This is a genomic window from Pseudonocardia sp. 73-21, assembly GCF_001899645.1.
Classification (GTDB): domain Bacteria; phylum Actinomycetota; class Actinomycetes; order Mycobacteriales; family Pseudonocardiaceae; genus Pseudonocardia.
Genome location: NZ_MKVV01000075.1, coordinates 1 through 55,264 on the forward strand (window position 1 = coordinate 1; position 55,264 = coordinate 55,264).

General features: G+C 73.4%; 61 protein-coding genes and 1 pseudogene (1 of these 62 cut by a window edge). 43 read left to right on the forward strand and 19 right to left on the reverse strand.

Annotation, left to right across the window (positions count from 1 at the left end; genetic code table 11):
* The first annotated feature begins 172 nt into the window (after positions 1-172).
* Genes BGP03_RS23475 through BGP03_RS23490 form a run of 4 tightly spaced genes read left to right on the forward strand, consistent with a single transcriptional unit; the run spans position 173 to position 3,336 of the window.
* The gene (locus BGP03_RS23475; RefSeq protein ID WP_299737503.1) at positions 173-2,038 is read left to right on the forward strand and encodes an ATP-binding protein; all 1,866 of its coding nucleotides are present in this window, start codon (positions 173-175) and stop codon (positions 2,036-2,038) included.
* A complete protein-coding gene (locus tag BGP03_RS23480) occupies positions 2,035-2,424 on the forward strand; it encodes a roadblock/LC7 domain-containing protein (protein WP_298797461.1) in 390 nt (129 codons plus the stop codon). The genes BGP03_RS23475 and BGP03_RS23480 overlap by 4 nt, the downstream gene beginning before the upstream one ends.
* Positions 2,421-2,774, forward strand: a complete 354-nt coding sequence (locus tag BGP03_RS23485) for a DUF742 domain-containing protein (protein ID WP_296367383.1) — start codon at positions 2,421-2,423, stop codon at positions 2,772-2,774. The genes BGP03_RS23480 and BGP03_RS23485 overlap by 4 nt, the downstream gene beginning before the upstream one ends.
* Entirely contained in the window at positions 2,764-3,336 is a 573-nt protein-coding gene (locus tag BGP03_RS23490; RefSeq protein WP_296367381.1) for an ATP/GTP-binding protein, read from the forward strand. Before BGP03_RS23485 ends, BGP03_RS23490 begins: the two co-directional genes overlap by 11 nt.
* A 1-nt stretch (position 3,337) precedes the next feature.
* On the opposite strand, the gene BGP03_RS23495 is transcribed toward BGP03_RS23490, so the two are convergent.
* The 4 genes from BGP03_RS23495 to BGP03_RS23510 all read right to left on the reverse strand — a co-directional run bounded on the left by BGP03_RS23495 (position 3,338) and on the right by BGP03_RS23510 (position 6,704).
* A complete protein-coding gene (locus BGP03_RS23495; RefSeq protein ID WP_296367379.1) occupies positions 3,338-3,898 on the reverse strand; it encodes a Uma2 family endonuclease in 561 nt (186 codons plus the stop codon).
* Positions 3,899-3,954: 56 nt separating this feature from the next.
* Positions 3,955-4,890, reverse strand: coding sequence for a hydroxymethylglutaryl-CoA lyase (locus tag BGP03_RS23500; protein WP_298797467.1), 936 nt, complete (start codon positions 4,888-4,890; stop codon positions 3,955-3,957).
* A complete protein-coding gene (locus BGP03_RS23505; protein WP_296367375.1) occupies positions 4,880-5,365 on the reverse strand; it encodes a PH domain-containing protein in 486 nt (161 codons plus the stop codon). The genes BGP03_RS23500 and BGP03_RS23505 overlap by 11 nt, the downstream gene beginning before the upstream one ends.
* Positions 5,366-5,897: 532 nt before the next feature.
* Complete coding sequence (locus tag BGP03_RS23510; RefSeq protein ID WP_298797476.1) at positions 5,898-6,704, reverse strand: biotin--[acetyl-CoA-carboxylase] ligase; 807 nt, start codon at positions 6,702-6,704, stop codon at positions 5,898-5,900.
* Positions 6,705-6,874: 170 nt separating this feature from the next.
* Here BGP03_RS23510 and BGP03_RS23515 point away from each other — a divergent pair, with 170 nt between their 5' ends.
* The 16 genes from BGP03_RS23515 (at position 6,875) to BGP03_RS23590 (ending at position 18,027) form a co-directional block, all read left to right on the forward strand.
* The gene (locus BGP03_RS23515; RefSeq protein ID WP_298797478.1) at positions 6,875-8,500 is read left to right on the forward strand and encodes an acyl-CoA carboxylase subunit beta; all 1,626 of its coding nucleotides are present in this window, start codon (positions 6,875-6,877) and stop codon (positions 8,498-8,500) included.
* 82 nt (positions 8,501-8,582) lie between these two features.
* Positions 8,583-8,813: an acyl-CoA carboxylase subunit epsilon gene (locus BGP03_RS23520; protein ID WP_296367367.1), complete on the forward strand. Its 231-nt coding sequence runs from the start codon at positions 8,583-8,585 to the stop codon at positions 8,811-8,813.
* A gap of 66 nt (positions 8,814-8,879) precedes the next feature.
* Positions 8,880-9,161 (forward strand): DUF427 domain-containing protein, encoded by a 282-nt coding sequence (locus BGP03_RS23525; protein WP_296367366.1) that lies wholly within the window; start codon positions 8,880-8,882, stop codon positions 9,159-9,161.
* 76 nt (positions 9,162-9,237) lie between these two features.
* Positions 9,238-9,759: a hypothetical protein gene (locus BGP03_RS23530; RefSeq protein WP_296367364.1), complete on the forward strand. Its 522-nt coding sequence runs from the start codon at positions 9,238-9,240 to the stop codon at positions 9,757-9,759.
* Positions 9,756-10,847, forward strand: a complete 1,092-nt coding sequence (locus BGP03_RS23535; protein WP_298797481.1) for a histidine kinase — start codon at positions 9,756-9,758, stop codon at positions 10,845-10,847. Before BGP03_RS23530 ends, BGP03_RS23535 begins: the two co-directional genes overlap by 4 nt.
* A complete protein-coding gene (locus BGP03_RS23540) occupies positions 10,820-11,482 on the forward strand; it encodes a response regulator transcription factor (RefSeq protein WP_298797482.1) in 663 nt (220 codons plus the stop codon). The genes BGP03_RS23535 and BGP03_RS23540 overlap by 28 nt, the downstream gene beginning before the upstream one ends.
* A gap of 99 nt (positions 11,483-11,581) precedes the next feature.
* Entirely contained in the window at positions 11,582-11,752 is a 171-nt protein-coding gene (locus tag BGP03_RS23545) for a hypothetical protein (protein ID WP_296367358.1), read from the forward strand.
* A 33-nt stretch (positions 11,753-11,785) separates the two neighbouring features.
* A complete protein-coding gene (locus BGP03_RS23550) occupies positions 11,786-11,911 on the forward strand; it encodes a hypothetical protein (RefSeq protein ID WP_296367356.1) in 126 nt (41 codons plus the stop codon).
* Positions 11,912-11,959: 48 nt separating this feature from the next.
* The gene (locus tag BGP03_RS23555) at positions 11,960-12,580 is read left to right on the forward strand and encodes a nucleoside triphosphate pyrophosphatase (protein WP_296367354.1); all 621 of its coding nucleotides are present in this window, start codon (positions 11,960-11,962) and stop codon (positions 12,578-12,580) included.
* A gap of 48 nt (positions 12,581-12,628) precedes the next feature.
* The gene (locus tag BGP03_RS23560) at positions 12,629-13,519 is read left to right on the forward strand and encodes a sulfurtransferase (RefSeq protein WP_296367352.1); all 891 of its coding nucleotides are present in this window, start codon (positions 12,629-12,631) and stop codon (positions 13,517-13,519) included.
* Positions 13,516-13,944: a SufE family protein gene (locus BGP03_RS23565; protein WP_296367351.1), complete on the forward strand. Its 429-nt coding sequence runs from the start codon at positions 13,516-13,518 to the stop codon at positions 13,942-13,944. The genes BGP03_RS23560 and BGP03_RS23565 overlap by 4 nt, the downstream gene beginning before the upstream one ends.
* A 93-nt stretch (positions 13,945-14,037) precedes the next feature.
* Entirely contained in the window at positions 14,038-14,946 is a 909-nt protein-coding gene (locus BGP03_RS23570) for a TIGR04222 domain-containing membrane protein (protein ID WP_298797483.1), read from the forward strand.
* Positions 14,939-15,793, forward strand: coding sequence for a DUF692 domain-containing protein (locus BGP03_RS23575; protein WP_298797484.1), 855 nt, complete (start codon positions 14,939-14,941; stop codon positions 15,791-15,793). The genes BGP03_RS23570 and BGP03_RS23575 overlap by 8 nt, the downstream gene beginning before the upstream one ends.
* On the forward strand, positions 15,790-16,269 hold the full coding sequence (locus tag BGP03_RS23580) for a hypothetical protein (protein WP_298797485.1): 480 nt from the start codon (positions 15,790-15,792) through the stop codon (positions 16,267-16,269). Before BGP03_RS23575 ends, BGP03_RS23580 begins: the two co-directional genes overlap by 4 nt.
* A 43-nt stretch (positions 16,270-16,312) precedes the next feature.
* Entirely contained in the window at positions 16,313-16,906 is a 594-nt protein-coding gene (locus BGP03_RS23585; protein WP_296367342.1) for a TetR/AcrR family transcriptional regulator, read from the forward strand.
* On the forward strand, positions 16,906-18,027 hold the full coding sequence (locus tag BGP03_RS23590) for a glycosyltransferase (RefSeq protein ID WP_298797486.1): 1,122 nt from the start codon (positions 16,906-16,908) through the stop codon (positions 18,025-18,027). Before BGP03_RS23585 ends, BGP03_RS23590 begins: the two co-directional genes overlap by 1 nt.
* On the opposite strand, the gene BGP03_RS23595 is transcribed toward BGP03_RS23590, so the two are convergent.
* A complete protein-coding gene (locus BGP03_RS23595; protein WP_296367338.1) occupies positions 17,997-18,362 on the reverse strand; it encodes a VOC family protein in 366 nt (121 codons plus the stop codon). The two genes, BGP03_RS23590 and BGP03_RS23595, sit on opposite strands and share 31 nt — an antisense overlap.
* A gap of 70 nt (positions 18,363-18,432) precedes the next feature.
* Between BGP03_RS23595 and BGP03_RS23600 the strand changes: the two genes are divergently transcribed.
* A complete protein-coding gene (locus tag BGP03_RS23600; RefSeq protein WP_296367336.1) occupies positions 18,433-18,855 on the forward strand; it encodes a MarR family winged helix-turn-helix transcriptional regulator in 423 nt (140 codons plus the stop codon).
* Positions 18,856-18,862: 7 nt separating this feature from the next.
* On the opposite strand, the gene BGP03_RS23605 is transcribed toward BGP03_RS23600, so the two are convergent.
* Positions 18,863-20,098 (reverse strand): acyl-CoA dehydrogenase family protein, encoded by a 1,236-nt coding sequence (locus tag BGP03_RS23605; RefSeq protein WP_298797487.1) that lies wholly within the window; start codon positions 20,096-20,098, stop codon positions 18,863-18,865.
* 37 nt (positions 20,099-20,135) lie between these two features.
* Positions 20,136-21,122: a helix-turn-helix domain-containing protein gene (locus BGP03_RS23610; protein WP_296367332.1), complete on the reverse strand. Its 987-nt coding sequence runs from the start codon at positions 21,120-21,122 to the stop codon at positions 20,136-20,138.
* A gap of 167 nt (positions 21,123-21,289) precedes the next feature.
* Between BGP03_RS23610 and BGP03_RS23615 the strand changes: the two genes are divergently transcribed.
* The 4 genes from BGP03_RS23615 to BGP03_RS23630 all read left to right on the forward strand — a co-directional run bounded on the left by BGP03_RS23615 (position 21,290) and on the right by BGP03_RS23630 (position 25,178).
* Positions 21,290-23,068, forward strand: a complete 1,779-nt coding sequence (locus BGP03_RS23615; protein WP_298797488.1) for an acetyl/propionyl/methylcrotonyl-CoA carboxylase subunit alpha — start codon at positions 21,290-21,292, stop codon at positions 23,066-23,068.
* A gap of 67 nt (positions 23,069-23,135) precedes the next feature.
* Positions 23,136-23,705, forward strand: coding sequence for a GNAT family N-acetyltransferase (locus tag BGP03_RS23620; RefSeq protein WP_296367329.1), 570 nt, complete (start codon positions 23,136-23,138; stop codon positions 23,703-23,705).
* Between the two features lie 174 nt (positions 23,706-23,879).
* Positions 23,880-24,347, forward strand: coding sequence for a hypothetical protein (locus BGP03_RS23625; protein ID WP_296367327.1), 468 nt, complete (start codon positions 23,880-23,882; stop codon positions 24,345-24,347).
* A 99-nt stretch (positions 24,348-24,446) separates the two neighbouring features.
* Positions 24,447-25,178 carry an ESX secretion-associated protein EspG gene (locus tag BGP03_RS23630; protein WP_298797489.1) on the forward strand — a complete coding sequence of 244 codons (732 nt, stop codon included), beginning with the start codon at positions 24,447-24,449 and terminating at the stop codon, positions 25,176-25,178.
* Between the two features lie 3 nt (positions 25,179-25,181).
* On the opposite strand, the gene BGP03_RS23635 is transcribed toward BGP03_RS23630, so the two are convergent.
* Positions 25,182-25,538 carry a hypothetical protein gene (locus tag BGP03_RS23635; protein WP_296367324.1) on the reverse strand — a complete coding sequence of 119 codons (357 nt, stop codon included), beginning with the start codon at positions 25,536-25,538 and terminating at the stop codon, positions 25,182-25,184.
* Between the two features lie 58 nt (positions 25,539-25,596).
* Positions 25,597-27,000, reverse strand: coding sequence for an NAD(P)H-quinone dehydrogenase (locus BGP03_RS23640; RefSeq protein ID WP_296367322.1), 1,404 nt, complete (start codon positions 26,998-27,000; stop codon positions 25,597-25,599).
* A 70-nt stretch (positions 27,001-27,070) separates the two neighbouring features.
* Between BGP03_RS23640 and BGP03_RS23645 the strand changes: the two genes are divergently transcribed.
* Complete coding sequence (locus BGP03_RS23645) at positions 27,071-27,520, forward strand: gamma-glutamylcyclotransferase (RefSeq protein WP_296367320.1); 450 nt, start codon at positions 27,071-27,073, stop codon at positions 27,518-27,520.
* A gap of 94 nt (positions 27,521-27,614) precedes the next feature.
* On the opposite strand, the gene BGP03_RS23650 is transcribed toward BGP03_RS23645, so the two are convergent.
* Together BGP03_RS23650 and BGP03_RS23655 are read right to left on the reverse strand one after the other, a co-directional pair.
* The gene (locus tag BGP03_RS23650) at positions 27,615-28,577 is read right to left on the reverse strand and encodes a hypothetical protein (protein WP_298797490.1); all 963 of its coding nucleotides are present in this window, start codon (positions 28,575-28,577) and stop codon (positions 27,615-27,617) included.
* Between the two features lie 210 nt (positions 28,578-28,787).
* The gene (locus BGP03_RS23655; RefSeq protein WP_298797491.1) at positions 28,788-30,026 is read right to left on the reverse strand and encodes an amidohydrolase; all 1,239 of its coding nucleotides are present in this window, start codon (positions 30,024-30,026) and stop codon (positions 28,788-28,790) included.
* Positions 30,027-30,371: 345 nt separating this feature from the next.
* Between BGP03_RS23655 and BGP03_RS23660 the strand changes: the two genes are divergently transcribed.
* From BGP03_RS23660 to BGP03_RS23670, 3 genes are all read left to right on the forward strand, one after another.
* Positions 30,372-32,006, forward strand: coding sequence for a serine/threonine-protein kinase (locus BGP03_RS23660; RefSeq protein WP_298797493.1), 1,635 nt, complete (start codon positions 30,372-30,374; stop codon positions 32,004-32,006).
* A 25-nt stretch (positions 32,007-32,031) separates the two neighbouring features.
* A complete protein-coding gene (locus BGP03_RS23665) occupies positions 32,032-32,823 on the forward strand; it encodes a purine-nucleoside phosphorylase (RefSeq protein ID WP_298797495.1) in 792 nt (263 codons plus the stop codon).
* Between the two features lie 71 nt (positions 32,824-32,894).
* Complete coding sequence (locus BGP03_RS23670) at positions 32,895-34,511, forward strand: phospho-sugar mutase (protein WP_298797511.1); 1,617 nt, start codon at positions 32,895-32,897, stop codon at positions 34,509-34,511.
* Here the strand turns inward: BGP03_RS23670 and BGP03_RS23675 are convergent.
* Entirely contained in the window at positions 34,501-35,244 is a 744-nt protein-coding gene (locus BGP03_RS23675; protein ID WP_296367311.1) for an SGNH/GDSL hydrolase family protein, read from the reverse strand. The genes BGP03_RS23670 and BGP03_RS23675 overlap by 11 nt on opposite strands.
* 75 nt (positions 35,245-35,319) lie before the next feature.
* Between BGP03_RS23675 and BGP03_RS23680 the strand changes: the two are divergent.
* Together BGP03_RS23680 and BGP03_RS23685 are read left to right on the forward strand one after the other, a co-directional pair.
* Positions 35,320-35,478 (forward strand): annotated as a pseudogene (locus BGP03_RS23680) (flavodoxin); the annotation flags it as partial.
* Positions 35,479-35,555: 77 nt separating this feature from the next.
* Positions 35,556-36,149 (forward strand): TetR-like C-terminal domain-containing protein, encoded by a 594-nt coding sequence (locus tag BGP03_RS23685; RefSeq protein WP_298797497.1) that lies wholly within the window; start codon positions 35,556-35,558, stop codon positions 36,147-36,149.
* A gap of 12 nt (positions 36,150-36,161) precedes the next feature.
* On the opposite strand, the gene upp is transcribed toward BGP03_RS23685, so the two are convergent.
* Positions 36,162-36,785, reverse strand: a complete 624-nt coding sequence (gene upp / locus BGP03_RS23690; RefSeq protein ID WP_296367303.1) for a uracil phosphoribosyltransferase — start codon at positions 36,783-36,785, stop codon at positions 36,162-36,164.
* 35 nt (positions 36,786-36,820) lie between these two features.
* Between upp and BGP03_RS23695 the strand changes: the two genes are divergently transcribed.
* On the forward strand, positions 36,821-37,471 hold the full coding sequence (locus BGP03_RS23695) for a maleylpyruvate isomerase N-terminal domain-containing protein (RefSeq protein ID WP_298797500.1): 651 nt from the start codon (positions 36,821-36,823) through the stop codon (positions 37,469-37,471).
* On the opposite strand, the gene BGP03_RS23700 is transcribed toward BGP03_RS23695, so the two are convergent.
* Complete coding sequence (locus tag BGP03_RS23700) at positions 37,416-38,369, reverse strand: haloalkane dehalogenase (RefSeq protein WP_296367299.1); 954 nt, start codon at positions 38,367-38,369, stop codon at positions 37,416-37,418. The two genes, BGP03_RS23695 and BGP03_RS23700, sit on opposite strands and share 56 nt — an antisense overlap.
* Positions 38,370-38,527: 158 nt before the next feature.
* Between BGP03_RS23700 and BGP03_RS23705 the strand changes: the two genes are divergently transcribed.
* Positions 38,528-39,010 (forward strand): GNAT family N-acetyltransferase, encoded by a 483-nt coding sequence (locus BGP03_RS23705; RefSeq protein WP_296367297.1) that lies wholly within the window; start codon positions 38,528-38,530, stop codon positions 39,008-39,010.
* Here the strand turns inward: BGP03_RS23705 and BGP03_RS23710 are convergent, their stop codons facing one another.
* Positions 39,011-39,259, reverse strand: a complete 249-nt coding sequence (locus BGP03_RS23710) for a molybdopterin-dependent oxidoreductase (protein ID WP_296367295.1) — start codon at positions 39,257-39,259, stop codon at positions 39,011-39,013.
* A 785-nt stretch (positions 39,260-40,044) separates the two neighbouring features.
* Between BGP03_RS23710 and BGP03_RS23715 the strand changes: the two genes are divergently transcribed.
* The 6 genes from BGP03_RS23715 (at position 40,045) to BGP03_RS23740 (ending at position 45,462) form a co-directional block, all read left to right on the forward strand.
* Positions 40,045-40,281 (forward strand): hypothetical protein, encoded by a 237-nt coding sequence (locus BGP03_RS23715; RefSeq protein ID WP_141279019.1) that lies wholly within the window; start codon positions 40,045-40,047, stop codon positions 40,279-40,281.
* Positions 40,282-40,390: 109 nt separating this feature from the next.
* Positions 40,391-41,368, forward strand: coding sequence for a deoxyribose-phosphate aldolase (gene deoC, locus BGP03_RS23720; protein ID WP_296367294.1), 978 nt, complete (start codon positions 40,391-40,393; stop codon positions 41,366-41,368).
* Positions 41,368-42,816: an aldehyde dehydrogenase family protein gene (locus BGP03_RS23725; RefSeq protein ID WP_296367292.1), complete on the forward strand. Its 1,449-nt coding sequence runs from the start codon at positions 41,368-41,370 to the stop codon at positions 42,814-42,816. Before deoC ends, BGP03_RS23725 begins: the two co-directional genes overlap by 1 nt.
* A gap of 141 nt (positions 42,817-42,957) precedes the next feature.
* A complete protein-coding gene (locus tag BGP03_RS23730; RefSeq protein ID WP_296367290.1) occupies positions 42,958-43,308 on the forward strand; it encodes an SAM-dependent methyltransferase in 351 nt (116 codons plus the stop codon).
* Positions 43,305-44,189, forward strand: coding sequence for an aldehyde dehydrogenase family protein (locus BGP03_RS23735; protein ID WP_298797504.1), 885 nt, complete (start codon positions 43,305-43,307; stop codon positions 44,187-44,189). The genes BGP03_RS23730 and BGP03_RS23735 overlap by 4 nt, the downstream gene beginning before the upstream one ends.
* A 34-nt stretch (positions 44,190-44,223) precedes the next feature.
* Positions 44,224-45,462: a primosomal protein gene (locus tag BGP03_RS23740; RefSeq protein ID WP_298797506.1), complete on the forward strand. Its 1,239-nt coding sequence runs from the start codon at positions 44,224-44,226 to the stop codon at positions 45,460-45,462.
* A 55-nt stretch (positions 45,463-45,517) separates the two neighbouring features.
* On the opposite strand, the gene BGP03_RS23745 is transcribed toward BGP03_RS23740, so the two are convergent.
* Positions 45,518-46,615: an adenosine deaminase gene (locus tag BGP03_RS23745; protein ID WP_296367285.1), complete on the reverse strand. Its 1,098-nt coding sequence runs from the start codon at positions 46,613-46,615 to the stop codon at positions 45,518-45,520.
* Between the two features lie 138 nt (positions 46,616-46,753).
* Between BGP03_RS23745 and BGP03_RS23750 the strand changes: the two genes are divergently transcribed.
* Complete coding sequence (locus BGP03_RS23750) at positions 46,754-47,809, forward strand: PA containing protein (RefSeq protein WP_296367283.1); 1,056 nt, start codon at positions 46,754-46,756, stop codon at positions 47,807-47,809.
* A 464-nt stretch (positions 47,810-48,273) separates the two neighbouring features.
* On the opposite strand, the gene BGP03_RS23755 is transcribed toward BGP03_RS23750, so the two are convergent.
* Genes BGP03_RS23755 through BGP03_RS23765 form a run of 3 tightly spaced genes read right to left on the reverse strand, consistent with a single transcriptional unit; the run spans position 48,274 to position 51,109 of the window.
* The gene (locus tag BGP03_RS23755; RefSeq protein ID WP_299737537.1) at positions 48,274-49,551 is read right to left on the reverse strand and encodes a thymidine phosphorylase; all 1,278 of its coding nucleotides are present in this window, start codon (positions 49,549-49,551) and stop codon (positions 48,274-48,276) included.
* Between the two features lie 50 nt (positions 49,552-49,601).
* Positions 49,602-49,997, reverse strand: coding sequence for a cytidine deaminase (locus tag BGP03_RS23760; RefSeq protein WP_298797516.1), 396 nt, complete (start codon positions 49,995-49,997; stop codon positions 49,602-49,604).
* 8 nt (positions 49,998-50,005) lie between these two features.
* Positions 50,006-51,109: a BMP family ABC transporter substrate-binding protein gene (locus BGP03_RS23765; protein WP_296367279.1), complete on the reverse strand. Its 1,104-nt coding sequence runs from the start codon at positions 51,107-51,109 to the stop codon at positions 50,006-50,008.
* A 253-nt stretch (positions 51,110-51,362) separates the two neighbouring features.
* On the opposite strand from BGP03_RS23765, the gene BGP03_RS23770 reads away from it, so the two are divergent.
* The 3 genes from BGP03_RS23770 to BGP03_RS23780 all read left to right on the forward strand — a co-directional run.
* Positions 51,363-52,436, forward strand: a complete 1,074-nt coding sequence (locus tag BGP03_RS23770; RefSeq protein ID WP_296367277.1) for a BMP family ABC transporter substrate-binding protein — start codon at positions 51,363-51,365, stop codon at positions 52,434-52,436.
* A 93-nt stretch (positions 52,437-52,529) separates the two neighbouring features.
* Positions 52,530-54,068: an ABC transporter ATP-binding protein gene (locus tag BGP03_RS23775; RefSeq protein ID WP_296367275.1), complete on the forward strand. Its 1,539-nt coding sequence runs from the start codon at positions 52,530-52,532 to the stop codon at positions 54,066-54,068.
* On the forward strand, positions 54,058-55,264 hold the 5' portion of the coding sequence (locus BGP03_RS23780) for an ABC transporter permease (RefSeq protein WP_296367273.1). 62 nt of this gene lie beyond the right edge of the window; only the first 1,207 of its 1,269 coding nucleotides appear in the window; it begins with the start codon at positions 54,058-54,060; its stop codon lies off the right edge, out of view. Before BGP03_RS23775 ends, BGP03_RS23780 begins: the two co-directional genes overlap by 11 nt.

Here is a 55,264-nt window from a genome sequence, read left to right on the forward strand (position 1 = left end):
AGCGCAGCGACACGACCCCGCTCCCGCGGTCGATCACGCCCTCAGCCGCACTCCATTTCCGGAAGAGCCCGTAATCCATATCGCGATCCGTAGCCGGTTGTTCACCCGCCGACAAAGCGTTGTAGTGTCGCCGCTCTCGTCACACCGGCTCCCCGAAATGGTGCAGATCACGATGTGGAAATGGCTTCTCGACGTCCTGCCGCACGGGTACTCACTCGACGAGAAGGACTGGCAGCGCCGCCACCGACTTCTGCTGTGGTTGCTCGGACTGCACGTCCCGGCACTGGCGATATTCGGTCTCGCCGTGGGTCGCGGGGCCCTGACCATGGGAATCGTGCTGGCGCCGCCCCTGATCTGCGTCCTCGTCGGACACGCATCGCGTCACTACCGGCGCACGGCAGCCGTGATCGTCACATTCGGACTGGTGTACTGCTCAACCACATTGGTGGCGATCACCGGCGGCACCATCGAGGCCCACTTCCACTTCTTCATCATCATCGGCTTCATCGCCCTCTACCAGGACTGGGCCCCTTTTCTGTTCAACATCCTCTTTGTGGTGATCAGCCACGGAATCGGGTCGCTCTGGCAGCACACGCTGATCTTCGGTGACAGCGCGGGGCAGGCGAACCCCTGGCTGTGGTCGTTGATCCACGGAATCGCGGTCCTGTTCGCCTGCGTCGGGATGACCTTGTTCTGGAGGTTCACCGAGGAGTCCCAGAACGAGAAGGACGCGCTCTCGCGGCGGCTGGCCGAGGCCGAGATCGGACGTCGCCAGTTCACGTCGGACCTGCTGACGAACCTGGCCCGGCGCAACCAGAGCCTGCTCCACCGCCAGCTCGACATCATCAACCAGCTCGAGGACTCCGAGCGCGACCCGGACGCGCTGGCCGAGCTGTTCACGCTCGACCACCTGGCCACCCGGGTGCGCCGCAATGCGGAGAACCTGCTGGTCCTGTCGGGCGAGAAGCCGCCGCGCACCTGGAGCGAGCCGGTCCCGCTGCGGGACGTGCTGCGGGCCGCGATCGCCGAGACCGAGGACCTGGACCGCGTGGTGTTCGTCGTCGACGAGCGGACCGCCGTCGCCGGCCACACCGTCGTCGACCTGACCCACCTGCTCGCGGAGCTGACCGAGAACGCCGTGCGGTTCTCCCCGCCCGACACCACGGTCACGCTGCGGGCCCGGCCCCGCCGCACCGACCAGGGCGGCTACGTCGTCACCGTCGAGGACTGGGGCATCGGGATGCCCGCCGAGGACCTGGCCGCGGCCAACACCCTGCTCGCGACCCCGCCCGAGGTGGACCTGTCGGTGTCGCAGCGGCTCGGGTTCCACGTCGTCGCCCGCCTCGCCGCGCGGCACGGGGTGCAGGTCTCGCTCGGCCCCACCCCGGGCTCGGGGATCACGGCCGTCGTCGTCCTGCCGGCCGACCTGTTCGTCGCCGCCACCGATCCGCCGGTGCCGGCGCAGCACCCCCGGGGCGACGCCACGGCCGCTCTCCGCCCGGTCCCCGCCCCCCGCCGTCCGGCCGCCGTCACCCCGCCGGCACGCGACATCCGCGTCCCGTCGTTCGTCGGCGGAGGGCACGGGGAATCAGGGCACGGGGAATCAGGGCACGGGGAGCCGGAGATCGTGACCCGGCGGGTGCGGCCCGGGAACCAGCCGACCACCCACCCGGCCGGGCAGGAGGGCCGGTGGCCCGGCTGGTGGGAGCACGCGGCCGGGCCGGTGCCCGGGCCCCGACCGGTCGCGCCCGGAGCCCCGGCGGCGCACTCGATGTCGGACAGCGCGCCGGCGGGCCTCTTCGACGCCCACGAGCCGCCACCCACGACGGCTCCTCCGGCGCCCCGCAGCGGGCGGCCGGCGGAGGAGCCGTCCGTGGGCGGGCTGCGCCGCCGCGTGCCGCAGTCCCACCTGGCCGCCGAGCTGCGCGTGCCGGCGCCCATCGCCGCTGCCGCCGCACCGGCCACCGCCGAGTCGGCGAGCGCGCTGTCGCGCTACCAGGCCAGCCGGGCCCGCGCGATCGCTGAGGACGGCCGATGAGCCCGGGCTCCCTCGACTGGCTGGTGGCGGAGTTCGTCCGCGACACCGCCGGCGTGCTGGACGCCGTGGTCGTCTCCGCCGACGGGCTCCGGCTCGCCACCTCACCGGGGATGCCGGAGGCCCGCGGCGACCAGCTCTCCGCGGCCGCGTCGGGGCTGGTGAGCCTGGCCCGCGGCACCGCCGCCCTGCTCGACGCGGGGCCGGTCACCCAGACGATCCTGGAGATGGGCCGCGGCTACCTGTTCGTCACCGCGCTCGACGTGGGCGCGACGCTGGCCGTGCACGCCGACCGGCGCTGCAACATCGGGTTGGTCGGTTACGAGATGACGATGCTCGCGTCCCGCGTCGGCCACGCGCTGGCGCCGGGGGTGCGGACGCACCGGTGAAGGAGACAGGAGGCGGGGGCCGGGTGGTCCCGGTGTACGCGGTCACGGGCGGTCGCACCCGGTCGGCCGGACACGACCTGCCGATCGAGTCCCTCGTGACGGCCACGGGCCAGTTCACCGGCGACCTGCAGCCCGAGTACCGCTCCATCGTCGTGCGCGCGTCACGACCGCTGTCGCTGGTGGAGATCGGGGCCGAGCTGGGCGTCCCCGTCGGGGTGGCCCGGGTGCTGGTCAGCGACCTGGCCGACGCCGGCTACCTGATCGTGCACGCCCCCGCACCCGCCTCGGTCGACGGTAGCCCGCCGCCCGAGGTGCTGAGCCGACTGTTGGAGGGTCTCCGTGCCCGGTGACCAGGGCCCCATCCCGTTGAAGATCGTCGTGGCCGGCGGATTCGGGGTGGGCAAGACGACGCTCGTGCGTGCGCTGTCGGAGATCCCGCCGCTGCTGACCGAGGAGTCGATGACGACCGCCTCGATCGGCATCGACGACGTCTCGGCGGTGCCGGACAAGCGGACCACCACCGTCGCCATGGACTTCGGCCGCATCACCGTCGACGACGCCCTGATCCTCTACCTGTTCGGCACGCCCGGGCAGGACCGGTTCTGGTTCATGTGGGACGAGCTCGCCCGCGGCTCGGTCGGCGCCGTGGTGCTCGTGGACCTGCGCCGGGTGGACGACTGCTTCGCCGCGGTGGACTACTTCGAGAACCGCGGTGTGCCGTTCGTCGTGGCGGTGAACGGGTTTCCGCGCACCGAGACGTTCAGCCGGGAGGCCGTGCACGACGCGCTGGCGCTCGCGGCCGACACCCCGGTGGTGCGGATGGACGCCCGCGACCCCGGCTCGTGCCTGGCCACGCTCGTCACGCTGGTGGAGCACGCCCTGGAGCGCTCCCGGGCGGTGGCCGGCCGGTAGCTCAGGCCCCGCGGCGGGCGACGAGGGCGTCGATGTCGATGCGCAGCGGGAAGGGCTCGGTGACGACGAGCTCGCCGGTGGCGTTCTGGCTCTCGCGGTACCCGTCGCCCGGGGCGCCGAGGCCGAACACCGTGATCGTGGGCAGCGGTGGATCGAGATCGATCACCCAGTAGTTCGGGATCCCGGCGTCCGCGTACTCGAACGACTTGAGGTGCATGTCGACGTTGCGTGTGCCGGGCGAGATGATCTCGACAGCGAGCCGCACCTCTTCCGCTGTGACCCGGTTCTGCGGCCCGTCGGACGGTACGACGACCAGATCAGGGGCACGGAGGATCACGGGGCTCTCACTGCGGAGGATCACCTCGAAGTCGATCACACAGTCCCATCCGTCGGGGATCTGTTCGCGGACCTGCAGAGCAAGCTCGACCAGTGCCTGCTGGTGCCGGCGGGCAGCCCTCGGCGACATCACGAGAACGCCTTCCTGTAGTTCGTAGTGCGCCGAGTTGTCCTCGGGCAGCGCGTCGAACTCCTCGAGCGTCATCAGCCCTCGATGCAGCGGCATGGCCATAGGAGAAGTGTGCCGTACGGCGCTGCCGTTCCGAGGGAGATCACGAGAACTCAGCCGCCGAGGGCCCGCACCACCCGCGACGGGGAGGGGCGGCCCAGCCGCTCCGCCATCCACGTGCTGGTCGCGACGAGCGCGTCCAGGTCGGCCCCGTGCGCGACGCCGAGCCCGTCGAGCATCCAGACGAGGTCCTCGGTGGCGAGGTTGCCGGTGGCCGACTCCGCATAGGGGCAGCCGCCCAGCCCGCCCGCGCTCGCGTCGACGGTGGTGACGCCCTTCCGCAGCGCGGCGAGCGTGTTGGACAGCGCCTGGCCGAACGTGTCGTGGAAGTGGACGGCGAGCTGGTTGACCGGCACGCCGCCGTCGACGCAGGCGTCCAGGACGGCGTCGACGTGGCCGGGGGTGCCGGTGCCGATCGTGTCACCCAGCGAGAGCTGGCCGCAGCCCATGTCCACCAGCCGGCGCCCGACGGCGGCCACCTGGTCGGGGGCGACGGCGCCCTCCCACGGGTCGCCGAAGCACATCGAGACGTAGCCGCGCACGCGCAGCCCCTCCGCGCGGGCGCGGGTGACCACGGGCGCGAACATCGCGAACTGCTCGTCGAGGGTGCGGTTGAGGTTGCGCTTCGCGAACGTCTCGGTGGCGCTGGCGAAGATCGCGATGTGCCCGACGCCGGCGGCGAGCGCGCGGTCGAGGCCGCGGTCATTGGGCACGAGCACCGGGTAGTCCAGCCCGGGGCGACGGGCGAGGCGGCGCAGCAGGTCCTCGGCGTCGGCGAGCTGCGGCACCCACTTCGGGTGCACGAAGCTGGTGGCCTCCAACGTGGTCAGGCCCGCGTCGGCGAGCCGGTCCAGGAACTCGACCTTCACCTCGACGGGCACCACGGTGGACTCGTTCTGCAGCCCGTCGCGCGCGCCGACCTCGTAGATCGTGATCTCCGACGGCAGGTCGGCGGCCGGAACCACCGTCGGGAGCTTCCTAGGATTCATCGGCCACCTCCTGGTACAGCAGCGCGTGCACGCGTTCCACGCCCGGCACGTCGTCGAACTCCAGCGGCTCGTCCGACGCCGACTCGATGACCAGGGTGCCGCAGCCGAGCATGCGTTCGACGATCGTGTGCCGGAACTGCACGCTGTTGATGCGGCTCATCGGGATGTCGATGCCCTGCCGCGACAGCACACCCTCCCGGATCAGCACCCGGCGCGTGGTGACCACGAAGTGCGTGGTGCGCCAGCGCAGCACGGGCCACAGCGTGAACCGGCCGATCAGCCCGAGCCCCACCACCGCGATCGCGAGCCACCCCCAGGGCGCCCAGGGCTGGGCCCGCACCAGCGCGGCCAGGAACGCACCCAGCGCGACGACCACCAGCAGCACGACCACCGGCACCACGAGCATCTTCCAGTGCGGGTGCTTGTGCATGACGATCTGCTCGCCGGCGACGAGGAGATCGTCCGGATAGGCCACGGCGTCACGGTAGCGCCCGATCAGCCGGGCACGACCGCCAGCACCGGTGTGGGGTCCACCCCGTCCACTCCCCGCAGTACCCGACCTCCCCACGGCGCCGCCAGTGGCACCGTGTACTCGGCGTTGCGTCCCACGGCCGCCACCGCGCATCCGGGCCCCGCGGCGGTCGGCGCGGCTCCCACCGCGACGGACCGCACGCCCACCACGACCGCCGATGCGGGCTCCGGCGCGACCGGCTCGTCCCGGCGCCGCCGGCTCCCCGGGGCGGCCGGCTCCCCGGGGCGGCCGGCCCCGGAGTCGGCGGTGGGCCGGGCGTCGGCCGGGAACTGCGGCCCCGGTGTCCAGCGCGGCGAGGTCGGCCTCCGGGTAGGTCGGCGCCCGCCGCCGGCCCCGGGCGCCTCGCCCGAACCGGACGGCGGCGGAACACCGCAACCGGCGGCCGGCAGGCACGTGCGCAGCACCGCTGCCCGGAACGTCCTCGCTGGTCGCAGGGTCGGGATGGTCCCGCCTCCCGACCGCGCCGTCCAGCAGCTCAGTCGGCCGGACGGACGTGCACCACGTCCCCGGCGGCGACCGCGCGCCGGTGCCCGGCCGGGTCGAGCAGCAGCAGCCGCCCGTCGCGGTCGACGTCCTCGGCGATGCCGGTGTGGACGGTGCCGCCCGGCAGCTCGACGCGGACCTCGGCGCCCAGGCTCGCGCAGCCCGCCCGGTAGTCGGCGCGCAGGCGGGTGACGTCGGGGTCGCCCCGGCCGTCGCGCCAGGCCTGTTCGCGCGCGGCGAGGTGGGTCAGCAGCGCCACCAGCACCTCGGCGCGGTCGACGTCCACCCCCTCGGCCGCCAGCGAGGTGGCCCCCGCCTGGTCGGTCGGGGCGGAGCCCACGTTGAGCCCGATGCCGACGACGATCGCCGGCTTCGTGGGATCGGCGACCTCGGCGAGGATGCCCGCCGCCTTGCGCTGCGCGGGACCGACCAGGAGGTCGTTGGGCCACTTCAGGCCGGCCGTGGTGAGACCGAACCCCCGGACGGTGTCGAGCAGCGCCAGGCCGGTGAGCAGCGGCAGCCACCCGAACCGCGACGCGGGCACTCCCGTGGGCCGCAACAGCACGCTGACCGTGAGGCCGGAGCCGGGCGGCGAGACCCATGACCGGGTGAGCCGCCCGCGGCCCGCCTCCTGGTGCTCGGCCACCAGCACGGTGCGGTCGGGGGCGCCTGCGAGGGCCGCGGCCAGCAGGTCCGCGTTGGTCGAGCCCGTGGACTCCACGACGTCGACCTGGGCCCAGGTCCCGAGCAGCGCCGCGCGCAGTCCCTCGGGATCGAGCGGCCGGGTCGTCCGGTTCATGCCGCGGGACGCTACCGGCGGCCACGCCGCACCGTGCCCCTCAGCGGCCCAGGAGCGCACCTGGAGCGACGGACGGGCGGCCTCCGTCGCCGGGCGCGCGACGGGAGCGTGACGCAGACCGCTCAGGTACGCCCACCCGGGCGGTTACCGGCGGGTTAGGCTCCCGGGCCATGAGTGCTGCAACGGAGCCGCTGCCGGACGCCGAGCCCGACATCCACACGACTGCAGGCAAGCTCGCCGACCTCCACCGGCGCACGGAGGACGCGGTGCACGCCGGCACCGAGGCGGCCGTCGAGCGCCAGCACGCCAAGGGCCGCCAGACCGCCCGCGAGCGCATCGACCAGCTGCTCGACCCCGGGTCGTTCGTCGAGATCGACGCGCTGACGCGGCACCGCTCCACGAACTTCGGCATGGACGCCAAGCGCCCGTTCGGTGACGGCGTCGTCACGGGCACCGGCACCATCGACGGCCGCCAGGTCGCCGTGTTCAGCCAGGACGCCACCGTGTTCGGCGGGGCGCTCGGCGAGGTCTACGGCGAGAAGATCGTCAAGGTCATGGACCTGGCCCTCAAGACCGGCATCCCGATGATCGGCATCAACGACGGCGGCGGCGCGCGGATCCAGGAGGGCGTGGTCGCGCTCGGCCTCTACGGCGAGATCTTCGTGCGCAACGTCCGCAGCTCCGGCGTGATCCCGCAGATCTCACTGGTGATGGGCCCGTCGGCGGGCGGCGCGGTGTACTCCCCCGCGCTCACCGACTTCATCGTCATGGTCGACGGCACCAGCAACATGTTCATCACCGGCCCGGACGTGATCAAGACCGTCACGGGCGAGGACGTGGAGATGGAGGAGCTCGGCGGCGGCCGCGCCCACAACTCGAAGTCCGGCGTCGCGCACTACAACGGCAGCGACGAGGAGGACGCGATCTCGTATGTCAAGGAGCTGCTGAGCTACCTGCCCAGCAACAACCTCTCCGAGCCGCCGTCCTACCCGGCGCCGGAGCCCACCGCGGGCTCGATCGCCGACGACCTCACCGACACCGACCTCGAGCTCGACACGCTCGTGCCCGACTCGCCGAACACCCCCTACGACATCCGCGAGGTGATCACCCGCGTCGTCGACGAGGGCGAGTTCCTCGAGGTGCACGAGCTGTTCGCGCCCAACATCGTGGTGGGCTACGGCCGGATCGAGGGCAAGTCGGTCGGGGTGGTGGCCAACCAGCCCACCCAGTTCGCCGGCTGCCTCGACATCGACGCCTCCGAGAAGGCCGCGCGCTTCGTGCGCACCTGCGACGCGTTCAACATCCCGGTGGTCACGTTCGTCGACGTCCCCGGCTTCCTGCCCGGCACCGAGCAGGAGTGGAACGGCATCATCCGCCGCGGCGCCAAGCTGATCTACGCCTACGCCGAGGCCACCGTCCCGCTGGTCACGGTCATCACGCGCAAGGCCTACGGCGGCGCGTACGACGTGATGGGCTCCAAGCACCTCGGCGCCGACATCAACATCGCGTGGCCCACCGCCCAGATCGCCGTCACCGGCGCCGCGGGCGCGGTGAGTATCCTCTACCGCAAGGAGCTCGCGGCGCTCGAGGGCGACGAGCTCGCCGCCAAGCGCGCCGAGCTGCAGCAGGACTACGAGGACACCCTCGCCAACCCCTACATCGCGGCCGACCGCGGCTACATCGACGGGGTGATCCCGCCGTCGCACACCCGGGGTTACGTGGGTCGTGCGCTGCGGACGCTCGCCACCAAGCGCGAGGCCGTTCCTGCTCGTAAGCATGGGAACATCCCGCTGTAGTAGTGCGGCTCCGCCGCCCGTGCGCGGAAATCGGTGCCCTGGCACTGATTTCCGCGCACGACCGACCCGTAGGGAGGCTGTCGTGACCGACGGAGACACCACACCCGAGGAGCGCCGCGCCCTGTTCCGCGTGGTCCGCGGTGACCCCACCGCCGAGGAGCTCGCCGCCCTCACCGTGACGCTGGCCGCGGTCGCGGGCGCCGGGGGCGACGCGCCGGCGCCGAAGCCACGCAGCGCCTGGAGCGAGCCACGGCTGCGCACACCGCTGACCCCCGGCCCCGGCGCCTGGCGGGCCTCGACCCTGCCCCGCTGACGCGGGTGCGAACGGTTCGGTGACGTCCACGCGCGGCGCGGTCGGAACAGGGGCAGGATCGCTCGCATGAAGGCCATCTGGAACGGCGTCGTCATCGCCGAGAGTGACGCCACCGTCGTCGTCGAGAACAACCACTACTTCCCCGCCGATTCGGTGAAGGCGGAGTACCTGCGCGACTCCGCGACGACCACCGTCTGCCCGTGGAAGGGCACCGCGAGCTACAAGACGCTCGTGGTCGACGGCACCGAGAACGCCGACGCCGCCTGGGTCTACCCCACGCCGAGGGACGCCGCGGCGCAGATCAAGGACCACTACGCGTTCTGGAAGGGCGTCACCGTCACGGCATGAGTCCACCCCGGGGTGGAGGCCGGGACCCACCCCCGGACCGACGATTCCCCGGCGCGATCCGAGCACGCTCGACGGCATGGACAACGCCGAGCTCTCCACCTACCTGATCACCGTCGCCGCGATGGTCTGGATCATCTACCGCCAGTTCGTCGGGCGGTTCGTCACCCCGGGCCGCTCGATGGTGCTGCCGCTGGTCCTGGTCGTGTGGGGGCTGGTGCAGGCCGTCCAGGCCGACGTCCGCTGGGGCACGCTCGCCGTGCTCGTGGTGGCCGGTGACCTGGTGCTCACCGCGGCGCTGGGCGCCGTCCGCGGGGCCGCCATCCGGCTGAGCCTGCGCGAGGGCTACCTCTACCGCCGCGGGGGCGTGCCGAGCCTGGTGCTCTGGGCGGTGTCGATCGGCGTGCGCGTGCTGGTCGCGGTGCTCGCCGCGGGCACGTCGGCCGGACCGGCGACGACCGCCACCCTGACGCTCGGGTTCGGCGTCAGCATCGCCACCCAGTACGCCGTACTCGCCGCCCGCGTCCGCGCCGACGGCCGCCCGATCCGCCCCGCCGGGGATCGACGCGGCAGCGGGACACGCGTCACACTCGGCGGATGACCGAGGACCGGGGCCCCCTCCGGATCGTCGGCAACCTGATCTGGTTGCCGATCATCCTGGTGGCCACGTTCGTGGACGGCACCCGCATCGAGCACCTGGCCACGGCGATCGTCGCGGCCGCGGTCGCGGGCCTCGCCTGGACCGTTCTCGGGCTCCACCTCGACTCCCCGCCGTGGGTGGGGCCGGCCGCGACCGTGGTGCTCGCCGCGGCCGGGGCCGCGTGCCTCGCCGCGGTCGGGACGTGGTCCACGCCGCTGGCGTTCTGCGTCTACGCGGTGATCGTCGCGGGGGTCCGGCTGCCCGCGCCGGCCGCCGTCGCGATCGCCGCCGGCACCGGGACCGGAGTGTTCCTGGTGCTGCGCACCGAGCCGGCGGGGCTCCCCGTCCTCCTGCTGGGCCTCGTCGCGATCCTGCTGTTCGGGATGGGCCGCCGGGAGAGCCGGCGCCGGGCCGAGCAACGGGAGCTGACGCTCGTGGCGGGCGCCCGCGTCACCGAGGAGCACGCGAGGGCCGCCGCGCTGGCCGAGCGGGCCCGGATCGCCCGCGACGTGCACGACGTGCTCGCCCACTCGCTCTCGGCATTGGCCGTGCAGTTGCAGGGGGCCCGGCTGATGGTGCTGCGCGACGGCGCCCCGCCCGACACCGTCGCCCAGATCGAACGGGCCCAGCGCCTCGCCGCCGACGGGCTGGCCGAGGCCCGGCGCGCCGTCACGGCGCTGCGGACCGAGCCGGTGGACCTCGCAGCCGGGCTCCGCTCCCTCGTGGACGACACCCCCGCCGCCACGCTCGAGATCGACGGCGAACCCGGCCCCCTCGACGCCACCGCCCACGAGACCATCCTGCGCACCGCCCAGGAGGCGCTCTCCAACGTACGCAAGCACGCACCCGGGGCGCCGGTGGAGGTGCGGCTGTCGCACCACGAGGGCGCCACGGAGCTGGAGGTCCGCGACCACGCGGGACCACCGGCCGCCACCGCGCAGGGCGGCTACGGTCTCGTCGGGATGGCCGAGCGCGCCGCACTGGCCGGGGCCCAGCTCGACGCGGGACCGATGGAGGACGGATGGCGGGTACGGCTGACGATCCGGTGACCGACCTGCGCGTCGTCCTGGCCGACGACCAGACCATCGTCCGCGAGGGCCTCGTCACGCTGCTCGGGCTGCTGCCCGGCATCGAGGTCGTCGGCGCCGCCCCCGACGGCGGGCGGGCCCTCGCCCTCGTCGCCGAGCACGCCCCCGACGTCCTGCTCACCGACCTGCGGATGCCCGTCTGCGACGGCGTCGAGACCACCCGCCGGGTGCGGGCCGAGCACCCGTCCGTCGCCGTGGTCGTGCTCACCACCTACGCCGACGACGCCTCCGTCCTCGACGCGCTGCGCGCGGGCGCCGTCGGCTGGCTGTCCAAGGACGCCGACGCCGAGGCGATCGGCCACGCGCTGCGCTCGGCCGCGGCCGGCCAGTCGACGATCGACTCGGCCGCGCTGGCCCGGCTCGTCGCGGCCGGCCCCGCCCCGCCCGCCGCCCCTCCGGACGGGCTGACCGCCCGCGAGGCCGAGGTGCTCGGGCTCATCGCCGCGGGCCTGTCGAACGGCGAGATCGCCCGGCGGCTCGTCGTCAGCGAGGCGACCGTGAAGACGCACGTCAACCGGCTGTTCGCCAAGGCCGGACTGCGCGACCGGGCCCAGGCCGTGGGCTACGCCTACCGCCACGGACTCGTCCCCGGCTGAACATCAAACCCCCATCAAACGGCCCTAAATCCAGATCAAGTAGCTGGAGCCCGCGTCGTGACCCGACCCACACTCGGATCACGAACAAAGGAGGCTCCGATGGACATCATGATCAAGGTAGTGGTCCTCGTGGTCGTGGGGCTGATCATCCTGATCACCCTGCTGGGCGAGTTCGGCCCGCGGTCGGACGGCGGTCGCCGCACCCGCGGGTCGCGCCGCGGCGGGGCGGGCGACCGCTCGGCCGCCGACCTGGTCACCGCCCGCCTCTGACCTCAGCGTTCCGTTCCCGGGCAGGAGAGATCCATGACCGGGATCATCGTCGTCCCGGTGATCCTCGCGGCCGTCGTCGTCGCCGCGGAACTCGGCCGCGGCCGCCGCGGCCCGGGCATCCACAGCGACGCGGGCTGGTTCGCCGGCGGCGGCAGCTGAGGTGACCCACCGCTGATCACGGCGTCCGGCCCCGTAGGGTCGGGCGCCGTGCGCGTCGTACTGGCCTCGGCCTCCCCAGCCCGGCTCGGGATCCTGCGGGCGGCGGGCATCGACCCGCTCGTGGAGGTCTCCGACCTGGACGAGGAGGCGCTGCTCGCGTCCGTCCCGCACGCCTCGCCCGGCGAGAAGGTCACGACGCTGGCCGGCGCCAAGGCCACCACGATCGCCCGCCGCATCGCCGGCACCCACCCCGACGCGCTCGTGATCGGCTGCGACTCGATGCTCCACATCGGCGACGAGCTGGTCGGCAAGCCCACCGACGCCCACGAGGTGCGGCGCCGCTGGAGCGTCATGGCCGGAGGTATGGGCGAGCTGGTCACCGGGCACGCGGTGCTGCTGATGGCCGACGGCGGGATCGACCGCGTCGCCGAGGGCCACGCGGTCACCGCCGTCCGGTTCGGGTCGCCGACCGAGGCCGAGCTGGATGCCTACATCGCCAGCCGTGAGCCCCTGGCCGTGGCGGGCGCGTTCACCCTCGACGGGCTGGGCGGCTGGTTCGTCGAGGGCATCGACGGCGACCCGTCCAACGTCATCGGGCTGAGCCTGCCGCTGCTGCGCCGCCTCCTCGCGGGCGTCGGCGTGACGGTCACGGACCTCTGGCGGGGTTGAATTCGCGCGCGGCGCGCCGCGCGCGACGGCAGGACTAATCTGGCGAGCATGGCTCTGCAGAACGACACCGATCCGAAGCTCGCCGCCTACGCCCACCCCGAGCGCCTGGTCACCACGCCCTGGCTCGCCGACAACCTGGGCACTCCCGGGCTCGTCGTCGTCGAGTCCGACGAGGACGTACTGCTCTACGACACCGGGCACATCCCCGGCGCGGTGAAGGTCGACTGGCACACCGAGCTCAACGACCCCGTCACCCGCGACTACGTCGACGGCGCCCGCTTCGCCGAGATCTGCGGGGAGCGCGGCATCGGCCGCGACACCACCGTCGTCATCTACGGCGACCGCAACAACTGGTGGGCCACCTACGCGCTGTGGGTGTTCAGCCTGTTCGGCCACGCCGATGTCCGCATCCTCGACGGCGGGCGCGCCAAGTGGGTGGCCGAGGGCCGCGAGATGACCACCGAGCAGCCCAAGCCGGAGGTCGTCGAGTACCCGGTGGTGGAGCGCGACGACACGGCGATCCGCGCGTTCAAGGACGACGTGCTCGCCCACCTGGGCAAGCCGCTGGTCGACGTGCGGTCTCCCGGCGAGTACTCCGGCGAGCTGCTGCACATGCCCGACTACCCGCAGGAGGGCGCCGTCCGCGGTGGCCACATCCCGGGAGCCGCGAGCGTGCCGTGGGCCCGCGCCGCGGCCGAGGACGCCACGTTCAAGTCCCGCGAGGACCTGTCGGCCATCTACGAGCAGGAGCAGGGGCTCTCGCCGTCGGACGACGTCGTGGCCTACTGCCGCATCGGCGAGCGCTCCAGCCACACGTGGTTCGTGCTCACCCACCTGCTCGGCTTCGAGCACGTCCGCAACTACGACGGCAGCTGGACGGAGTGGGGCAACGCCGTGCGCGTGCCCATCGTCCAGGGCGCGGAGCGCGGGCAGGCATGAGCCTCCCCCCTCAGCTGGAGGAGCTGGTCGAGGACTTCGCGGCGGTCGGCCCCAAGGACCGGCTCCAGCTGCTGCTGGAGCTCTCGCGGGAGCTGCCCGAGCTGCCCGAGCGCTACGCCGACGCCGCCGACACGATGGAACAGGTGCACGAATGCCAGTCGCCGCTGTTCCTGGCGGTCGAGGTGGACGACGACAAGCACGTGCACCTGTTCTTCTCCGCGCCGCCCGAGGCCCCCACCACCCGGGGTTTCGCGTCGATCATGCACACGGGCCTCGACGGCGAGCCGGCCGCCGAGGTGCTGGCGGTGCCCGACGACTTCTACGTGGCGCTGGGGCTGGCCCAGGCCGTGAGCCCGCTGCGCCTGCGCGGCATGTCGGCGATGCTCTCGCGCATCAAGAAGCAGGTGCGGGCGGCCACCGGCTGACCGAACCTCAAGTCCTGGTGAAGAACATTCCCTGGAGCGGGTGGACCCCCAACACTGTGAGACGTCTCATAAGGACGACTCAGGAGGTGTCCGGTGGTTCTCGCAGCAGCAGGCGACACGTGGGGCATCAGCGGCCCCGGCTTCCTCGTCATGTACCTGGTGATCGCCGTCGTCGTATGGGTGGCCACCACCCGGGCGCGGCGCGCGCTGGCCGATCCCCGGCCCCGCCACACCGCGGGTGACCTGTCGGGCCACCCGCACGACGTCGCCTACCTCAACGGCGGCGCGGAGCTGGCCGTCACCTCGGCCCTCTCGGCGATGCACCTGCGCGGCACGATCGCCCCGCAGCGCGGCAGCGTCCAGGCGATCGGCCGGCTCGACCCGGGCGCCGACGACCTGGAGCACGCGATCCACCTCACGACCAGGAGCGCCGTGGCCCGGCGCCGGTTGCCGTTCCACGGGCCGGTCGCGACGGCGCTGAAGGTCATCGAGAGCGGTCTCGTCGACGCCGGCCTGCTCGTCTCCCCCGAGCTGCGCAGCCGGATCCTGCGCCAGGGGTTCTGGATGCTCGGGGTGGCCGCCCTCGGGCTGGTGCGGCTGCTGGCCGGCACCGCCGACGGCAAGCCGGCCGGGTTCCTGCTGTTCGCGCTGATCGGCGTGGTGGTGGTCGCGCTGGTCCAGCTCGGCCGCGCCCCGCGACGTACCCGGCTCGGCGACCGCACGCTGCACGAGCTCGCCCAGCGCCACCACACGCTCTCGCCCACCATGCGGCCCGACTGGGCGGTCTACGGCCCGGCCGCGGCGGCGCTGGGCGTCGGGATCTTCGGGGTCGGCGCGCTCTGGGCGTCGGACCCGGCGTTCGCCGACGAGCTGGCGCTCCAGAAGGCGGCCGCGGCCGGCGGGGGCAGCACCTCCGACGGTGGGAGCTGCAGCAGCGGCGACTCCGGGGGCGGGAGCAGCTGTGGTGGCGGCGGCTGCGGCGGGGGCGGCTGCGGTGGCTGACCTGCTCTGCGGCGCCGGCATCGGCTGGCGCCCCGAGATCGCCGGGGTGGTCGCCGACCTCCCGGCCCTGCGGTTCTGCGAGGTCATCGCCGAGGCCCTCGCTCCCACAACTCCGCCTCGAGGGGTGGCGGAGCTGCGGGAGCGGGGGGTGGCGGTGGTCCCGCACGGGGTTCGGCTCTCGTTGGGGGGAGCCGAACCCGTGGAGGCGGCGCGCGTCACGCACCTGGCGGCGTGCGCCGCCGCGGTGGGGGCGCCGCTGGTGAGCGAGCACGTGTCCTTCGTCCGTGCCGGGGGGCACGAGGCGGGCCACCTGCTGCCGCTGCCCCGCACCCGCGAGGCGCTCGGCGTGCTCACCGCGAACGTGCGGCGCACGCAGGCCGAGCTGGACGTCCCGTTGGCGCTGGAGCCGATCGCGGCGCTGTTCGACTGGCCCGAGGACGAGTTCAGCGAGCCCGACTTCCTCACCGAGCTGCTGGAGCGCACCGGCACGCTGCTGCTGCTCGACGTCGCCAACGTGCACGCCAATGCCGTCAACCGCGGCCAGGACGCGCGGGCGGTGATCGACCGGATGCCGCTCGACCGCGTGGCCTACCTGCACATGGCGGGCGGCTCGGAACGGGACGGGCTCTACCACGACACCCACACCGACCCGGTCCCCGACGCGGTCATGGCGCTGCTGGAACACACGGTCTCCCGGATGCCGGCCCCACCCGCGGTGATGCTGGAACGCGACGGCCGCTACCCACCGGCGGCGGAGCTGCGGGCGGAGTTCACGGCGGTGGCGAGAAGCGCGGGCCACCCGCAACCCCGCGAGTCGGGGTCTGCGGGCGAACGAGTCGCGCCGTGAGTGCGAACTGGTCGGCCTCCCCAACCGGCGAGTTCGCCATTCCGCTCGGCGAGTTCGCCGCCTGGCCGACCGGGTTCGCCGATCCGGCGACGTCGCTGGCCGCCCGGCAGGCCGAGCTCGTCGCCGCGCTCGTCACGGGCACGTCCGACCCGGCCGGGTTCGACGGCGCCCGCCTCGACGCCACCCGCGCGGCGCTGCTGCGCAAGCGGGCCGGCGAGGCCGCGAAGCACTGGCCGCTGCTGGCCGCGTCGCTCGGCCCGGACTGGGCGCCGACGTTCGCCCAGGTGCACGCCGGCCACCCGTCGCTCGGGCCGCTGTGCGACGGCTGGGACGTGGCCCGCGCCCTGCGCGACCGCGGCGAGCTGACGCCCGGGGCCGCCGGGGAGCTCGACGACGCCGAGTCCCGGCTGTTCTACGACGGGCAGGGCCTCCCCCGCCCGCACCGCGGCCCGCGACGGTGGTTCGGCCGGCGTTGACCTCTTGACGTGACCGCACAATTTCACGTTAATGGTCACTGTCATGAAAACCACGCGGCCCTACACGCAGAGCGCCCGCGCCGAGGCCACCGCCCGCACGCGCGCGCGGATCCTCGACGCCACCTTCGCGCTGGCGCAGGAGAAGCTCAGCCTGGAGATCGTGCTCACCGACGTGGCCGAACGCGCCGGCGTCAGCGTGCAGACGATCCTGCGGCACTTCGGCACCAGGGACGGGCTCTTCGACGCGGCGCGCGAGCACGGCACGTCGGAGGTGGTCGAGGAGCGCGACACGCCCGTCGGTGACGCCGGTGCCGCTGTGACGGTGATCGTGGCCCACTACGAGCGCCGCGGCACGTTCGTGCTGAGCCTGCTGGCCCAGGCCCGCTTCGACGAGGACGTCGCCACCGTCGTGCGCGACGGGGTGGCGGTGCACCGCCGCTGGGTCGCCACCACCTTCGCCCCGCAGCTCGCGACGAGCGCCGACCCGGCGGAGCTGCTCGACCTGCTCGTCGTCGCCACCGACATCGGCACGTGGTCGCTGCTGCGCCACGGCGCCGGGCACGACCGCGACACCACGACCTCCCGGATGCACGCGCTGGTCTCCGCCCTGCTCGTCTCGCCGAAGGGACGCCTCTGATGGCCGACATCCTGTTCTGCACCTGGGACGGTGGCGGCAACGTCCCGCCCGCCCTGGGCATCGCGGCCGAGCTGCAGCGACGCGGCCACCACGTCCGCTTCCTCGGCTACGGCACACAGCGGGCCGCGCTCGAGAAGGCGGGATTCACCGCCGCCTCGTACACGCGCGCACGGCCGTGGGACCCGCTGCGGCCGCCGTCCGGACCGGCCGGGGCCGTGCGCGCGATGCGCCTGTTCGGCGACCCGGGGCCCGGCCGCGATGTCGCCGACGAGATCCGGTGCACCGGCCCCGACCTCGTGGTGGCCGACTGCCTGAGCGTCGCGGCCGTCCGCGCCGCGCGCCGTTCCGGGCGGCCGACCGCGGTGCTCGCCCACACCTTCACGAGCTACCTGCGGACGTGGGCCCGGGGCCCGATGGGGGCGGCGGCCGCGGTCGGGGCGGGGCGGCCGCTGCGCGAGTGGGGTCTCGCCGACCTCCTGCTCGTCGCGTCCGACCGGCAGCTGGACCCGGGAACGCCACTACGGGGGAACGTCCGGCACACCGGGGCCGTCGTCCCCGGCGCCGCGCCGGCCGACCCCGGAGCCGCCGACCCGACCGTGCTCGTCAGCCTCAGTACGGTCGGCTACCCGCACCTCGCGAGCACCGTGCAACGCGTCGTCGACGCGCTGGCCGAACTGCCGGTGCGGGTGGTGGTCACCACCGGGCCCGCGGTGGACCCGGGCTCGCTGCGCGCGGCGGCCAACACGGAGATCCTCCGCTACCGGCCGCACCGCGAGCTGATGCCGTCCGCGTCGTTGGTGATCAGCCACGGCGGGCACGCGACGGCCATGGCGGCGCTGGCCCACGACCTGCCGCTGCTGGTCCTGCCGCTGCACCCCCTGCTCGACCACGCGATGGTCGGGCGCGCCGTGCAGGACGCCGGGGCCGGCCGGAGCGTGCGCAGGAGCGCCCGCCCCGGGGAGATCGCCGCCGCCGTCACCGATCTGCTGACCGATCCCGGTTACCGCGCCGCCGCCGCGACGGTCGGGGCGAGGCTGCGCGCTCACGACGGTGCGGTCGGCGGGGCCGACGCGCTGGAGGAGCTCCTCGTTCAGGAGGGCACGGCGGTGAAGAACTCGTAGCTGTGCCCGTCGGGGTCGCGCACGTAGACCGCGCGGCCGCCGGCGAGCTCGTTGGTGCGGCGGTCCCAGCCGTTCCCGGGACCGGAGCCGAAGGGGACCTCCGGACCGAGCCGCCCGAGCAGGCGGTCGAACGTGGTGTCGTCCACGAGGAACGCGAGATGCCCGGGCGCGACCTCCTGGCGCTCGTCGAAGTCGAGCGTGAGGTCGTCGTTGACGCGGACCGGCGTGAACGGTCCGACCGGCTCGCCGACGTCGAGGCCGAGCAGCCCCGCGAGGAAGCGAGCCGAGGCGTCCTTGTCGCGGGCCCGGACGATCGTGTGGTTCAGGACGATCATGAGCATCTCCCTGTGTGTGCGATTCGCACACAATATAGGTGCGATGCGCACCGATTGCTAGGGTCACGGCATGGATGGGGACGACGGCGGTCCGGCGCTGTTCCGGCTGGTCCGGTTCTGGTCGCGGCGGTGGGCGCGCGGGATCGCGGCCGGCGGTCCGTCACTGCCCCAGCACGTCCTCGTCCTGGACGCCGTCCGCGCCGGCGCCGAGGCGACGGTCGGCGACGTCGCCCACCAGCTGGGCCTGGACCATTCGGGGGCCAGCCGGATGGTGGCCGCCACCGCCGACGCCGGCTACCTGCAGCGCACCCGGGCCCGCACGGACGCGCGCCGCGCCGTCCTCTCGCTCACCCCGGCCGGCGAGGAGCTGCTCCGCTCCTCGCGGGACTGGCAGCGGAGCACCTTCGTCGAGCTCACCGCGTCCTGGAGCCAGGAGGACCGGACGCGGTTCGCGGGCTACCTCGCACGGCTGGCGCGCGAGGTCGGGGCGTGACCGCGGCTCAGCTCATCCCGGACGCGGACAGCGGGTCGTAGCCCTCGCCGCGGAAGAGTTCCTGCATCTGACGGCGCCGGACCCCGACGTTGCTCCCCTCGATCACCGGGTAGGCGAGCGCCTCGTCGAGGTGACGCAGGAGCGGGAAGTTCCGGTCGTAGGCCGTCACCCCGACGACGTTCATGAGGTCGGTGATGACGGCGACGCCCGTCGCAGAGCCGAACACCTTCGCGTGCAACGCCCACTCGAGCGCCGACGGGTGCTGCGACAACGCGGCGTCCAGGGCCCGCCAGGACAGCAGCCGGACGGCCTCGATGCGGCTCTTCGCGTCGGCGAGGACGTCGGAGACGGCCTGGTGGTCGATGATCGGCACGGCGCCGCCCCGCTTCTCGGCGACGGCGAACCGGTAGGCCACGTCGAACGCCTGCCGCATCGCCGCCACGGCGAACGTGCCGATCGAGGCGCCGCTGCCGACGAACGCGTTGCGGGTCAGAGCGACGCCCTGGCCCTCGGCGCCCAGCAGGTTCGCCCGCGGTACCCGGACATCGCGCAGAGTGACCCGGGCGGTCAGGCACCCGGCGAGACCGGGGAGGTCGTAGACGTGCTCCACCTCGATGTGACCGGCGAGGTGCTCCCGCTCGGCGACGACCAGCGAGACCCCGCCGGGCGTGCGGCAGACGATCGTCATGACGTCGGGACCGTCGCCGTCCCAGCCGGGCAGGTGCGACGCCCACGCCTTTCGCCCGTTGATCACCCAGTGGTCGCCGTCGGGGACGGCGGTGGTCCGGGTGCCCTCCGCCGGGGCGGGCGCGTCGAAGTTCGCGCTGCCGCCGGGTTCGGAGTAGGCCATGGCCGCGACGGGCGCGCCGTGGTCGGCGAGGAACGGGGCGACGAAGCGGGCGATCTGCTCGGGCGTCCCCACCTCGTAGACCGGGGCGAGCGCGATCAGCGGGCCGGCCATCGAGATCACGAAGTCGGGGCTGTGCGCGGCCCACTCCTCGATCAGGATCGCCGCGTCGACCCCGCTGGAGGCGGCCCCGCCGAACGGCACGGGGATGAAGCCCTTCAGGAAGCCCGCCTCCACGGCCTTCTCGAACACCGGCCGCGCGAGGCCGGCCCGCCGCAGGGGATCGGGCTCGGCGCGCACGGCGTCGGCGAGACCGCGCAGGTTCGCCTCGGCGAACCGGCGGGCGCCGTGCTTGAGCTGCTCCTGCTCGGGCGAGAGGGAGAACGACACGGACACGGGGACTCCTCGGCTCGGGACGTCCAGCGTCCCGGGCTCAGCCCGCGGTGTCTTGTCCCTCCGCGCGCGACGGCTGTGCAGTTCGTGCGGCCGTTCGTGCGCCCCGCACATCGCTCGGCGTGCAGCCGAACTCGCGCCGGAACGCCCGGCTGAACGACGCCGCGTCGGCGAAGCCCGCCGAGGCCGCGACGTCGGTGATCGTCCTGGTCGTCGCCGGATCGGCGAGCACCGTCCGGCACCGCTCCAGCCGCATCCTCCGGACGGTGGCGGCGAAGGTGTGCTCGTGGCCGGCGAACGCGGCGTGCAGGGTGCGCGGGGAGATCCCGAACCGGCGGCACACGCTCGACACCGACAACGAGGGGTCCCCGAGCCGACCGCGGACGTGCCGCAGGATCTCCGCGCGCAGCAGCGCACGGGGCTGCTCGCCGAACGCCGGACCCCCGGCCGTCGCGGCCACCACCGCCGACGCGAACGCCTGCTCCAGCTCCTGCGCCGCGGCCGAGCCGGCCGGCAGGTCGACCGTCCACAGGGCGCTCATCAGCGACCCCACCACGCCCCCGGCGCCCCACGTCGCGTCGAACGTCTCGCCGAGCGGAGGCCGCCCGCCGCCCAGACGGGCCGTCAGCAGGTCGCGGGGCAGCCGGAACGACACCATCCGCCACGGCTCGTCGAAGTCGAACCAGTAGGGCTCGGTGGTGTCGACGAGGGTGAACCGGCCCGGGCCCACCACGGACTCGGTGCGGCCCTGCCGGGCGCGGCAGCGTCCGGCGAGCTGCAGGTTGACGAAGAAGTAGGCGCCGTCGGTGCGGGCCACCTCGCGCGGTCCGTGGGCCGTCTCCTGGGGCTGCGAGTCGATGCGGGCGCGCACCAGGTCGTGCAGCGGGCGGGTCTCGACGCGGGCGGCGAACCCCGGGCCCGCCTCCGCCCGGCGGGGCGTCAGGGGGACGAACGCCTGGCAGATCACCTCGTGCCAGTAGCCGAACTGCTCCCGCTCCGGGCGGGCGGCGACATCCCAGACCGCCATCGGGGGATTCTCCGGCCCCACGTCGACACCGGTCAAGCTCCTCCGCGGACGGGGAGGTAGCCCCGGAGGTCAGCTACACCACACCCGGCCAGGTCGGCCGAGGCGCCCCGGCATGCCTAAACTCCCCGGTAACCACGCGCCGGAGCACGGGGCTCCCGGGCGCACCCATGAGGAGGCCGACCGTGCCGCGCCTGACCAAGGTTCTCATCGCGAACCGCGGAGAGATCGCCGTCCGCGTCATCCGCGCCTGCCGGGACGCGGGTCTGACCAGCGTCGCCGTCTACGCCGACCCCGACCGCGACGCGCCCTTCGTCCGCCTCGCCGACGAGGCGTTCGCGCTCGGCGGCTCCACCGCGGCCGAGTCCTACCTGGACATCCCGAAGCTGATCGACGCCGCCAGGCAGGCCGGGGCCGACGGCATCCACCCCGGTTACGGCTTCCTGAGCGAGAACGCCGACTTCGCGCAGGCCGTGATCGACGCGGACATCACCTGGATCGGGCCGTCGCCGCAGTCGATCCGCGACCTCGGTGACAAGGTCACCGCCCGCCACATCGCCACCCGCGCGGGCGCGCCGCTGGTGCCCGGCACGAACGACCCGGTCTCCGGCCCCGACGAGGTCATCGCGTTCGCCGAGGAGCACGGCCTGCCCGTCGCCATCAAGGCGGCCTTCGGTGGCGGCGGCCGCGGCATGAAGGTCGTGCGGGAGAAGAAGGAGATCACGGAGGCCTACGAGTCGGCCGTCCGCGAGGCCACCGCCGCGTTCGGTCGCGGCGAGTGCTTCGTCGAGCGCTACCTCGACAAGCCCCGCCACGTCGAGACGCAGGTGCTGGCCGACCAGCACGGCAACGCCATCGTCGTCGGCACCCGCGACTGCTCGCTGCAGCGGCGCTTCCAGAAGCTCGTGGAGGAGGCGCCCGCGCCGTTCCTCACCGAGGAGCAGACGAAGACCCTCTACGACGCGTCGAAGGCGATCGTGAAGGAGGCCGGCTACTACGGCGCCGGCACCGTCGAGTTCCTCGTCGGTCAGGACGGGCTGATCACCTTCCTCGAGGTGAACACGCGCCTGCAGGTGGAGCACCCCGTCTCGGAGGAGACCAGTGGGCTCGACCTCGTGCGCGAGCAGTTCCGCATCGCCGAGGGCCTCGAGCTCAACGTGCTCGAGGACCCCGCCCCGCGCGGGCACTCCATCGAGTTCCGCATCAACGGCGAGGACGCCGGTCGCGGCTTCCTGCCCGCCCCCGGCACGGTCTCGGCGATCAGCTTCCCGGCCGGCCCGGGCGTGCGCGTCGACGGCGGTGTGGAGACCGGCTCGGTGATCGGCGGGCAGTTCGACTCGCTGCTGGCCAAGCTGATCGTCACCGGCTCGGACCGCGCGCAGGCACTGGAGCGCTCGCGCCGCGCGCTGGCGGAGTTCCAGGTCGAGGGCATGGCCACGGTGCTGCCGTTCCACCGGGCCGTGGTCGCCGACCCCGCGTACGCGAGCGACGAGTTCACCGTCCACACCCGCTGGATCGAGACCGAGTGGGACAACCAGGTGCCGCCGTTCGAGGGCGCCTCGGACGCCGACGAGGAGACCGCCGAGCGGCAGACCGTCGTCGTCGAGGTCGGGGGACGGCGACTCGAGGTGTCGCTGCCCGGCAACCTCGCGCTGGGCGGGGGCGGCGGTGCCACGGCGGCGAAGGCTCCCCCGCGCAAGCGCGGCGGCGGCAAGGGCGGCGCCAAGGTCTCCGGTGACGCGGTCACCGCGCCGATGCAGGGCACGATCATCAAGGTGGCCGTGGCCGACGGCGACACCGTCTCCGCGGGCGACCTGGTCGTCGTGCTGGAGGCGATGAAGATGGAGAACCCCGTCACCGCCCACAAGGACGGCACGATCACCGGCCTGTCCGCCGAGACCGGCAGCTCGATCTCCCAGGGCACGGTCATCTGCGAGATCAAGGAGTAGGCGACTGCCGTCGCCCGTGCGCGGATAACGGTGTTCCGGCACTGATATCCGCGCACGACCCCCGACCATGGACCCAGTCGAGATCAACGCGGGCGCCTGGTACCTGCGCGCCCTCCGGGCCGACGAGCGGATCGACGACCGGCACGCGGTCGTCGCCTCGTGCGCCGACCCGCACATCCGCCGCTGGCGCCACCGGCCCGCCCCCGACCTCATCGAGGCCGACGCCTACATCCGGCGCCGCGCCCGCGACTGGTCCCGCGACGAGCGCTACACGTGGGCGGTCTGCGAACCGACCACCGGGGAGATGCTCGGCGAGGTCTCGCTCGACGCCGTCGACCTCGCGATGGGCACCGCCGAGGCCGCCTGCTGGGCCCTGCCCGCGGCGCGCGGTCGCGGCATGATCACCACCGCGCTCGGGGCCGTGCTGCGGTTCGGCTTCGGCGGGCTGGGGCTGCAGCGCGTCAGCTACCTGTGGGGTGTCGGCAACGACGCGTCGGGCCGGGTCGCGGAGAAGTGCGGGTTCACCGTGGAGGGCCGGATGCGCTCGGCGTGGGTCGACGGCGAGCGCCGGGTCGACATCATGGTCGCGGGCCGGTTGGCGACGGATGAGTTGACTCCTGACTACACAGCGACTTAACGTCCTCGGGCCAGGTTCTTCCACAGCAACCCGCACCGTGCTGGACAAGTGCATAGCGGAACAGCAGTGATGCCACCCGTGTGACCACCCACGGGGCCCGGTTCCTCCGTCCACCACGCTGGCTCAGCCGCGCCGTGGACACGCCCCCATCCACATCGGCGACCAGGATCCGTCATGCCCCCCGACACCAGCTTCGTGACCACCCACGTCCACACCGACGGGCCGATCCCCGGCCCCCACTCCCTGCTCACCGTCACCGCCGTCGCCCACACGACGGACGGCGACCCGATCGGCTCGTTCACCACCAACGTGCGTGAACTCCCCGGCGCCACCCTCCATCCCGCGTCCCTCCAGCTCTGGAGGCGACGGGCCGAGGACTGGCTCTGCACCCGCCGGGCGAGCCTCCCACCTGCCACCGCGATGTCCGCCCTGACCCGATGGATCGACGATCTGCCGGGCGGGACGGTGTTCGTCACCGACACGGTGGAACCCGACTACCTGTTCCTGTACTGGTACCTCCAACGCTTCACCGGGCGGTGGCCGTTCGACACGACCACCGCCGAGTCGGGTCTGTACGACCGGCTCACCCCCACACCCCAGTGCCCGCTGACCGGTTGCCGGTCGCTGGCCCGGGCGAGCTGACCCGAACGGCCGGTGTGCTGCAGCGCACCGGCCGTTCGCACGTGCGAACCGTTCTCCCGTTCGCCGGATTTCCCGCTGGGCCGGGCCTACCGTCGGGCCATGACCCGGAGCGTGCTCACCGACGTCGAGTTCGACGCGCTGTGGCAGCGGCTGGCGCCGGGGCCCACGCCCGTCGCGCTGCGGCTGCCCTCACCGGGGTGCGCGGCGCCCGGGTGGCACGACGTACGGCGCGCCGGGTGGCAGGCGCTGCGCGCACGGGGGCTGGTGTCGCCGTCGGGGCCCGATCCCGAGACCGTGCGGCTGCTGCGTCTGCTCACCGGTCCGGGGCGGCGGTTCGAGCTGAGGGCGTCGTGGCCGCGGGCGGTGCGGGCGGTGGCGGCCGGCGGGTCCGACGCCGGCGTGCTCGCCGTGCGGCAGGACGCCACCGTCACGCTCGAGCCCTGCGGCTCCCTGACCGCGGCCGTGCTGGGTGTGCTGCCCCGGGCCGGCCCGGGCCCCGGAACGGCATGCACGGTCCCGTCGGCGGTGCTGACGGCCGCGCTGTCCGATCCCGGTCCGTGCCTGCGCATCGCGCTGACCACCCGCGGCGTGGCCCGGCCCGAGGCCGCCCGCCTGGCCACGATGCTGGCCGCCCGGCCGGGGCAGGCCCAGATCGTCGCGACGGAGGTCGACGGCAACGGCGTCGCCCGCCGCCGCGGTGGCGTCCTCGCCGTCCTCGACGGTCCCGACGGCCGCTACCTGCTCACCCGCACGACGGGCTCGGGCGGGTGGAGCACGGTGGCGCCGATCGACCGGCACCGGCTGCACGAGCTGTTGGAGGAGGTCGCATGAGCGTCAACTCGTGAGCTCCCGCGGGCGTCCGGCCACGGCCCCCGCCACGCCGGCCACCACGGTGACGCCGGCGAGCAGGATCGCCACCAGGCCGAGGCCGCCGACGAGGAGCCCGATCGCGGCCGAGGTGAGACCCACGGCCAGACCGGTCCGGGCCACCACCGCGCCGCTGCGGCCCCGCGTCACGAACCGGGCGCCGCCCACGGTGAGCAGGATCGCGACCAGACCGCTGAGCGGCGCGAGCACGCCCAGCGGGGGCAGGAGGAAGAACACGGCGTTGTCGGCGAGCTGGGCGCCGATCGCGGAGACCAGGACGGCACCGACGGGTACGGCGGTGGAGGTGCTCAGTGGTGAGGTCATGCACCGATCGTCGCCGCGGCAGCCGCCGTCGGAATCAGGGATCGCCCCGAGACGACCCTCAGTCGAGGTCGCCGTGGCGCATCAGCTGGCGGCCGGCCTCGGTGATGGAGCCCGACAGCGACGGGTACACCGAGAACGTGTACGCGAGGTCGGCCACGGTCAGGCCGTTCTGCACGGCCAGCGCGATGGGCAGGATCAGCTCGCTGGCCACGGGCGCCACCACCACGCCGCCGACCACCACGCCCGTGGCCGGGCGGCAGAACAGCTTCACGAAGCCGCGGCGCAGGCCCTGCATCTTCGCGCGCGGGTTGGTCGAGAGCGGCAGCATGATCGTCCGGGCGGGCACCTCGCCGGCGTCGATGGCGCGCTGGCTGATGCCGACCGTCGCGATCTCGGGACGGGTGAACACCGCCGCGGCCACGGTCTTCAGCTTGATCGGGGCCACGCCCTCGCCGAGCGCGTGCCACATCGCGATCCGACCCTGCATCGCGGCCACGGAGGCGAGCATCAGCACGCCCGTGCAGTCGCCTGCGGCGTAGACGCCCGGCACGGAGGTGCGCGACACGCGGTCCACGGGGATGAAGCCGCCCCGGCCGGTCTCGATCCCGATCTTCTCCAGGCCCAGGTCGGTGGTGTTGGGCACCGACCCGACCGTCATCAGGGCGTGCGAGCCGTGGATCAGGCGCCCGTCGGCCAGCTCCACCACCACCCCGTCGCCCTCGCGGCGGACGGCCTCGGCGCGGGCCTGGGCGAGGATCTCCACGCCGCGGTCGGCGAACACGTCCTGCAGCACCGCGGAGGCGTCGGCGTCCTCGCCGGGGAGCACGCGGTCGCGGCTGGAGATCAACGTCACGCGCGCGCCCATCTCCACGTAGGCGGACACGAACTCCGCGCCCGTCACACCGGAGCCGACCACGACGAGGTGCTCGGGCAGCTCGGGCAGGTCGTAGAGCTGGCGCCAGGTGAGGATGCGTTCGCCGTCGGGCTTGGCGTCGTCGAGCACGCGGGGGGTGGCGCCGGTGGCGATCAGCACGACGTCGGCCGGGAGCTCCTCGACGTTTCCGTCGCGGGTGCGGGCCTCGACTACGTGCTGGGCGCGTGTGGTGGGCTCGTCGGAGAACGTCGCCGTGCCGCGGACGATGCGCACACCCTCCCGCTCGACGCGCGCACGGATGTCGGCCGACTGGGCCTGGGCGAGGCTCTTGACGCGGGCGTTGACCGTGGGCAGGTCCACCCCCACCGACTGCCGGTCGGCGGTGAGGCCCAGGTCAGGGGCGCGGTGCAGGTCCACCCGGATACCGGCCGAGGAGATGAACGTCTTCGACGGGACGCAGTCGTCGAGGACGCAGGCGCCGCCCATGCCGTCGCGTTCGACGAGCGTGACGTCGCTGCCGTGCTGCGCCGCCACGAGGGCCGCCTCGTAGCCCGCAGGGCCCCCGCCCATGATCACAATGCGCGTCACAGAGGGACGCCCCCTTTCGTGTCCGGTTGCCCGGTCACGGTACGCGGCGGCCTCCCACTACTCTGTGCTGGTGCCGTTGTACGCCGCCTACGGATCGAACATGGATCCGGCCCAGATGAAGGAACGCGCTCCGCACTCGCCCATGGCGGGCACGGGGTGGCTGGTCGGGTGGCGTCTGACGTTCGGGGGTGAGGACTACGCCTGGGAAGGCGCCCTTTCCACCGTCGTCGAGGAGCCCGGGTCGCAGGTGTTCGTCGTGCTCTACGACGTGCCCGACCACGACGCGGCCCAGCTCGACCGCTGGGAGGGTGGCGAGCTCGGCCTGCACAAGAAGCTCCGTCTGCGGGTGCACACGCTCGAGGGCGACGTCCTGGCGTGGATCTACGTGCTCAACGCCTACGAGGGTGGCGAGCCCAGCGCCCGCTACCTGGGCGTCCTGGCGGACGCGGCCGAACACGCCGGCGCCCCCGACGACTACGTGGCGGCCCTCCGCAACCGTCCCAGCAGCAAGTCCGTCTAACCCCGGAGCCCCCGCGAGTCGGGCCCTCCGTGCGCGCGAGTCGGGCCCTCCGTGCGCGCGAGTCGGGCCCTCCGTGCGCGGGGCGGAGCGTGGCTCACGCCCCGCGCAGGTACCCGTCACGATGACGCCGTCCGCGCAGCATCCCGACCTCGCGCCGCGATGTGTCGACCCCTCGCGCACGGAACGCGTCGTCCAGTGCGCGCTCGAACGGGGCGGGGTCCTTCAGGTCGTCGGCCCAGAGAGTGATGACGATCCATCCGCGGCGCCGGAGATCCTCGGCGCGGGCGTCGTCCTCCACCGTGCGGTCGACGTGGAACGTGTAGCCGTTGTACTCGACGACGATGCGGAGTTCGGGCCAGGCCAGGTCGAGCCGACGGATCTCCCGACCGTCCGGACCTCGCAGCCGCCAGTTCACCTCCGGCGTCGGGAATCCGGAGTCGACGATCCGCCAGAGGAGCCAGCTCTCGGCGGGTGACTCGGCCAGCCCCGTGGCCACCTCCAGCAGGCGCGCACCACGCCGCGCTCCCCGGGGATCCCGACGACGACGGAGCCGCGACGCCACCTCGGCACGGAACCGCTCACGCACCGCTGGATCGATCATCGCCAACACCTCGTCTGCGACGGCCAGCGCGTCGGGCGGCGTACTCGTGCACAGCACGTCGGTCAGCGTCCTCTCCAGCCCGAGCACCGGCAGGCCGTGGAGCTGCAGCCGGTCGTCGTCCGGTAGCGGTCCGTTGTGAACGACCAGCCCCGGACGGCGCCGGAGCCAGTGGCCGTAGGGCGCCATCATGTGGACCGGCGTGACGGGCACCGCCGTGCAACCGTGCAGCGCCGCGGCGGTGGGGCCGGCCAGGACCACATCCGACCCTCCGAGCTGCACCGCCGCCGGCGCGATGGTGAGCGGGTCGGCCGCCCGGGCCGTCTCGATGAGGACACCTGACCACGGTGTGGACCACTCACCGAACTCCTGGGCCCGCCGAACGCGATAGGCGCCGAAGGTCGCGACGGCGTCCGCCCGCCGAAAGGCGCCGTGGAGTCCGATACCGATGTGATCCATGGCACGACGGTGACCGATCCCGGCGCCGTCGGAAAGGCCGGTTCCCGAGCTGTGGATGGACCAGTGCCGATGGGGACAACTCGGGCGACGCAGTCAGATCCCGACTCGGTCGCACGCAGACCCCGACTCGCGGACGTAGAGACCCCGACTCGCGGGGTGGGGTGGGGGTCGCGCTCGCCCCGGGGGTGCTGCCCCGGGGCGAGCGGAGTTCTAGTGGGTGAGGGCGGCCAGGGCCGCGTTCACCATCACGCGCACGCCGAAGGGCAGGGCACGCTCGTCCAGGTCGAAGGTGGGCTGGTGGATGTCGCGCATCGGGCCGACGCCGGACCAGACGCCGAGCCGGGCCATCGCCCCGTCGGTGTGCTCCAGGTACCAGGCGAAGTCCTCGCCACCGCTGGACTGCTCGGTGCTCGTGGACGCGTCCGGACCGAGGACGGCGACGGCGGCATCGGCGAGCATGCCCGCACTGACCGCCTCGTTGACCACCGGCGGCACGCCGCGGACGTGGTCGAGCACGTAACCCACACCCAGGGGCGCGAGGACGGCCGCGACGAGCGACCGCATCTTGTCCTCGAGCTCGTTCCAGGTGGCGTGGTCGGCGGTGCGCAGGGTGCCGCGCAGCAGACCGTGCTGCGGGATGGCGTTGGCCGCCTCGCCGGCGTGCGCCGCGCCCCAGACCAGGACGGTGCCCGAGCGCGGATCCACCTGGCGGGTGAGCAGCAGCGGCAGCTGGGTGATGAGCAGCCCCATCGCCTCGACGAGGTCGGCCGTGAGGTGCGGGCGCGAGGTGTGGCCGCCCGGCGAGGTGAGCCGGATCTCCAGCACGTCGCAGGCCGAGGTGATCGGGCCGACCCGGGTGCCGAGCTTGCCGACCTCCAGGCGGGGGTCGCAGTGCAGCGCGAACGCCCGCTCGACGCCCTCCATGGCGCCGTCGGCCACCATGTCGAGCGCGCCACCGGGCTGGAGCTCCTCGGCGGGCTGGAAGATCAGCCGGACGCGGCCGGGCAGCGACGGCGCGGACGCCAGCGCGAGGGCGGCACCGAGCAGGATCGACGTGTGGGCGTCGTGACCGCAGGCGTGCGAGACCCCGTCGACGGTGGACGCGAACGGCAGGCCGGTGTCCTCCTGCAGGGGCAGGGCGTCGAGGTCGGCCCGCAGGGCGACGCAGCGTTCGCCGTAGCCGATGTCACAGACGAGCCCGGTGCCGCCCGGGAGGGTGCGGGGCTCGAGGCCGGCCGCCATGAGATGCCGCTTGATCATCGCGGTGGTGCGGTGCTCGGAGCGGGCGAGCTCCGGTACCGAGTGCAGGGAGCGGCGCCAGGCCACGACGTCGGAGCGGTGGGTCCCCAGCCAGGCGTCGAGCCAGGCGGGGCCACTGCCCGCGCCGAGGTCGGCGACGACGGGTTCGACCGGAGGCAGGAGGTCGTTGTGCGCGTCCAACAAGGTCACTGCACACCTCCGAGCATCGGTGCTGCGCTGTCGTGCATCGGGTAATGGTGCTCACCCGGACGGCGGTGTACCAAGTCGAAAGCGGGGTTATCCGGAAACGCTCGCCGAGGGGTGGCGGATCTGCTGCGGACGGGCCCGGAACCGTCGTCGAACGGTCGGGCGGCGCCACGACGAACGGGAGGTTGCGGCCGTTCGTCGCAGGTCGCGGGGCTGCAGGGCCCCGTGCGGGTGATGTACGTTGCCCGATCCGGTCGCCCCCGACACGTGGCCGACGACGAACGGCACCCGGAGCCGAGCGAGGGGGGCGACAGCACAGCGTGAGCAGCGGCTGGTCAGAATGGGTACGTGTCACAGGACAGCCCTGACCAGGAGCGCCGCATCGGCGGCCGCTACCGGCTGTCCGCGCACCTGGGCAGCGGTGCGATGGGCACCGTCTGGTCGGGCTACGACGAGGTGCTGCAGCGCCGCGTGGCGGTCAAGGAACTCAAGGTACCGCCGGGCGTTCCGTCGCAGGAGGCCCTGGACCTGCGCGAGCGCATCATGCGGGAGGCCCGGGCGCTCGGCGGGCTCTCGCACCCCAACGTCATCACCGTGTTCGACGTCGTCGACAACGACGGCGACCCGATGGTCGTGCTCGAACTGGTGCCCTCGCGCAACCTGGCCACGATGATCGGCGAGCAGGGCTCGCTCACGATCCAGCAGGCCGCGGTGGTGGGGTTCGCCACCGCCGGTGGGCTGCGCGCCGCCCACCGGGCGGGCATCACCCACCGCGACGTGAAGCCCGGCAACGTCCTCGTCGCCGACGACGGCCGCGTGAAGCTCACCGACTTCGGCATCGCCCGCAACTCCGCCGACGCCCCGATGACCAGCATCGGCCTCGTACTCGGGTCGCCGGCGTACATCGCGCCCGAGGTGGCGGCGGGCCAGGCCGTCACGCCCGCGGCCGACCTGTGGGGGCTCGGCGCCACGCTGTTCGCGGCCGTCGAGGGTCGCCCGCCCTACGACGTGCACGGCGATCCCGTGTCCACCATCACCGAGGTGGTGGACGGCGACGTGCCGCGGCCCCGGGGTTCCGGGCCGGTCGTCGACGTCATCGTGGCCCTGATGAAGAAGGACCCGGACGCCCGGATGCCGCTGGAGGAGGTCCGCCAGCGCCTGCGCCCGCTCATCGACGACCCGGACGACCCGCTGTATCCGGGCTCCCCCGACGCCCCGACGATGGCGTCGGCCGTCCAGAAGGGGGTGCGGGCGGCCCTGCGACCGCCCGCCCAGGCGCCCGCCCCGGCCCCGCGACCCCCGGTGGCCACGAGCACCCGGCCGCCCTCGGTCCCGGCGCCGCTCGCGGCCGCCCCGGGTCCTCTGCCCGTCCCCCACCGCGCGCGCCAGACCCCGCCGGTACGCCGCACCAGCGCGACCCTGGAGCCGTCCCGCAACTCGCCGTGGGTCGCCGCCGGCATCGCCGTCGCGGGCGCCGCGGTGGTGCTGGCCGGCGCGGCGGCCGGCTGGACCGTCACCCGGCTGGTGGGCGGGCAGTCCCCGCTGACCACCGTGAACGTGACGACGGTGGGCACGCCACTGACCGTGTACCGCGACGATCTGGGCTTCACGATCTCCGCTCCCACGGACTGGACCGAGTACCGCAGCGTGCCGGCCGACGGGGAGCCGTCGGTGAGCTTCCTCAGCCCCGACGGCACGGAGGTGCTGACGGTGGCGCAGGAGAAGTCCACCGACATCGCGAAGGCCGTGGGCGACGGGTCCACCGTGTACCTGCTCGAGCCGGCGAGCGACGTCCTCGGCGCGCCGGCGGGGGCCCAGCAGCTGTCCTACCGCGACGACCTGCGCACGTCGTGGCGGATGGTCGTGCCCGGTTCGCCGACGGCGTGGTCGGTCACCCTGACCGTGCCGCGGGCGGGCGCCGGGTCGCGCTCGGCCGACCTGTTCGACGAACTGGCGCGCGGGTTCACCACCACCGCGGCCTGATCCGGGGCCCGTAGGCTCCGGCACCATGAGCGACCCAGCCTCCCCCGCAGCCGCCGCCGCCGCGATCGCCGACGCCACCGGTGTGGCCTCCCACGACGTGGCCGTCGTGCTGGGCTCGGGATGGCGGCCCGCCGCCGATCTGATCGGCGAGCCCACCCACGAGATCGCGATGGCCGACCTGCCCGGTTTCCTCGCCCCCACCGTCGCCGGGCACGGCGGCACGATCCGCTCGGTCCCGGTCGGGGAACGCCGCGCGCTGGTCCTGCTGGGCCGCACGCACCTGTACGAGGGCCACGGCGTCGAGGCGGTGGCGCACGGGGTGCGCACGATCGCCGCCGCGGGCTGCCGCACGGTGGTGCTGACCAACGCCGCCGGCGGCATCCGCGAGGGCATGCATGTGGGCGAGCCGGTGCTGATCTCCGACCACCTCAACCTGCTCGCCACCTCCCCGCTCGTCGGCCCGCGCTTCACCGACCTCACCGACCTCTACTCCCCGAAGCTGCGGGCGCTGGCCCGGGAGATCGACCCGAGCCTCACCGAGGGCGTCTACGCGGGGCTGCCCGGGCCGCACTTCGAGACGCCCGCGGAGATCCGCATGCTGCGCGGGCTCGGCGCCGACCTGGTGGGCATGTCGACGGTGCTGGAGGCCGTCGTGGCGCGCGCGGAGGGCGTCGAGGTGTTCGGGCTGTCGCTGGTCACGAACCTCGCGGCGGGCATGACGGGCGAGCCGCTCGACCACCTGGAGGTGCTCGCGGCCGGCGCCGCGTCCGCGGGGCGGATGGGCGGGCTGCTGCGCGAGCTGGTCGCGCGGTCGTGAGCGGAGATCAGGGCACCGGAACTGATTTCCGCGCACGGTCGGGTCTGCCCTCCTCCCTCCGCGACGCGGCGATGCGCTGGATCGCCGACGACCCCGACCAGGCCTCCCGCGACGAGCTCACCCGCGTGCTCGCGAACGCGATGGGCGCCGCCCCCGGAGCCGTCGACGACCTGGCCGACCGCATGTCCGGGATGCTGCGCTTCGGCACCGCCGGGCTGCGCGGGCCGGTGCGCGCCGGGCCCGCGGGCATGAACGTGGCCGTCGTGCGGCGGGCGACGGCCGGACTGGCGGCCTGGCTCGGCCGGGGTGGTCCGCGCGGCACGGTCGTCGTGGGTCGCGACGCCCGCCACGGCTCCGAGGCGTTCTGCGCCGCGGCCGCCGAGGTGCTGGCCGGTGCCGGGTTCACCGTCCGCGTGCTGCCCTCGCCCCTGCCCACCCCCGTCCTGGCGTTCGCCGTGCGGGAGCTCAGCGCCGTCGCGGGTGTGCAGATCACGGCGTCGCACAATCCGCCCGCCGACAACGGCTACAAGGTCTACCTCGCCGACGGCGCGCAGCTCGCCCCGCCGTCGGACGCGGAGATCGAGGCGGCGATCACGGCGGCCCCGCCCGCGATCTCTGTCCCGACCGCAGCGGGCGCTGTCCCACAGGACGTCACCGAGGCCTACCTCGACCGCGTCGGCCGCCTGCCCCGCGGCACCGCCCGCACCCTGCGGATCGCGCTGACCCCGATGCACGGCGTGGGCGGCGAGACCGCGGTGCTCGCGCTGCGCCGGGCCGGGTTCACCGACGTGCACGTCGTCGCGTCGCAGGCCGCGCCGGATCCCGACTTCCCGACGGTCACCTTCCCCAACCCCGAGGAGCCGGGCGCCACCGACGCGCTGCTCGCCCTGGCCGCCGAGGTCGACGCCGACCTCGCCATCGCCCTCGATCCCGACGCCGACCGCTGCGCGCTGGGCGTCCCGGATCGCACGCGGACCCCGGCCCGGGCGCACGCGGACCCCGACTCGCGGGGTGGGGGGGCCGCCACCTGGCGCATGCTCACCGGCGACGAGACGGGCGGGCTGCTGGGCGACCACCTGCTCCGCTCGGGCGGCTACCCCGACCCGCTGGTGGCCACCACCGTCGTGTCGTCGTCGATGCTGGCGTCGGTAGCGGCCGGCTACGGGGCCCGCTTCGCCGAGACCCTCACCGGATTCAAGTGGATCGTCCGCGGCGGGCCGGGCCTGGTGTTCGGCTACGAGGAGGCACTGGGCTACTGCGTCGACCCCGACGCCGTGCGCGACAAGGACGGCATCGCCGCGGCCGTGCTGGCCTGCGACCTCGCCGCCACGCTGAAGGCCGCCGGAGCCGACCTGGACGACCGCCTCGACGAGCTCGCCGTCGCCCACGGGGTGCACGCCACGCTCGGCGTCTCGCTGCGGATGGAGCCCGCGGCCCGGGACGCGGCGGTCGAGCGGCTGCGCGCACGGCCCCCGGAGGGCTGGTCGGTGGCCCGCCCCGCCCCTGACGTCCTCGTGCTGCGCCGGGACGGCGAGCGGCTCGTCATCCGGCCGTCGGGCACGGAGCCGAAGCTCAAGGCGTACCTGGAGGTGGTCGAGCCCGTGACCGACCTCGCGGTGGCGAAGGCGACGGCCGCCACCCGGCTGGAGGCGCTGCGCAGGGAGGTCGACGCGCTGCTCAGTGCCTGATCGTCACGAACGACCTGATCTCCCGCTCCCATATCGCGGCGATCTTGCGGTAGCCGGCGGCGGAGGGGTGCAGGCCGTCCGCGACGTCGCCGGGCCCCAGCAGCGTGGACGTGTCGACGAACGTGACGGGCTCCCCCGCCGACCGGTGCCGCGCCACGACGGCCGCGGCGAGCCGCGCGTACTCCGCGCGGGCGGGCAGCCGGCTCCGCAGCGGCGCCCAGACCCCGGCGACGATCACGCCCGCGGTCGAGGTGGAGCGGATGGTGCGGAGCATCGTGTCCAGACGCTGCGCGACGACGGCGGGCGGGACGCCGGTGATCAGGTCGTTCGTGCCCACCTGCAGGAGCACGACGTCGGGGCGCTGGCGGGCCATCCAGCCCGCCACCAGCGGCTGCATCCGCGCCATCGTCCAGCCGCCGTGCCCCTCGTGGTCGCGGTCGGGCATCGCCGCGGGCCCGGACTGCTGGGAGCCGACCATGTCGTAGGCGATGCCGTCGCGGGCGAGCAGGGACTCCAGCGGCCAGCGGAACCCGGCGGTGCCGAGGCTGCCGGCCCCGACCGTGCTGGAGCTGCCCAGCGGCATGATCCGTAGCGCCCGCACCGAGGGGGTGTCGGCCGCCGGGGAGATCGCCCGCGGATCGACACCGGCGTCGGAGCGGACGCCGAACCCCGTCACGAGCACGACGGCGACGATCCCCAGCAGGCCACCGACCCGTCCGAGTCGTCGACGCATCCCCCTACCCCCTCGCTACAACCGTGGGATCGGTGCACCCCACGGCCGCGTTACCCGCATGCGGCTGCATGGCCCGTGGCCCGGCTGCTGATCGTGCACCACACACCGCCACCCGCGACGGCCGAGTTGTTCGACGCGGTGGTGAACGGTGCGTGCCACCCCGACGTCACGGGCGTCGAGGTCGTGCGCCGGGCGGCGCCGGCCGCCACCGCGACCGACCTCCCCGCCGCCGACGACGCACGGAACGCCTGCTCGGAGGTCCCTCCGGTGCTAGCAGCCGCGATCATGGACGATGCGGGTTAACCTTCGGCATGGCTCGGTCGAAGATCCACGACGAGAAGCTGCGGGTCTGCCTTCTCCGCCGGGCCGGTGAGATCGTCTCGCACGACGGGCTGGGCGGACTGAGCGTGCGGTCCCTGGCGCGCGACTGCGCCACATCCACGACCGCGGTCTACGCGCTGTTCGGCGGCAAGGACGGCCTGCTCACCGCCCTGTTCGACGAGGCGTTCGACCGACTGCGCCGCCGGCTCGCCTCCGTCCTCCCGGGCGACGACGCCCTCGACGACGTGGTGCGCACGGGCCTCGCCTACCGCGAGAGCGCGCTGGAGGACCCCCACCTCTTCACGCTGATGTTCGACGGCCCCACGCTGCTGTCCGCCTCCGCCGCGGCCCGCACCGTGGCGGGCACCGCGCTGGGCCCGCTGCGCGAGGCGGTGGACCGGGCCGTCGACGAGAAGGCGCTGCGGCCCGACACCGACGCCGCCACCGCGTCGGTGACGCTGTGGACCACGGTGCACGGCTGGGCCACGCTGCAGATGCGCGGCTTTCTGCCCCCGGGCGCGGCCGACCGGCTGGAGTCGGCGCTCCACAGCGTTCTGGACGGCTGGCGGGCGGAAGCCGCCTGAGTCGGACGACCCTCAGACAGCCCCGAACTGGCGGTCGCCCGCGTCACCCAGCCCCGGGACGATGTAGGCCGAGTCGTTGAGCCGCTCGTCGATGCTCGCCGTGACCAGCCGGACCGGCAGGCCGCTGCCCCCGAGGTAGGCGATGCCCTCCGGAGCGGCGAGCACGCAGATCGCCGTGACGTCCGACGCGCCGCGCTCGCTGAGCAGCCGGATGGTGTGGGCCATGGAGCCGCCGGTGGCCAACATCGGGTCGAGCACGAACACCGGGCGGCTCGTGAGCGACTCGGGCAGCGACTCCATGTACGGCGTGGGCTGGTGGGTCTCCTCGTCACGCGCGATGCCGACGAACCCCATCTGGGCCTCCGGCATCAGGGCCTGCGCGGCGTCGACCATGCCGAGCCCGGCCCGCAGCACGGGCACCAGCAGCGGCGGGTTGGCCAGCCGGTAGCCGGTGGTGCGCGCCACCGGCGTCAGCAGCGGAGCGGTGGCCTCCGGCGCGTCGCGGGTGGCCTCGTAGATCAGCATCAGGGTGAGGTCACGCAGCGCGGCGCGGAACGCGGCGTTGTCGGTGCGCGCGTCGCGCATCGTCGAGAGGCGGGCCCTGGCCAGTGGGTGGTCGACGACGCGGACATCCATGGCGGTGAGGCTATCCCGGCTGCGATGCTCCACCGATGCTGGACGAGCTCTACGAACGGTCCCGGTCGCGCACCACCGATCTCGCCGGGGCGCTCACGTCCGCGCAGCTCGACGCGACCGTGCCCGCCACCCCGCTGTGGTCGGCGCGGGAGCTGCTCGCCCACCTGGCCGGGGCCGCGTCCGACGCCGTGGCCGGGCGCGTCGACGGGGTGGGCTCCCCGCCGTGGACGGCCGCGCAGGTCGCGACCCGCGCCGGACGGCCGCTCGACGAGGTGCTCGCCGAGTGGGCCGGGGCCGGGCCGCAGGTCGCCGCCGCGCTGGACGCCCGGCGGATGAACGCCCTGATCGTGCACGACGCGCTCACCCACGAGGCCGACCTGCGCGAGGCGTTCGGGCTGGGCACCCCGCCCGCCGACGACGTCGCCGCGGCGCTGGACCACCTCGCCCGCGGGATCTGCCGGCGCAGCCCGCAGGCGCTCGTGCTGCGGGCCGACGGAGCCGAGTGGTCCGGCGGTGGCGGCACCCCGACGGTCGCCGAGACCACCCCGTACGAGCTCTACCGCGGCCTCATCAGTAGGCGCAGCCGGGCGCAGATGCGCGCGTGGACGTGGTCGGGCGATCCCGGGCCGTTCATCGAGGCACTTCCGGCGTTCGGCCCGTGTGCGGTGGACCAGCCTGCGCCCTGAAGCGCACCACCTCGGCCGCCAGCGCCGGGCCTGCATCCTCCTGGAGGAAGTGCCCGGCACCGGTGATCGTCGGGTGTTCGCGGCCGGCCGCGCCGGGCATCCGCTCCCGCAGGACCGGCTCCATCGCCGCCGTGATCGGGTCCCCGTCGCTGAACGCACAGAGGAACGGCAGGTCCAGCTCGGCCAGCGTGGCCCAGGCCGCGCGGTTGGCCTCCGTCGACGGGTCGTCGGGGCGGGTCGGCACGAGCAGCGGCATGGCCCGCGGGCCGGCCTTGTAGGTCTCGTCGGGGAACGGTGCGTCGTAGGCCGCCCGGACCTCCGGGGTGAACCGCGTCCGGCACCCGGACTGCACGAGCCGTGCCACGTCCAGTTCCGGCGCCTTCTCCACGGCGCGCCGGAACTCCCACCAGACCGCCGGCATGTCCACGTCCCCCGTCGGCAGGCCGGTGTTGGCCGCGACGACGGCGGCGAACCGGTCGCCGTGTCCCGACGTCACGGTCTCGGCCACCAGCCGCAGCCCGATCAGCCCGCCCCAGTCCTGCGCCACCAGCGTCACGTCGCGGAGGTCGAGCACGTCGAACGCCAGCGCGCGCACCCACTCGACGTGCCGGGCGTAGCTGTGGTCGCCGATCGCGGCGGGCTTGTCCGACCGTCCGAACCCGACGAGGTCCGGGGCGATCGCCCGGAACCCCGCCGCGGCGAGCACCGGCAGCATCGTCCGGTAGAGGTAGGACCAGCTCGGCTCCCCGTGCAGGAGCAGGACCACGGGCCCGTCGGCCGGCCCGTCCTCGATCCACGCCATCCGCAGCGAGCCCCCGTCGCCGTCGGGGACGGAGGCGTAGTGGGGCGGGAACCCGAAATCGGGGAACCGCTCGTCAGGAGTGCGGAGGGAGAGCATGGCCAGATCCTGACACGCGTCGAGCGCGACACCACGGTGGTGGTCCGATCGGGAGATGGCCACACCGACGCGCGCTCGGCAGGGATGGGCTCGACAGGGATGAGCACGACAGGGAATGGGCTCGACCGCGGGCCGTCGGGCAGGGCAGGGTCGCCGCCGTGATCCTCCGTGACGCCACCCCCGACGACTGGGCCGCGATCTGGCCGTTCCTGCACGACATCGTCGCGGCCGGCGAGACCTACACGCTGCCCCGCGACCTGGACGAGGAGCAGGCGCGGGCCCTGTGGATGAGCGCGGCGCGCACGGTGGTGGCCACCGACGACGACGGGACGGTCCTGGGCACCGCGAAGTTCGGCCCCAACCACCTCGGTCCCGCCTCCCACATCGCCAACGCGAGCTTCATGGTCGCCCCGGCGGCCGCGGGGCGGGGCGTGGGCCGGGCGCTGGGCGAGCACGTCGTGGAGCAGGCGAGGGTCGACGGCTACCGTTCGATGCAGTTCAACGCCGTGGTCTCGACGAACACCCGCGCCGTGGCGCTGTGGCGGTCGCTGGGGTTCGCGGTGATCGCCACGCTTCCCGAGGGCTACCGGCACGCGACGCTCGGCTACGTGGACCTCCACATCATGTTCCGCACCCTCTGACTACTGCAGCGGGAGCGGCGGCTGCCACCACCACGGTTCGTCGGTGGTCTCGATCGCCACCACCCACTTCACCCACCAGAAACCGCGCCGCCCCGGGACCACGAGCCGCGCCGGGCCACCGTGGCCGGCCGAGAGCGGGCGCCCGGCCGCCGAGGTGGCGAGCAGGAGCGGGGAGCCCGCAGCGTGGTCTGCGGCCGCGCGTCGAGCGCGGCGAGATCGAGGACGTTCCCGGGTAGCCGCAGCCGCCACTGCGCCGCGGCCAGCACGGGCACGGGATCGAACAGCCAGTTCGTGACGGGCATGCCGGCCGGGTCACCGGACCCGACCTGGTGGGAACCGGTGAACCGCCGCTCCCGGCCCGGCGCCACCGTCCACAGCACCGCCGCGGCCGCCACCACGCCCGCGCCCCGCAGCGCCACCCGCCGGTCCACATCCGTGCGCCGCAGCAGCGGGCGCCACCCCGAACCCGCGCCGCGGCCCCCAACGCCGCCGCGGGACGGCGCACGTCGGTGGTGGTGGTGCATCACCACGTGCCCGACCAGCAGCGCCACGGCCACCAGCGCCGCCCCGACGTGGATCTGCATCGGCAGCAGCCCGAGGTACGGACGGAAGCCCCCGATCGCGTGCAGCAGCCCGCTGCCGACCGCCAGCCCCACGCTCACCGTGAACGCCAGACTGATCACCTTCCGCGACCGGCCGGGCCGTCGCAGCCCCCGACGGGCGATCCGGACCTTCGCCGGAACGAGCACGAGCAGCCCGAGTCCGGACGCGCCGTGCACGGCGACGACCCCTCCCGAGAAGGGCTCGGCACCGACGAGGAACGCGAGCCCGCCACTGGCCGTGGTGATCACTAAGAGTGCCAGGAGCGTCACGTTGACCGGGCGGATCCACCGGTTCATGCGCGCACCGTCCCGAAATCCGTACCAACAGTGATCATCAGCGACGTTCACCCTGACCCGAACGGGTGGTCTGTCGCAAACAGTGTCACGCCGGAGGCCCCGCCGACGCTGTACTACTGACAAGGAGGTGATCCGGTGCCGGAGAACACGACTTCTGACGAGGCGACGCTGGTCGCTGCAGCAGAGAAGCTCACGCAGTGCGACGGATACGTTGTGCTGGCTGTGGACCCACAGACCGGAGAGGTCGACGCCCACGGGCCGTTCGACGGTCTCACGGCGACCATCAAGGCCGACCAGTTGCGGCGCGACTTCGACCGCGGCGGTCTGGAGGACGTCACGGTGGGCGTCGTCCGTCTGCACAGCTCCACCTGATTCATCCCGCCCGACCCCCCGTACGCCTCCGCCCGCCGCACCTCCCGCGCGGCGGGCGGCGCGCTGTCCGGGGTCGTTTCCGGGGCCGGAACGCGTAGTCTCGGCGTCCGTGACCACGACCGTTCCCGCCCCGCGCACCACAGGCGAGCGGGGTGCACCCCTCGCCGACGTCGGCCGCGACGAGGCGTCGCTGCGCCGCTTCCTGCACGGCCTCCCCGGCGTGGACCAGGTCGGGCTCGAACGGCGCTCCGCCACGCTCGCCACCCGCAGCATCAAGGCCGACTCCAAGATGCGCGCCATCGACATGGCCGTCTCGATGATCGACCTCACCACCCTCGAGGGCGCTGACACCCCCGGCAAGGTGCGGTCGCTGTGCGCCCAGGCGATGCGGCCCGATCCCGAGTACCCCGACGTGCCCGCCGTCGCCGCGGTCTGCGTCTACCCCGACCTCGCCGGGGTCGCGGTCGAGCGGCTCGCGGGCAGCTCCGTCGGCGTCGCCGCCGTGGCCACCGCGTTCCCGTCGGGCCGTTCCTCGCTCGCGGTGAAGCTGGCCGACACCGCGCTCGCCGTGGACGCCGGCGCGTCCGAGATCGACATGGTGATCGACCGCGGCGCGTTCCTCACCGGCAACTACGGCCTCGTGTACGACGAGATCGTCGCGGTGAAGCAGGCCTGCGGCCCGGCGCACCTCAAGGTCATCCTGGAGACGGGCGAGCTCGCCGGCTACGACGACGTCCGGCGCGCGTCCTGGCTCGCGCTGCTGGCCGGCGCCGACGTCATCAAGACCTCCACCGGCAAGATCTCCCCCGCCGCCACGCTCCCGGTCGTGCAGCTGATGCTGCTGGCCGTCCGCGACTGGCACCGTCTCACCGGCGAGCACCGCGGGGTGAAGGCCGCGGGCGGCATCCGCTCGGCCAAGGACGCGATCAAGCACCTCGTGGCCGTCAACGAGGTGGCGGGCCCGGACTGGCTCACGCCCGCGCTGTTCCGGTTCGGCGCGTCGTCCCTGTTGAACGACCTGCTGCGCCAGCGCCGCACCCAGCTCGAGGGCCACTACGTGGGCGCCTCCTACATCGGAAGTGCCTGATGGAGCCCTGGACCTACTCCCCCGCCCGCGAGAACGCCGCGCTGGCGAACCTGCAGCCGAGCTACCGGCCCTTCGTCGACGGCCGGTTCGTCGACGGCGACGGTGAGCCGCTCAAGACGGTCAACCCCGCCACGGAGGAGGTGCTGGCCGAGGTCGGCACCGCGTCCACGTCCGATGTGGACCGTGCCGTCGCCGCCGCCCGGCGTGCGTTCGAGACGACCTGGGGCCCGATGCCCGGCGCCGAGCGCGCCAAGTACCTGTTCCGGATCGCGCGCATCGTGGCCGAGCGCAGCCGCGAGCTCGCCGTGCTGGAGACCCTCGACAACGGCAAGCCGATCCGCGAGTCCCGTGACGTCGACGTGCCCACGGCCGCCGCGCACCTGTTCCATCACGCGGGCTGGGCCGACAAGCTGGGCCACGCGGGGTACGGCCCCGGGGTGGGTGGGAACGGGCCCCCGCCGCTGGGCGTGGTCGGCGCCGTGATCCCGTGGAACTTCCCGCTGCTCATGGCCGTCTGGAAGATCGCACCCGCGCTGGCGGCCGGCAACACGATCGTCCTCAAGCCCGCCGAGACCACCCCGCTGACGGCGCTCGTGCTGGCCCAGATCGCGGCCGAGGCCGGCCTCCCGGCGGGGGTGCTCAACGTGCTGCCCGGTGCGGGTGACATCGGCTCCGCGCTCGTCGGCCACGACGGTCTGGACAAGGTCGCCTTCACCGGCTCCACCGACGTCGGCAAGGAGATCCAACGCCGCCTCGCCGGCACCGGCCGCCGGCTCACCCTGGAGCTGGGCGGCAAGGCCGCCAACATCGTCTACGACGACGCGGCGCTCGACCAGGCCGTCGAGGGCGTCGTCGACGGCATCTTCTTCAACCAGGGCCACGTCTGCTGCGCGGGATCGCGGCTGCTGGTGCAGGAGTCGATCGCCGAGGAGTTCGGGGAGCTGCTGCACGCCCGCGTCACGACGCTGCGTGTGGGCGACCCGCTGGACAAGAACACCGACGTCGGCGCGATCAACTCCCGCGCCCAGCTCGACCGCATCGTCGACCTGGCCGCGGCGGGCGACTCCGAGGGCGCGCAGCGCTGGACGAGCCCGTGCCCGCTGCCGGAGAAGGGCCTGTTCTTCCCGCCCACGGTGTTCTCCGGCGTCGAGCAGACGATGCGCGTGGCCCGCGAGGAGATCTTCGGCCCGGTGCTGTCGGTGCTCACCTTCCGCACGCCCGACGAGGCCGTCGCGAAAGCCAACAACACCCCCTACGGGCTGTCGGCCGGCGTGTGGACCGACAAGGGTTCCAAGGCGATGTGGACCGCGCAGCGGCTGCGGGCCGGGGTGGTCTGGACCAACACGTTCAACAAGTTCGACCCCACCTCGCCGTTCGGCGGCTACGCCGAGTCCGGCTTCGGCCGCGAGGGTGGCCGCATCGGTCTCGGGGCGTACCTCGACGCCTGATCCCGCTGACGCCCCCGACCTGGTCGGCTCCTCCCGTGCCCGAGCAGATCCGGACCGACCACACCGTCGCGGATCCCGCCCGGGTGTACGGCTACCTCCTCGGCGGCAAGGACCACTACGGGCCGGACCCCGCGCTCCCTCATGACCAGCACCCCGGAAGGCCGCACCGCGTTCGTCTGCGCGGACGCCCGGAACCCGCTGTCGGTCCTCGCCGACGCGCTGCCGGCCGGCAGCCACCTCACGATCAGCCACGCCACCGCCGACTTCGATCCCGACAGCGGGAGCAAGGCCGCGCGGGCCGCGGCGAGCGGCGGTATCGACTACCACAACCGCACCCTCGCCGAGGTGGAGCGCTACTTCGACGGGCTGGTGCTCGAGGAGCCCGGCGTCGTCCCGATGCTGGAGTGGCGGCCGGGCATCCGGCATCCGCGCCCCCGCAGCGTCTACTACTGGGTCGGGATGGACCGGAAACCCCTACGCTGGCCGCCGTGAGCCTCTCCCCCCCGGTCGACGGGCGCCTCGGCGTCGCCAAGACCTTCAAGCTCTACGTCGGTGGCGCGTTCCCGCGCTCGGAGTCGGGCCGCAGCTACCCCGTCTCCGACGCGAAGGGGCGGCTGCTCGCCCACGCCGCGCTGGCGTCGCGCAAGGATGTCCGCGACGCGGTGAGTGCCGCCGCGGGGGCCGGGAAGGGCTGGTCGGGCGCCACCGCCTACAACAAGGGCCAGGTGCTCTACCGCGTCGCGGAGATGCTGCAGGCCCGCCGCGAGGGTCTCGTCGACGACGTCGTGGCCGCCGAGGGGCTCACGCGCAAGCGCGCATCCACCCAGGTCGACGCCGCGATCGACCGCTGGGTCTGGTACGCCGGCTGGACCGACAAGATCAGCTCCGTGCTGGGCTCGGTCAACCCCGTGGCTGGCCCGTTCGTCAACTGGTCGGCGCCCGAGCCCACCGGCGTGGTCGGGGTGCTGGCACCGCAGGGCTCGTCGCTGCTCGGGCTCGTCGACGTGCTCGCGCCGGTGCTGGCCACCGGCTGCACCGCCGTCGTCGTGGCGTCGCAGGAGCGCCCGCTGCCCGCGGTCGGGCTGTCGGAGGTGTTGGCCACGTCCGACGTTCCCGGCGGCGTGGTCAACATCCTCACCGGCGCCACGGCCGAGCTCGCCCCGTGGCTGGCGGCCCACGCGGAGGTGCACGGGCTCGACCTGGCGGGCGCCCCGGCCGAGCTGGCCGTCGAGCTGGAACGGACGGCGGCCGACACCGTGAAGCGCGTGCTGCCCCGGCCGGCCACCGAGGCCGACCACACCCGGGTCCCGGGCACCGCGCGGCTGCGCGCCTGGAGCGAGATCAAGACGGTCTGGCACCCGGTCGGCCGCTGACCGCACTCTCAGCTCCGACGGCTACTCTCCCGCCGTGGCCAGCGACATCGTCCCGATCCAGCTCTCCCTCACGGAGGGCGACCTCGTCACGCTGTGGGCGCCGAAGTGGCGCGAGGACGGCGAGGAGTGGGAGGCGTTCCTCGGCGACGACGACTCGCTGTTCGCCTTCCCCGAGGTCACCCAGCTCGCCGCGTTCGTGCGCACCGAGGACGAGCACGACCTCGTCGACCACCCCGCGTGGTCCGTCGTGCCCGACCTCACCGTCGCCGAGCTGACCCCCGACGAGACCCAGCAGTACGACATCGTCGGCGTGCCCGAGCTCGTGGCCGAGGACGCCGACACCTGGACCATCGGCGAGCTGGCCGAGATCACCGACATGGTGCGGTCCATCGCCGACGTCTGCGAGCTCGACGTCGTCACCGAGGTGCTCGACTCCGCGCCCGCGTTCGGGCTGCTGCGCCAGGGCACGCTGCCGTTCGTCGGCCGGGAGGGCGCCCGGCTGTGGACCCAGCTCGTCGAGGTCGTCGCCGAGCGCTGGGACGACGTGATCGACGCCCTCGACGACATGGTCGACACCCCCGAGGTCGACGCCGCCGCGCTGGCCGCGGCGGAGAAGGAGGTGGCCGTCGCCGAGGAGAGCGCCACCGACGCGCCGGCCACCGTCGCCGCCGGGGACGACGACGAGGAGGACAACGACGACGTCCCGGCCGGCTTCTGGGAGGAGGTCGGCATCGACCCGATCCGGATCACCTCCGCGGACGGCGAGTACGTCACCCTGCGCTGCTACCTCGACGACGCGCCGGTCTTCCTGGGCACCGACGGCACCATCGAGGTCTTCGGCAGCGAGCGCGCGCTGGCCCGCTGGATCGGGGAGGACGGTCCGGAGGGCGGCTCGGAGGGCCACGACCTCGTCGCCGCGTCCACGTGGTCCGACGTCGTGGAGAAGGCCGGGGTGGGCGAGCTCGAGGTGGAGGTCGACGACCTCAACGCCTACACCCTCACCGGCCTCGCCGCCGACCTCGCCGCGGGCACCACCGCCGTCGACGGTGCGCAGCTGGAGCTGGCCACCGAGCTGCTGCTCGACGTGGGCGAGTGGGCGGGCGACGACGAGCCGCGGGAGGCGCTGGCCGACTCCCAGTCGCTGGGCTGGCTGGTGTCGTTCATCATCAAGCCCGACCCCACCCGACTGGCCCCCAGCCCGCCGTTCGAGGCGGAGTCGGCCCGCTTCGGTGAGCTCGTCGACGACCTGCAGGCGCGGCTGCACGTGCACTGACGTGCCCGTGCGCGGATAACGGTGTTCCCGCCCTGATATCCGCGCACGACCCCCGTCAGGCCTGCAGAGCGGCGTACCCCGGCTTGATCACGTCGTTGATCAGCGCGAGCCGCTCGTCGAAACCGAGGAACGCCGACTTCATCGCGTTCACCGTGAACCACTGCAGGTCCGACCAGTCGTAGCCGAACGTGTCCGCCAGCGCCGTCATCTCGCTGGTCATCGAGACGTCCGACATCAGACGGTTGTCGGTGTTCACCGTGACGCGGAAGCGCAGCCGCCGGAGCAGCCCGATCGGGTGCTCGGCCAGTGACGCGGCGGCACCGGTGTGCACGTTGGACGTCGGGCACATCTCCAGCGGGATCCGCATGTCCCGGACGTAGGCCGCCAGCAGGCCGAGCTTCGCGCTGCCGTCCTCGCCGATCGTGATGTCGTCGACGATGCGGACGCCGTGGCCCAGCCGGTCGGCGCCGCACCACTGCAGCGCCTCCCAGATCGACGGCAGCCCGAACGCCTCACCCGCGTGGATCGTGAAGTGGGCGTTCTGCTGGCGCAGGTACTCGAACGCGTCGAGGTGGCGGGTGGGCGGGAACCCGGCCTCGGCCCCGGCGATGTCGAAACCGCACACGCCGACGTCGCGGTAACGGACGGCGAGATCGGCGATCTCGCGCGAGCGCGCGGCGTGCCGCATGGCCGTCAGCAGGCAGCCCACCCGGATGCGGCGACCCTGCTCCGCGGCCAGCGCCGTACCGACGCGGAAGCCCTCCAGCACGGCCTCGACCACGGCGTCGAGCGCCAGACCCTGCTCCACGTGCAGCTCCGGCGCGAAGCGCACCTCGGCGTACACGACGCCGTCGGCCGCGAGGTCCTGTGCGCACTCGCTGGCCACCCGCACCAGGGCGTCCGCGGTCTGCATCACCGCGACCGTGTGCCCGAAACCCTCGAGGTAGCGCACCAGCGACCCCGAGTGCGACGCTGCGAGGAACCAGTGCCCCAACTCCGCAGCGTCCGTGCTCGGCAACGCGCCGTAACCACCTTCGGCCGCGAGCTCGATCACCGTGGCCGGGCGCAGGCCGCCGTCGAGATGGTCGTGCAGCAGCACCTTGGGGGCGTCGCGAATGGTCTCGGCGTTCAGGGGCACGGACACGTACGTCAAGGTAGAACACGGTGCCGGGCACTGCTCCGATCGGGGGTTTTCGGTCCGGGCGAGGTGCCGCGTAGGGGTGATCCACAACGCTCGCTACTCTCTGTGTGCCCAGAACCGTGTACGGCTCAGAGGAAGCTCCCCGCCGCCATGAGCAATGACTCACTCTCGTTCGACCGCATGCGCGGCATGCTGACCCGTGCCGCGGAGATCCGCGACAGCGAGCAGCAGCAGATCTTCGACTCGCTCGACGAGATCCACGCCCGCCTCGCCGCCCTCGATGCTCTGGGCACGGTACGCAAGCGCCTCACCGAACTGCCGGACCGCACCGAGGTCAGCGTCCTGGCCGAGCGCCTCGACGAGACCGTCGCGAAGCTCGACGCGCAGGACGCCACGCTCACGTCCGTGGCGCGCGCCATCGAGTCGCTGCCCGACAAGCTGGCCAGGCCCTTCGCCCAGCTCGACGGACGCCTCGACGGCATGGCCGGTCGCATGGAGGGCATCTCCGGCCGCATGGACGGGCTCGACGACCGCCTCGGCGGCCTGCACAAGCGGCTCGACGACCTCGACAACCGCCTCGACCGCCACGAGATGCGCCTCGACGCCATGCCGTCCTCGGTCGGCACGCCGATCAAGGAGCGCATCGACGGTGTGGAGCGTGCGGTCCGCGAGCAGCTCGACGCCGCCGTCCGGACAATGGACGAGTCCGGCGAGGGCGTGCGCAACCTGCTGGGCGACACCAGCATCGGCCTGCACCGCCGGCTGGAGGACCTCGCCGGCCGCCCGGCCGTCGACCCGACCGACCTGGCGTCCACCCTCGAGGCCGTCACCGCGCGGCTGGAGGCGCTGTCCACCCGGCTCGACGCGCTCGACGCGGGCGTCGGCAGCCGACTGGGCGAGCTCGGCGGCGCGATCGAGGAGAAGTTCGGCAAGGTCGACGCCGTGCTCTCCGACCGCCCCGACACCGACTCGATCACCAAGTTGGTGGAGCGCGCCAACCAGGACTCCGAGCAGCGCAACGCCAACCAGCTCGACGAGGCCATGGCCACGTTCGCCGAGCTGATCCTGGGCCGTGGCGCCCAGGTCCAGGCGCCCCCGCCGCCGCCCCGCCCGGCCGCCCGTCGCGGTCGCGCCAAGGTCGCGGTGAAGTCGTCCAACGGCCAGTCGGCCAGCGACACGGTCACCGACGACCCCGACGACGACTGAGCCCACCCCGTCCCCGACGAAGGCCCCGCGCACCGAGCGCGGGGCCTTCGTCGCGCAAGACCCCGCGGGTCGGGCCGCAGCCGAGCGCGAGTCGCGCCATCCGTGTGCGCGAGTCGGGTCCTGCGTGCGCGCGAGTCGGGCCCCGAATGCGCGAGTTCGCCGTCTCGCCGCGCGAGTCCGCCGGCTCGCCCCCGCCCCCGCCGGCGCCATGCGAGACGCCCGTGTGAACGCGGGCGCAGCGCGGCCCATGATCAGCAGTCGGGCGCAGAAGCGGCCAGATCTGGCCGAGAACGCGCCGAACCGCTGATCACACACCTCGAATCGCCCGATGGGACCGCGCCGTCGGCCCATCGTCCCCGCAGGACCGCGAACTCACGCCGCGAGATGACGAACTCGCCCACGGAGGGGACGGCTCGCCGCATCCACGCCCCGACTCGCGCGCACGGACGCCCCGACTCGCGGGGTTACGGGCGGATCGTGTCCAGGAGGAGGGGTGGGCGGGTCGGGGCTGCGTCCGTGACCGTCACGTCTCCCTCCAGGGCCGCTCGGGCGCCGGCCACCAGGTCGGGGGTGTCGGTGTGGAGTTCCAGAAGCGGCTGCCCGGCCTCGACCTTCTCCCCCGGATCGACGAGCAGCAGCACCCCGGCCCCGGCCTGCACGGCGTCCTCCTTGCGGGCGCGACCGGCGCCGAGCCGCCACGCCGCCACCCCGACGGCCAGCGCGTCGAACGCCACCACCCCGGACGCCGCGGCCACCATCTGCTCCACATGGGACGCCACCGGCAGGGGGGCCGCGGGGTCGCCGCCCTGGGCCGCGATCATCCGCTCCCACACGTCGTAGGCCGCCCCGGACGCGAGCACCTCCGCCGGGTCCACATCGGAGATCCCGGCGAGAGCGAGCATCTCCCGCGCCAGCGCCACGGTCAGCGCCACCACGTCGGCGGGCCCGCCGCCGCGAAGCACCTCGACCGACTCCGCCACCTCGAGAGCGTTGCCGACGGCCCGGCCCAGCGGCACGGACATGTCGGTGAGCAGCGCCGTCGTCGCCAGGCCGTGGGCGGTGCCGATGCGCACCATCGTCTCGGCCAGCTCGCGCGCGCGTGAAGGCGTCTTCATGAACGCCCCCGACCCGACCTTGACGTCGAGCACCAGTCCGCCGGTGCCCTCGGCGATCTTCTTGCTCATGATCGAGCTGGCGATCAGCGGGATCGACTCGACGGTGCCCGTGACGTCGCGCAGGGCGTAGAGCTTGCGGTCGGCCGGCGCGAGCGTCGGGGTGGTGGCGCAGATGACCGCGCCGACGTCGGCGAGCTGGGCCTCGATCTCCTCCAGCGACAGCGACGCGCGCCAGCCGGGGATCGACTCCAGCTTGTCGAGGGTGCCGCCGGTGTGGCCGAGCCCGCGCCCGGACAGCTGCGGCACCGCGGCCCCGCAGGCGGCCACGAGCGGCGCCAGCGGCAGGGTGATCTTGTCGCCGACCCCGCCCGTGGAGTGCTTGTCCACCAGCGGACGGCCGATGTCCCCGAACGACAGCACCTCGCCGGAGTCGATCATCGCCTGGGTCCAGCGGCTGATCTCGTCGGGTTCCATGCCGTTGAGCAGGATCGCCATCGCGAGCGACGCCATCTGCTCGTCGGCCACGTCGCCGCGGGTGTAGGCGGCGAGCACCCAGTCGATCTGCTCGTCGGACAGGCGCCCGCCGTCGCGCTTGGCGGTGATCACGTCGACAGCGCTGAAGCTCATGCGGTTCCTCCGGGAGGGGGTCGTGCGCGGATATCAGTGCGGGAACACCGTTATCCGCGCACGGGGGGTAGGTCGTCGGGGCCGAACGCGTCCGGGAGCACCTCGCGCAGCGGCGCCGGCCCGTGGGGCGTGTCGATCAGGCAGTCGGGCCCGCCGAACTCGTACAGCACCTGGCGGCAGCGGCCACAGGGCATCAGCAGCTCGCCGGTGCCCGAGCGGCACGCGACGGCGACGAACCGACCACCGCCGGTGAGCCGCAGCTGCCCGGCCATCGTGCACTCGGCGCACATGCCCAGGCCGTACGAGGCGTTCTCGACGTTGCACCCGGTGACGACGCGCCCGTCGTCGCAGACCGCCGCGGCGCCCACGTCGAGGTGGGAGTACGGCGCGTAGGCCGATCCGGCCGCCACGACCGCCGTCGCCCGCAGCGCTTCCCAGTCGATCATCAAGCTCCTCAGGAGGTGGGCGTGGTGGCGACCTTGATGGTGCCGTTGACGATGCCCGTCGCGTAGGCCACGAGGTACGGCTGGATGTCGTCGATCATGCCACCGGAGGTCGCGTAGCCGACGCCGCCGTCGCCCAGGTCGAACCGCAGCGGGATGGTCGAGAGATCGCCGGCGGCCACGGCGTTGATGTAGTCGTAGACGGCCGTGTCGATGCGCTTGAGCGCCGACGTCATGATCACCGGCCGGAACGGGGCGTAGCCGGGCGCGAGGTACTGGTCGGCGTCGACGCCGATGGCCCGCCTGCCCGCCGCCTGCGCCGCCTGGAACACACCCTTGCCCGACGCCCCCGCGGCGCCGTAGACGATGTCGGCGCCCCGGTCGTACTGGTCCTTCGCGAGCGACCGGGCCTTCTCGGGGTCGTTGAAGCCGCTGCGGTCGTCCGCCGGGCTCACGTACGCGACGTCCACCGTGATGTCCGGGGCCACGTACTTCGCGCCCTGCACGTAGCCGGCCTCGAACTTCTGGACGCCCGGCGTGCGGGCCCCGCCGACGAACCCGACGTGGCACGCGGTGGTCTTCAGCGCGGCGGCTGCCCCCACCAGGAACGAGCTCTGCTCCTCCGCGAAGACGAGCGGCGTGACGTTCGGCAGCACGACGGAGTCGTCGTCGACGATCGCGAACTTCACCGCCGGGTGCGCCGTGGCGGCCGCCCGCACCGCGGACGCATAGGTGGAGCCCACCGCGATGACGGGGTTGTAGCCGTCGGCCACGAGCTGGTCGAGCCGGGCGGCCGCCGCCGCGTCGCCCTCGCCGGTGGCCGCGGCGAGCTCGCGCGTGTCGGCCCGGACGAGGCCGAGCTGCGCGGCCGCGCGGTCGAGGCCCGCCGCGGCGGTGTCGCTGAACGAGCCGTCGCCGCGGCCACCGATGTCGTACGCGACACCCACGCGCAGCGCGGACGCATTCGACCGCGGGAGCGGCGGGGGCAGGGTCGGCGTGGTGCCCGCGCTGATCCCCTGCGGTGTGGGCCGTTTGGCGCAGGCCGTGCTGCCCTGCGGAGGCGGCCCGGCGCAGCCCGCCACCGCCAGCACGACGGCCAGTACGACGGCCGCCACGGCCCGGGCTCCACGTCCGGTCGGTACCGGGCTGCTCGACACCGGCTGGACGCTAGCGGACCGCCTCCCGCGGCCGCCCGGCGCCGGAGACCGCGCTACGCAGAGTGACGATCACTGGTCCGCAACGATCAGGTGACAACCGACGGAGCCCGATGACCACCCCCAGTTCGACCGTTAGCGTGGCCAATTCGGGCTCTACAGGCGGAGTCCGGGCGCCTTGTAGAGGAGAACTGTCTTGGCCGCTTCACGTGGAGTGACGATCGGAACCCTCGCGGTGGTGAGCGCGCTCGCGCTGGCCGCATGCGGGAGCAAGCCCGCCGACACCGGCGGTTCCACCTCCGCCTCGGGCGCCGCGGGTGCGGAGTTCACCGCGTGCATGGTCCTCGACACCGGCGGCGTCGACGACAAGTCGTTCAACCAGTCGTCGTACGCGGGCATGACCGCGGCGGCCGCGGCGAACCCGAACATCAAGGTCTCGTACGTGCCGTCCAACACGGCCAACGACTACACGCCGAACCTGCAGGCCGAGGTCAACAAGAAGTGCAGCACGGTCATCGCCGTGGGCGGGCTGATGGCCGACAACGTCAAGGCGGTCGCGGCGGCGAACCCGAAACAGCAGTTCGCCGAGGTCGACAGCTCGTCGGGAGCGCCGAACGTCTACGGCCTGCAGTTCAACACCGCCCAGGGCGGCTTCCTCGGCGGCTACCTCGCGGCGGGCATGTCGAAGACCGGCAAGGTCGCCACGTGGGGCGGGCTCAACATCCCGCCGGTCACGATCTACATGGACGGCTTCTGGGAGGGCGTGCAGTACTACAACGCCCAGAAGGGCAAGACCGTCCAGGTGCTCGGCTGGGACGAGAACAACCAGAAGGGCGGCACGTTCGCCGGTAGCTTCACCGACCAGAACAAGGGCAAGCAGATCAGCCAGACGTTCATCCAGCAGGGCGCCGACATCATCTTCCCGGTGGCCGGCGGTGCGGGCCTCGGAGCGGGCGCCGCGGCGCAGGGCTCCAACGGCGTGGCGAACGTCATCTGGGTGGACACCGACGGCTGCGTCTCGGCCGCGCAGTACTGCCAGTACTTCATCAGCAGCGTGACGAAGAACCTGACCGGCGCGGTGCAGACCTACCTCACCGCGGCCGCGGGCGGCACGTTCCCGACGGGCAACTACGTCGGTGACCTGAAGAACGACGGCACCGGCCTCGCACCGTACAACCAGTTCGAGTCGAAGGTCCCGGCCGAGCTGACCACCGAGATCAACCAGGTCAAGGCGGACATCATCTCGGGCAAGATCACCATCAAGTCGCCGAGCCAGCCGAAGAGCTGACGCAGGCGGGGCGACGACCGCCCGCGCGGGAGAGGTCTGTGGCACTCTCCCCGCGGGCGGTTTCGCTTGTCGAGGGGAAGGCTGGCACCACACGTGAAGCTCGAGCTCCGGGGCATCACCAAGCGGTTCGGCACGCTGACCGCCAACGACGCCGTCGACCTCGTCGTCGAGCCCGGCGAGATCCACGCGCTGCTCGGGGAGAACGGCGCGGGCAAGAGCACCCTGATGAACGTGCTCTACGGCCTCTACCGGCCCGACGAGGGCGAGATCCTCGTCGACGACGAGCCGGTCGTGTTCGACGGCCCGGGCGACGCGATGGCCGCCGGCATCGGCATGGTCCACCAGCACTTCATGCTCATCCCGGTGTTCACCGTCGCGGAGAACGTGATGCTGGGCCACGAGGAGACCCGCCGGATCGGCTTCCTCGACCGCCGCCGGGCCCGCAAGGACGTCGATGCGATCTCGAAGCGCTACAACCTCGAGGTCCCGGCGGACGCGCTGGTGGCCGACCTCCCCGTCGGCGTCCAGCAGCGCGTGGAGATCATCAAGGCGCTGAGCCGCGACGCGAGGGTGCTCATCCTCGACGAGCCCACCGCGGTGCTCACCCCGCAGGAGACCGACGACCTCATCCGCGTCATGCGCGCCCTGCGCGACGGCGGCACGTCGATCGTGTTCATCACCCACAAGCTCCGCGAGGTCCGCGAGGTCGCCGACAGGATCACCGTCATCCGGCGGGGCAAGGTCGTGGGCACCGCCGAGCCGTCCGCGTCCACGAACGAGCTGGCCTCACTGATGGTCGGGCGGCCCGTGCAGCTCACCGTCGACAAGGACGTCGCGACACCCCAGGACGTGGTGCTCGACGTCGCCGGGGTCACCGTGCTGGACGAGGCCGGCGTGGTGCTCGTCGACGACGTGTCGTTCCAGGTCCGGGGCGGTGAGATCTACGCGCTGGCCGGCGTCCAGGGCAACGGGCAGACCGAGCTCACCGAGGCGCTGGTCGGGCTCACCGCGCCCTCGGCGGGGGACATCGACGTGGCGGGGCAGCGCATCACGGGACGGGGAATCACGACGCTGTCCACCGACCAGATCCTCGATCTCGGTGTCGGGTACGTGCCCGAGGACCGCCTGCACGACGGGCTGGTCGGCGACTTCAGCGTGGCCGAGAACCTGGTGCTCGACCTGTTCGACAAACCGCCGTTCGCGTCCGGGATGGCGATGAACCTCGGGAAGATCGCGTCCAACGCCGAGGAGCGGGTGGCCGAGTTCGACGTGCGCACGTCGTCGCCGTCGGCGGCCGCGAACACGCTGTCGGGCGGCAACCAGCAGAAGGTCGTGCTGGCGCGGGAGATGTCGCGGCCCTTGAAGCTGCTGATCGTCGCCCAGCCGACGCGCGGACTCGACGTCGGCTCGATGGAGTTCGTGCACCGGCGGATCGTGGCCGAACGCGACCGCGGCGCCGCCGTCGTGCTGGTCTCCACCGAGCTGGACGAGGTGCTCGGGCTCGCCGACCGGATCGGCGTCATGTACCGGGGCCGGATCGCCGGCGAGGTCGGTGCGGGGGCCACGGCGGAGGAGATCGGCCTGCTGATGGCGGGTTCCACGAGCGAGGCAGGGCAGGACGATGACCACTGAGGTGACCGGGCCGCCGTCGAACGTCGAAGACGGGGACACGGGGGGCAGTCCGCCCGGCGCCCTCGGCCGCGCCGTGCGCGCCGTCCGCGACGGCAACACGCTGGTGATCACCCTGTTGGCGTTCGTGTGCGCGATCGTGGTCGGCGCGGTGCTGATCGTGATCGCCGACGAGGACACGCGCACGGCGGCGGGTTACTTCTTCGCCTATCCACCCGACATGCTGGGCGCGGCGTGGAACGCGGTCTCGTCCGGATACGCGGCGCTGTTCGAGGGGTCGGTGTTCAACCCCGACTCGCTCACCGCGGGTTCCACCATCGCGGTGCTGGGCCCGATCTCCGACACCCTGTTCAACGCGGCACCCCTGATCCTGGGCGGGCTGGCGGTCGGGCTCGCGTTCCGGGCCGGGCTGTTCAACATCGGCGGGCAGGGCCAGCTGATCGCCGGGGCCATCTGCGCGGGCTACGTCGGCTTCGCCTGGGACCTGCCGGTGGTGCTGCACCTGCTCGCCGCGCTGGTGGCGGGGGTCATCGGAGGCGCGGTCTGGGGCGGTATCGCGGGCTGGCTCAAGGCCCGCACCGGGGCCCACGAGGTGATCTCCACGATCATGCTCAACTACGTGGCCCTCTACCTCCTGTTCTACCTGCTCAGCGTGGGCGGGTTCCAGGCGGAGAACTCCAACCAGGCGATCTCGCGGCCCGTCGAGGAGAACGCCCGGCTGCCCCACCTGCTCGGCTCGAGCCTGTCGGTCAACGCGTCGCTGATCCTCGCCCTGCTCGCGGCGCTGGGGTGCTGGTGGCTGCTGACCCGTTCCACGCTCGGCTTCCGGCTGCGCGCCGTGGGCGCCAACCAGTTCGCGGCGCGGACCGCGGGCATGAGCGTCCCGAGCAGCTACATCACGGTGATGCTGCTGTCGGGCGCCCTGTCCGGGCTGGCCGGTTGCGCGCAGATCCTCGGCGGCAACAACCCGGCGCTCACCGGTGACGTCGACGCCAACATCGGCTTCGACGCGATCACCGTGGCGCTGCTCGGCCGGGCGAGCCCCGGGGGCACGGTGCTGGCCGGCATCCTGTTCGGCGGGCTGCGCGCGGGCGCGGTCAAGATGCAGTCCGACACCGGCATCCCCACCGAGATCGTGCAGGTCATCCAGTCGGTCATCGTGCTGTTCATCGCCGCCCCGTCGCTGATCCGGGCGATCT

Coding starts and splice junctions, on each gene's coding strand:
- BGP03_RS23475 (WP_299737503.1), top strand. CDS start 173: ATGTGGAAATGGCTTCTCGACGTCCTGCCGCACGGGTACTCACTCGAC.
- BGP03_RS23480 (WP_298797461.1), top strand. CDS start 2,035: ATGAGCCCGGGCTCCCTCGACTGGCTGGTGGCGGAGTTCGTCCGCGAC.
- BGP03_RS23495 (WP_296367379.1), bottom strand. CDS start 3,898: ATGCCGCTGCATCGAGGGCTGATGACGCTCGAGGAGTTCGACGCGCTG.
- BGP03_RS23500 (WP_298797467.1), bottom strand. CDS start 4,890: ATGAATCCTAGGAAGCTCCCGACGGTGGTTCCGGCCGCCGACCTGCCG.
- BGP03_RS23510 (WP_298797476.1), bottom strand. CDS start 6,704: ATGAACCGGACGACCCGGCCGCTCGATCCCGAGGGACTGCGCGCGGCG.
- BGP03_RS23515 (WP_298797478.1), top strand. CDS start 6,875: ATGAGTGCTGCAACGGAGCCGCTGCCGGACGCCGAGCCCGACATCCAC.
- BGP03_RS23525 (WP_296367366.1), top strand. CDS start 8,880: ATGAAGGCCATCTGGAACGGCGTCGTCATCGCCGAGAGTGACGCCACC.
- BGP03_RS23530 (WP_296367364.1), top strand. CDS start 9,238: ATGGACAACGCCGAGCTCTCCACCTACCTGATCACCGTCGCCGCGATG.
- BGP03_RS23535 (WP_298797481.1), top strand. CDS start 9,756: ATGACCGAGGACCGGGGCCCCCTCCGGATCGTCGGCAACCTGATCTGG.
- BGP03_RS23540 (WP_298797482.1), top strand. CDS start 10,820: ATGGCGGGTACGGCTGACGATCCGGTGACCGACCTGCGCGTCGTCCTG.
- BGP03_RS23545 (WP_296367358.1), top strand. CDS start 11,582: ATGGACATCATGATCAAGGTAGTGGTCCTCGTGGTCGTGGGGCTGATC.
- BGP03_RS23550 (WP_296367356.1), top strand. CDS start 11,786: ATGACCGGGATCATCGTCGTCCCGGTGATCCTCGCGGCCGTCGTCGTC.
- BGP03_RS23560 (WP_296367352.1), top strand. CDS start 12,629: ATGGCTCTGCAGAACGACACCGATCCGAAGCTCGCCGCCTACGCCCAC.
- BGP03_RS23565 (WP_296367351.1), top strand. CDS start 13,516: ATGAGCCTCCCCCCTCAGCTGGAGGAGCTGGTCGAGGACTTCGCGGCG.
- BGP03_RS23585 (WP_296367342.1), top strand. CDS start 16,313: ATGAAAACCACGCGGCCCTACACGCAGAGCGCCCGCGCCGAGGCCACC.
- BGP03_RS23590 (WP_298797486.1), top strand. CDS start 16,906: ATGGCCGACATCCTGTTCTGCACCTGGGACGGTGGCGGCAACGTCCCG.
- BGP03_RS23595 (WP_296367338.1), bottom strand. CDS start 18,362: ATGATCGTCCTGAACCACACGATCGTCCGGGCCCGCGACAAGGACGCC.
- BGP03_RS23600 (WP_296367336.1), top strand. CDS start 18,433: ATGGATGGGGACGACGGCGGTCCGGCGCTGTTCCGGCTGGTCCGGTTC.
- BGP03_RS23610 (WP_296367332.1), bottom strand. CDS start 21,122: ATGGCGGTCTGGGATGTCGCCGCCCGCCCGGAGCGGGAGCAGTTCGGC.
- BGP03_RS23615 (WP_298797488.1), top strand. CDS start 21,290: ATGAGGAGGCCGACCGTGCCGCGCCTGACCAAGGTTCTCATCGCGAAC.
- BGP03_RS23620 (WP_296367329.1), top strand. CDS start 23,136: ATGGACCCAGTCGAGATCAACGCGGGCGCCTGGTACCTGCGCGCCCTC.
- BGP03_RS23625 (WP_296367327.1), top strand. CDS start 23,880: ATGCCCCCCGACACCAGCTTCGTGACCACCCACGTCCACACCGACGGG.
- BGP03_RS23630 (WP_298797489.1), top strand. CDS start 24,447: ATGACCCGGAGCGTGCTCACCGACGTCGAGTTCGACGCGCTGTGGCAG.
- BGP03_RS23635 (WP_296367324.1), bottom strand. CDS start 25,538: ATGACCTCACCACTGAGCACCTCCACCGCCGTACCCGTCGGTGCCGTC.
- BGP03_RS23650 (WP_298797490.1), bottom strand. CDS start 28,577: ATGGATCACATCGGTATCGGACTCCACGGCGCCTTTCGGCGGGCGGAC.
- BGP03_RS23665 (WP_298797495.1), top strand. CDS start 32,032: ATGAGCGACCCAGCCTCCCCCGCAGCCGCCGCCGCCGCGATCGCCGAC.
- BGP03_RS23670 (WP_298797511.1), top strand. CDS start 32,895: ATGCGCTGGATCGCCGACGACCCCGACCAGGCCTCCCGCGACGAGCTC.
- BGP03_RS23675 (WP_296367311.1), bottom strand. CDS start 35,244: ATGCGTCGACGACTCGGACGGGTCGGTGGCCTGCTGGGGATCGTCGCC.
- BGP03_RS23685 (WP_298797497.1), top strand. CDS start 35,556: ATGGCTCGGTCGAAGATCCACGACGAGAAGCTGCGGGTCTGCCTTCTC.
- upp (WP_296367303.1), bottom strand. CDS start 36,785: ATGGATGTCCGCGTCGTCGACCACCCACTGGCCAGGGCCCGCCTCTCG.
- BGP03_RS23695 (WP_298797500.1), top strand. CDS start 36,821: ATGCTGGACGAGCTCTACGAACGGTCCCGGTCGCGCACCACCGATCTC.
- BGP03_RS23700 (WP_296367299.1), bottom strand. CDS start 38,369: ATGCTCTCCCTCCGCACTCCTGACGAGCGGTTCCCCGATTTCGGGTTC.
- BGP03_RS23725 (WP_296367292.1), top strand. CDS start 41,368: ATGGAGCCCTGGACCTACTCCCCCGCCCGCGAGAACGCCGCGCTGGCG.
- BGP03_RS23730 (WP_296367290.1), top strand. CDS start 42,958: ATGACCAGCACCCCGGAAGGCCGCACCGCGTTCGTCTGCGCGGACGCC.
- BGP03_RS23750 (WP_296367283.1), top strand. CDS start 46,754: ATGAGCAATGACTCACTCTCGTTCGACCGCATGCGCGGCATGCTGACC.
- BGP03_RS23755 (WP_299737537.1), bottom strand. CDS start 49,551: ATGAGCTTCAGCGCTGTCGACGTGATCACCGCCAAGCGCGACGGCGGG.
- BGP03_RS23760 (WP_298797516.1), bottom strand. CDS start 49,997: ATGATCGACTGGGAAGCGCTGCGGGCGACGGCGGTCGTGGCGGCCGGA.